Raw genomic sequence first — 56,725 nt, 5'->3', positions numbered from 1 at the left:
GCCGCCACCAACGCCGCCGATCTGGTCCAGACCCTGTGCCCGGTGCGGCCGCTGCGGGTGCTCACCCACTGCAACACAGGCAGGCTCGCGACCAGCGCGTTCGGCACCGCCATCGGCACGCTGCGGGTGCTGTCCGAGCGCGGCGCGCTCGAACAGGTGCTGGTGGACGAGACGCGCCCGCTGCTGCAAGGCGCGCGGCTGACCACGTGGGAACTCGCCGAGGCTGGCATCCCGCACCGGCTGACCATCGATTCCGCCGCCGCGTGGGCGATGGCGACGGGGCAGGTCGACTGCGTGCTCGTCGGGGCCGACCGGGTCACCGCCAACGGCGACGTGGCCAACAAGATCGGCACCTACGGTCTCGCGCTGGCCGCCCGCCATCACGGCATCCCGTTCGTCGTGGTGGCCCCGGAGTCGACCCGCGACCTGTCGATGGCCACCGGCCGGGAGATCGTCGTGGAGGAACGCGCGGCCGCCGAGGTGACCGGGTTCGGCGGTGTGGCAACGGCTCCCGCGGGCACCAAGGTCTTCAACCCGGCGTTCGACGTGACGCCGGGTGACCTGGTGACCGCGGTGGTCACGGAGAACGGCGTCGTGCACCGCAGCGATCCGGCACGCGGCGGTGCGACCGCGAGCACCGGCCCCGAGCTCGGATCCGATCCGTCGCCTGGCGCGGCCATCGCGGACCTCGCCCGCGAGCTGTACCGGCGCGGCTGGATGCCGGGCACCGCGGGCAACATCTCGGTGCGCACCGGCCCCACCGCCGTCGTCACCGGAAGCGGTTTGCCCAAGGGCGAACTCACCGAGCGCGACATGGTCACCGTGCGCGTGGCCGACTCCGCGCCCGTCACCGGCGACGGGCGCAAGCCTTCCGCGGAGACCACGATCCACACCGCCGTCTACCGCACCCGCCCGGCCCAGGCGGTCGTGCACATCCATCCGCCGTTCGCCACGGCACTGGCCACCCGCTCTGCGGTTCCCGGCACACTCGGCACGCTGCGGATCACCGACTACGAGCTGATCAAAGGGCTCGGCGGCGGCGATCCGGCCGTCGCGGAGATCCCGGTCTTCCCGAACTGGCCCGAGGTGCCCCGTATCGGCGCGGACATCGAGCGCTACCTCCTCGACCAACCCGACGCGTTGCCGGTGCTGGTCATCGCCGGCCACGGAATCACCGCCTGGGGTGATGATCTCGCCCAGGCGCGCGATCGCGCCGAATGCCTGGAAGCATTGTGTGAGCTGGTGTCCCGCACCGGCAGTCCGGCGGCCTTCGGCCCGCGCGACGATTTTCTCGAGATTGGACTGACATGACCCTCCTGCAGGTGATGGCCGCCGGTGACGCGGCCGACGTGCGCGTACGCACCAGCGACGACGAGGTGATCGGCACCGAACTGGCCGCGCGCGGTATCACTTTCGGACGCTGGCCGGTGGTCGAGAACGCGGCGTCGGTGTCGTCGGAGGAGTTACTCGCGCACTACGAGAAGAACGTCGCGGAACTGAACGCGTCCGGGCGCTACAAGCACATCGACATCGCCCGCATCCACCCCGACGACAGCGACCCGCAGTGGCCGGAGATCGCCAAGGGCGCGCGCGGGAAATTCCTCGACGAGCACCGGCACGCCGAGGACGAGGTGCGCTTCTTCGCCGCCGGACGCGGCTGCTTCTACCTGCACCTCGGCGAGGAGATCCTCGCGGTGGTGTGCGAAGGCGGCGATCTGCTGTCGGTGCCCGCGGGCACGCTGCACTGGTTCGACATGGGCGAACGCCCGGACTTCATCGCCATCCGCTTCTTCGAGGAGGAGGACGGCTGGGTAGGCGACTTCACCGGCGACAAGATCAGCGCGGGCTTCCCCACCCTCGACGAGCTGCTGACCGCGCCGTGATCGACGCCGTCGTCGTCGACATCGAGGGCACCACCAGCCCCACCGCCGCGGTCCGCGAAGACCTGTACGGCTATACCCGCGAACGGCTCCCGGCCTGGCTGTCCGAGCACAGCTCCGCGGTCGCGGCGCCGGTGCTGGCCGCGACCAGGGAGCTGGCCGGGCGTCCGGACGCGAACCCGGAGGAAGCCGCCGCGATCCTGCGCGAGTGGCTCGACACCGACGTCAAGGCCGAGCCGCTCAAGACCGCGCAGGGCCTGATCTGTGCGGAAGGCTTCCGCAGCGGCGCGCTGCACGGCGAGTTCTTCCCGGACGTGCCACCGGCGCTCGCCGCATGGCACCGGTCGGGGCTCGCGCTCTACGTCTACTCCTCCGGGTCGGTACGCAACCAGCGCGACTGGTTCGCCTTCGCACGCGGCGGCAGCCTGTCCGAGCTGATCAGCGGATACTTCGATCTGTCGACGGCGGGCGGCAAGCGCGAATCGTCCTCCTACGACAAGATCGCAGGCTCGATCGGCGTCCCCGCCGAGCGCATCCTGTTCCTGTCCGACCACCCCGACGAGCTGGATGCCGCCGTCGCTGCTGGATGGCGAGTCATCGGGCTGGCGCGTCCCGGTGAGCCGAATCCGCCTCGGCCGCCGCACCGCTGGGTCGACACGTTCGCCGACATCGATCCCATAGACCAGGGCTGACCGCGCAGATGACCTGCCACTGGTCAGCGTAGTGCCCACCGCGACGATCCAGCGATGACCCGCGCCGGGTGCCCGCGGCCCACCGGAATTGATCCACATCGGGCGAAATTCCAGCAAATTGTGATTGCGCTTACAATACTTGCCGGGAAACCGTGAGCGAAACTCACCGGGACGGATAAAACACGCTCCGCGGACGACCGATCCGATGTGTTAACAAATGTAAACCACTGGAGAACCGGTCGTTTCCAAAGCATCACCGGTGCGGGCACCGGCGAACCCCTCCGATACGGTTCTCTCCAGTTCAGAGCGGGTTAGCCCTGGTCGAACACCTAGATGCCACCCGGAAGCCGCCCGCCACCGTGACCGTGACGTTGCGCCGATCTCACAACTCACCTGGTCCCAGAATGGGCTGTGAGAAAGAGGTTTGGTCAGTCGTGCACGCCTCTTTACAGTCGGAACATCCACCCGATCGCACAGCTCGAAGGGCACGTCGTGGTTAATTCGCGTACCCAGGGTCACGCACCCTCCGCCCCGGCCACCGACGCCGGGGACGCGCTCCTGCGGCTGGGGAAATATTTCCACCGGGGCGAAGTCTCGTCCGATCACCGGACACTGCACAAGGTCGGCGGGCGCAGCGCCGACGAGTTCTACCGCGACCGCTGGTCCCACGACAAGGTGGTGCGCTCCACGCACGGCGTGAACTGCACCGGCTCGTGCTCATGGAAGATCTACGTGAAAGACGGCGTGATCACCTGGGAGTCGCAGCAGACCGACTACCCGTCGGTGGGCGCCGACAAGCCGGAATACGAGCCGCGCGGCTGTCCCCGTGGCGCGTCGTTCTCCTGGTACACCTACTCGCCTGCCCGGGTGCGCTATCCCTATGTGCGCGGCACGTTGCTGGAGCTGTACCGGGAAGCCAAGTCCCGGCTCAAGGATCCGGTGCTGGCCTGGGCCGATGTAGTCGAAGACCCGGAGAAGGCGCGCAGTTACAAGGCCGCCAGGGGCAAGGGCGGATTCGTGCGCGCCGAGTGGTGGGAGGCGGCCGAGATCGCCGCCGCCGCACACGTCTACACGATCAAGCAGTACGGCCCGGACCGGGTGGCCGGGTTCTCGCCGATCCCGGCCATGTCCATGGTCAGCCACGCCGTCGGCGCGCGGTTCATCTCGCTGCTCGGCGGCTCCATGCTGTCGTTCTACGACTGGTACGCCGACCTGCCGGTGGCTTCGCCGCAGGTATTCGGCGACCAGACCGACGTGCCGGAGTCCGCGGACTGGTTCGACGCCGGGTACCTCATCATGTGGGGCTCGAACGTGCCGGTCACCCGGACGCCGGACGCGCACTACATGACCGAGGCCCGCTACCGGGGCCAGAAGGTGGTCGTGGTCTCCCCCGACTACGCCGACAACACCAAGTTCGCCGACGAGTGGGTGCCCGCCCGTCCCGGCACCGACGCGGCCCTGGCCATGGCGATGGGCCACGTCGTGCTGAAGGAGTTCTTCGTCGAGAAGAGCACGCCGCGCTTCCTCGACTACATCAAGCGATTCACCGACCTGCCGTTCCTCATCACGCTCGACGAGCACGACGGGGCATACGTCCCCGGGAAGTTCCTCACCGCCGCCGACCTCGGCCGGACCGGTGAGGGCGTGGAGTTCCAGACGGTCCTGCTGGACGCGCAGGCACAGCCGGTGGTGCCCAACGGGTCGCTCGGCCATCGGTTCGGTGAAGAAGGAACCGGGCGCTGGAACCTCGATCTCGACGACGTCGATCCCCTCCTGAGCCTGTACGGCCGCACCGACGACGCTGCGGCCGTACGGATTCCCCGCTTCGACAGCGACGTCCCCGGCGTGCTCACCCGCGGCGTGCCGACCACGACCGTCGCGGGCAGGCGCGTCACGACGGTCTTCGATCTGCTGCTGGCGCAGTACGGCGTCGGTCGCGACGGCCTGCCCGGAACGTGGCCCAGCGGCTACGACGACGCGGCCGAGCCTTACACCCCGGCCTGGCAGGAAGCCATCACCGGCGTGCCCGCCGTGCAGGCCCAGCGCATCGCGCGGGAGTTCGCCGACAACGCCGACCGTTCCGGCGGCCGCTCGATGATCCTCATGGGCGCGGGCACCAACCACTGGTTCCACTCCGATCAGATCTACCGCGCGTTCTTCACCTTGACCCTGCTGACCGGCTGCCAGGGCGTGAACGGCGGCGGCTGGGCGCATTACGTCGGGCAGGAGAAGTGCCGACCGGTCACCGGCTGGTCCACCCTGGCCTTCGGCCTGGACTGGCAGCGCCCGCCACGGCAGATGCAGGGCACCGTGTTCTGGTATCTGACCAACGACCAGTGGCGCTACGACCCGTTCACCGCGGAGGCGTTCGCCTCGCCGCTCGGCGCGGGCAAGTTCGCAGGCCGCACGGCCGCCGACAACATCGCGCTGGCCACCCGGCTGGGCTGGATGCCCAGCTACCCCACCTTCGACCGCAATCCGCTCGATCTGGTGGACGAGGCGGAGGCCGCGGGCAAGACCGCCCCCGAGCACGTGGTGGACGGGCTGAAGTCCGGCGACCTGAACTTCGCCTGCGAGGACCCGGACGCGCCGGAGAACTTCCCCCGCTGCCTGACCGTGTGGCGGGCGAATCTGCTCGGCTCCTCCGGCAAGGGCAACGAGTACTTCCAGCGCCACCTGCTCGGCGCCGACTCCAACTTGCAGGCCGCCGAGGCCACCGGTGTGCGGCCGCAGGAGCTGAACTGGCGCGAGACCGCCGCCACCGGCAAGCTGGATCTGTTGCTGTCACTGGATTTCCGGATGACCAGCACCACGCTGTTCTCCGACATCGTGCTGCCCGCCGCCACCTGGTACGAGAAGCACGACCTGTCCTCCACCGACATGCACCCGTTCGTGCACGCCTTCTCCCCGGCGATCTCGCCGCCCTGGGAGGCCAAGACCGACTTCGACGCTTTCCACCGGATCGCGCGCGGCTTCTCCTGGATGGCCGAGAAGCACCTGGGCAAGCGCAAGGACATCGTCGCGGTGCCGTTGCAGCACGACTCGCCGGACGCGACGGCGCAGGCGGGCGGGCGCGTGCTGGACTGGAAAGCCGGTGAGTGCGAACCGGTTCCGGGCAAGACCATGCCGAAGCTGGTCGTGGTCGAACGCGACTACCCGAAGATCGCGGAGAAGATGGCCGCGCTCGGGCCACTGGTCGACACACTCGGCGTCACCACCAAGGGCGTCACCACCTACCCCGACCAGGAGGTCGAGTACCTCGCCGGGGTGAACGGCACGGTGGTGTCCGGCATCGCGCAGGGCAGGCCGTCGCTGGCCAAGGACACGCATGCGGCCGAGGCGATCCTCGCCCTGTCCGGCACCACGAACGGCCGTCTGGCGGTGGAGGGCTTCCACGCACTCGAGCGCCGCACCGGCACCCAGCTGGCCGACCTGGCCGCCGAGCACGAGGGCAAACGGATCACCTTCGCCGACACCCAGGCGCGCCCGGTGCCGGTCATCACCTCGCCGGAGTGGTCGGGCAGTGAGACCGGCGGACGCCGGTACTCGCCGTTCACCATCAACACCGAGCGGCTCAAGCCCTGGCACACGCTCACCGGTCGGCAGCACTTCTACCTGGATCACGACTGGATGATCGAACTCGGTGAACAGCTGCCGATCTTCCGTCCGCCGCTGGACATGACCGCGCTGTTCCGCGAGCCCTCGATCGGCGAGGTCGGCGACAAGGGCGTCACCGTGCGGTACCTGACCCCGCACTCCAAGTGGTCGATCCACTCCGCCTACCAGGACAACCTGCACATGCTGACGCTCTCGCGCGGCGGGCAGACGATCTGGATGTCCGATCGCGACGCGGCGAAGATCGGAGTGGCCGACAACGACTGGATCGAGGCGATCAACCGCAACGGCATCGTGGTGGCCCGCGCCATCGTCAGCCACCGGATGCCGGAGGGCACGGTGTTCATGTACCACGCCCAGGACCGCGCGGTGGACGTGCCGCGCATCGAGGGTCTCGGCGAGGACACCAAAGGCCGGGGCAAGCGCGGCGGCATTCACAACGCGCTCACCCGCATCATGATCAAGCCCTCGCATCTCATCGGCGGCTACGCGCAGCAGTCCTTCGCGCTGAACTATCACGGGCCCACCGGAAATCAACGCGACGAGGTGACCACGATTCGCAGGCGCTCGCAGGAAGTGGAGTACTGACATGGGCGAACGCGGCACGCAGGCACCATCCACCGACGCGAGAAAGCGGTACTGACATGCGCGTCATGGCACAGCTGGCCATGGTGATGAACCTGGACAAGTGCATCGGCTGCCACACCTGCTCGGTCACCTGCAAGCAGGCGTGGACCAATCGCGGCGGCACCGAGTACGTCTGGTTCAACAACGTGGAAACCCGTCCGGGACAGGGCTATCCGCGCCAGTACCAGGATCAGGAGAAGTGGAAGGGCGGCTGGACGCTGAACAAGCGCGGCAAGCTCACGCTCAAGTCCGGCTCCCGGTTGAAGCGGCTGCTGAACATCTTCGCGAACCCGGATCTGCCCACGGTCGAGGACTACTACGAGCCGTGGAGCTACGACTACGACAACCTGCTGTCCTCGCCGCCGGTCGACACGACGCCGGTCGCGCGGCCGAAATCGCTGATCACCGGCGAGGACACGAAGGTCACCTGGGGCGCCAACTGGGACGACGACCTGGGTTCGGGCCCGGAGCAGGTCGGTAAGGACCCGCTGCTGGCGAAGCTGTCCGATCAGGTGAAACTGGAGTTCGAAGAGACCTTCATGTTCTACCTGCCGCGGATCTGCGAGCACTGCCTCAATCCGTCGTGCGCGGCTTCGTGCCCCTCGGGCGCGATCTACAAGCGTGCCGAGGACGGCATCGTGCTGGTGGACCAGGACAAGTGCCGCGGCTGGCGGCAGTGCGTGTCGGGCTGCCCGTACAAGAAGATCTACTTCAACCACAAGACGGGCAAGGCCGAGAAGTGCACCTTCTGCTACCCGCGCGTGGAAGTCGGCATCCCCACGGTGTGCTCGGAGACCTGCGTGGGGCGGCTGCGCTACATCGGCGTCATGCTCTACGACGCCGACGCCGTGCTGGAGGCCGCGTCGGTCACCGAGGACAAGGATCTCTACCCGTCCCAGCTCGGGGTGTTCCTCAACCCGCATGATCCGCGGGTGATCGCGGAGGCCGAGCGAGCCGGGATCTCGCCGGAATGGATTCAGGCGGCCCAGGATTCACCGGTCTACAAGCTGATCGTGGACTACCAGATCGCGCTTCCGCTGCATCCGGAATACCGCACCATGCCGATGGTCTGGTACGTGCCGCCGCTGTCGCCGGTGGTGGACGTGCTCTCGGAGACCGGCCACGACGGCGAGAACGTGTCCAACTTGTTCGGCGCGATCGACGCGCTGCGCATTCCGGTGGAGTACCTGGCCGAGCTGTTCACCGCGGGCGATGTGGGGCCGGTGCGCGCGTCGTTGCAGCGCCTCGCGGCGATGCGCTCGTTCATGCGGTCGGTGAACCTCGGTGAGGAGCCCGATCCCGCGATCGCGCCGTCGGTGCGGCTGGAGCCGGAGGAGATCGAGGCGATGTACCGGCTGCTGGCCATCGCCAAATACGAGCACCGCTACGTCATCCCGACCGGCGCGGGAGCCCGCGCGCACGAACTGGACTCGCTCGCCACCGGCTGCAGCCTGGACACCGACGGCGGACCGGGTATGACGGCGTTCGACCAGATGGTGGAGAAGTTCCACCTCACCGACACCAATGGCGCCGCGCCGCAGGAGAAGTCCGCCCGGATCAACCTGTTGAACTGGGACGGCAAGAGCACCGAGGGCTTGGTCCCGACCGGTGCCGCCGCGAACGGCAACGGAAATGGGCACGGCGCCACCAACGGTCATGCGAACGGTGGCGTCGACGGGCACGAGAACAGCGCCGCTGACGGGCGTACCGACGGCCACGGAACCGGCGCGGGCAACGGGCACGCCAACGGCAACACGACCGTGACCGAGGACCCGGCTGCTCGGACCGGAGCAGGCCGATGAGCATGCTGAAACTGCGCCGCCGCCCGGAACCGGTGGTGGAGCTCGCGCAACGCGACCGGCAATTGGTCTGGCGGATCGCCGCGCTGCTGCTGGACTACCCGACCGAGCAGACGCTGGCCATGGTCGGCCAGTTGACCGCGGCCGCGGCCGCTTTGCCGGACGAGGTGAGCGCCCACCTGAGCGGATGCCTCGACCACCTGCGGACGACCCCACCGCTGGAACTCGCCGCGGACTACGTCGCGACCTTCGACATGCGCCGGCGGGCCAGCCTGCACCTGACTTTTTACGCCTACGGCGACACGCGCAAGCGCGGGATGGCGCTGCTGCGGTTCAAGCACGCCTACCGGCACGCCGGTGTCGAACTCGGCGACGAGGAACTACCCGACCACCTGCCGGTGCTGCTGGAGTTCGCCGCCACCGTGGATCCGATCGGCGGCGAACGCCTGCTCGGTGAGCACGTGCCGGTGCTGGAGCTGCTACGGCTTTCCCTGTCCGACCACGGCTCGCCCTACGCCGGAGTGCTCGCGGCGATCGGGGTTACCCTGCCGCCGCCGACCACCGCGGACCGCAGGCGCATCGCCGAACTCGCCGCGCAGGGCCCGCCCGAGGAAGAGGTCGGGCTCGAACCGTTCGCGATGGACCCCTCCCTGTTCGACGGATCGGAAGGCCGACGATGAACGCAACACCGCATCTGCCGGTCTCGCTGTGGCTGATCCTGCCGTACGTCGCGTTCACTTCGTTCGTGCTCGGGCACCTGTGGCGCTACCGCAACGACCAGTTCGGCTGGACCACCCGTTCCTCGCAGATCTACGAGAGCCGCCTGCTGCGCCTGGGCAGCCCGTTGTTCCACTTCGGCATGCTCGGGGTGTTCGGCGGTCACGTGCTCGGCGTCCTGATCCCGGAGTCGTGGACCTCCGCGGTCGGGATCTCCGAGCACGTCTACCACGTGATCGCCGTCTCCGCGGGGTCGGTGGCCGGGGTCGCCGTGCTGGCGGGCGTCGGCATCCTGCTCTACCGGCGTTTCACCGTTCCCGCCGTCCGCAAGGCGACGACCGGCAACGACAAGCTGATGTACGCGCTGCTGGCCGCCGCGCTGATCACCGGTCTGCTCAACACCTGGGGCAGCAACCTGCTGTGGGGCACCTACAACTACCGCGAGACGGTCTCGCCGTGGTTCCGCAGCCTGTTCGGCCTCACGCCCCGGCCCGAACTGATGGTGGACACCCCGTGGACCTTCCAATTGCACGGGCTGGTCGTGCTCGCGCTGATCGGGTTGTGGCCGTACACCCGCCTGGTGCACATGTTCAGCGCGCCGGTGGGCTACCTGGTGCGGCCGTACGTGGTCTACCGCAGCAAGGAGTACAACGCTGCCGACAAACGCCGTTACGCCCGCGCGTGGGACGCGCCCGTGACACCCGAACGCTGGCGCTGACGACGCCGTCGCGCGAGACCCCGCCCGGACAACGGTGTCCGTGCGGGGTCTTCGGTTTCACGGCGCCGGTCAGGCGTTGTCGTAGGCGTCCTGGAGCACCGCGAGATCGAGCTTCGACATCGACCGCAAGGCGGTGCCAACGGCGATGGTCTTGGCGGGATCGTCACCGTTCATCAACTTCGGCAGCGCCGAAGGCACCACCTGCCAGGACAGGCCGTAGCGGTCTTTCAGCCAGCCGCACGGTCCGGGCTCGCCGCCGTTCGCGGTGAGGGCCTCCCACAGGCGATCGACCTCGTCCTGGGTATCCACGATCACCTGCAGCGACGCGGCCTCGGTGAGCTGGTGGTCCGGGCCACCGTTCATCAGCGTGACCGCCTGACCGTCCAGATCCAGCAGGACGATGAACACCGAACCATCGGATTTGCGGGATACCTCGACCACCCGTGAGTTCGGGATCACCGAGGTGTAGAGCGCCGCGGCTTCCTCGGCGGCGTTGTCGAACCAGAAGAAGGTGTTGACGGACATGATGTGCTCCTGTGCTGTGGCGTGACCTGCTGTCACCTACTGGTCGGAGCCGGCAGTTCGACTTCGACATACTTCGCGAAGTTTCCCGAGAATTTTTTCCCGCTGCGCCGACCCCTGGGGCCAGATGGTCGCTGACAGCATTCCGACCGCCCGGTTCTACCCGGCTTCTCGCAGGCAGAACCCATCGACCCATTCGGTAACCAGGAATACGCTGATGTTTGGCCACTGGGATGTGGTCTACCCCACTTCTGAGGACGTCAAGTCTCGGCGCCCCGGCCTTCGCCGGTGGGGTTGCCGTCGAGGCGAGCAAGGAGTGAGCAATGAAGGGTGGAGGAAGAATTGCGTTAGGGGTGGGCATCGGGTACCTGCTGGGCCGCACGCGCAAGATGCGTTTCGCGATGTCGCTGGCGGGCGCCGCGATGGCCAGGCGATCCGCGGGAACGCCAGGGGGCCTGCTGGAGCGCGGTACGGAGCTGCTCCGATCGACACCGGAATTGACCCGGATCACCGACACCGTGCGCGACGAGCTGGTCGGCGCCGTGCGCTCGGCCGCGGTCACCGCGGCGAGCAACCGCATAGACGCGCTCAGCAACCGGTTGCAGCAGGGTACGACGCTCTTGGCGGACCAGGGCCGAGAGGGCTCGCGGGCGACGGATTCCGATGAGGACGAGTACGAAGACGAGTCGTCCGAGTACGACGAGGGAGGGCGCGAGGACGAGGAGCAGACGCCCGACAACGAGCTCGAAGACGATTACGAGGACGACCAGGACCGCATGGCCGACAACGAGCTCGAAGACGAGGACGAGGACGACCAGGACCGCACGCCCGACAACGAGCTCGAAGACGAAGACGAGGAGCAAACGCCCGACGACGAGGAAGATGCCGACCAGGGTGCAGCGGAGGACGACACCGAGCGTCCCGCCGCGCGGACGCGCAGCCGCCGGTCGAGCACCGCCGCCCGGCGCGCGGCGAGCTCGCGTTCCGCGGACCGTTCGTCCGACTCCGCGGATCGTAAACCGTCCGGGACCGGCGGCCGCCGTAGTCGCGCCGAGGCCGGTCAAGCGCCGGTGCGGCGCACGAGGAGGTGATCGGCGATGGCGAAGATCTTGCGCGACGCGACCGCCGGAGTCGGCAAGGTGGCTGCCGATACAGCGGGCCGGGCCACCAAAGCCGCCACAGGGGCGGGATCGTCCGCCAGAAAGGCGGGGTCATCCGCCAAGAAGGCGGGATCATCCGCCAAGAAGAAGGCGCCACCGCCCACGCCGACCGGCGTCTTGCAGCAGTCGGTGCAGAACCTCACGGGAGCACTGGCCGAACGCGCGGTGTCCGGGCTCACCAACCAGGTGTCGAAGACCGCGGGCCGGTTGACCGAGTACGCCGAAGGCGGCGGAGGGAATCTGCTGTCGGCGCTGACCGGCGTGGAAAAGCTCGCCGGAGGCGCCTCGCCGTTCCAGGCGGCCATGAGCATGGGCAAGAGCAAGATCGGCCACACGCTGCGCGAAGGGTTCGAGACGGCGAAGGAGTCGCTGACCGGCGGCAAGGGCAAGGGTGGCGGCAAGAAGATCAAGCTGACCAATATCGTCGAGCACATCGATGTCGGCGTCCCGATCGACTTGGCCTACGACCAGTGGACCCAGTTCGCGGACTTCCCGAAGTTCACCAAGAAACTCGAGCAAGTCGAGCAGGTGGCCGACGAGAAACTCAGCTGGACGGGCAAAGTGTTCTGGTCCAGGCGCACCTGGGAATCCACGATTCTCGAGCAGGTGCCGTTCGAGCGGATCGTCTGGCGTTCGAAGGGCCACAAGGGCTACATCGATGGCGCGGTCACTTTCCATGAGCTTTCGCCGGGTTACACCCGCATCCTCGTGGTGCTGGAGTACCACCCCAAAGGGTTCTTCGAGAAGACCGCCAACATGTGGCGCGCGGCCGGTCGCCGGTGCCGCTTGGAACTCAAACACTTCCAGCGCCACGTCATGACCGAGGCCGTGCTGCATCCCGACGACATCGTCGGCTGGCACGGGGAGATCCGCGAAAGCAAGGTCGTCAAGGACGACGAGACCGCACGGCGCGAGGAGGAGGAGAACACCGAAGAAGACCGCGGGGACGAGGAGAGTTCCGCGCGGAAGCAGCCGGACGACGAGGAGCCGGACGAGGAAGGAATTGACGAGACTGACGAGCAGGACGCGGACGAGCGAGACGAGGACGAGGAAGACGAATCCGAGTCGCCTCGCCGTCGACCGGCCGCCCGGCGCCGCACCACGGTGACCCGCCGGTCGCGTGAGAAGCGAGGAGCAAACGCATGACCATCGAACCCGCAGGAGGCGGCGGCGGTGGCGGAGCGGGCACGATGGCGCGCCCGAATTCCTCCAGCCTGGCCGACGTGATCGACACAATTCTGGACAAAGGCCTGGTCATCGACGCGTTCGCGCGCGTGTCACTGGTCGGCATCGAACTGGTGACCATCGATGCGCGAGTCGTGGTGGCCAGCGTCGACACCTATCTGCGTTTCGCCGAGGCCGTCAACCGGCTGGAGATCTCCACCCAACCGAAGGGGCTCACCGACCTCGTCGGCGAGGGCACCCAAGGCCTGGCGAAGCACAAGACACAGGGCGCTCTCGAGGCGGCGGGCGAGAAGGTCATGGGCTTCCTCGACGATGTGCAGGAGAAGCGCCAGACGGCGAACAAGCCAAGGCGTAGGGAGGATCGATGACTACGGGTCAAGCCGCCGTCTACGTCTACGGCATCGTGCCCGCCGATGTGGAGCCCGAGCCCAGCGCCACCGGTGTCGGTGATCCGCCGGGTGAGGTCGGGGTGGTGCGACACGGCGAGATCGCCGCGCTGATCAGCAAGCTCGAGTCCGATCGACCGCTGGGCACACCCGACGACCTCACCGCCCACGCGGAGTTGCTGGACGGCTCCGCCGCGGTCGCCCCGGTGCTGCCGTTGCGGTTCGGCGCGGTGATGACCGATGCGGAGGCGGTGGAGAACGAACTGCTGGAGGCGAATGAGGACGAATTCCGTTCCGCGCTGGAGCAACTGGAGGGCCGTGCGCAGTTCGTGGTCAGAGGACGCTACGTCGAGAACACCATTCTGCGCGAACTCCTCGATGAGAACGACCAGGCCGCCCAGCTGCGCGACGAGATCCGGGACAAGCCCGAGGACGCCACTCGCAATGCCCGGATCGCGCTGGGGGAGCTGATCAATCAGGCCATCGAGGCCAAGCGCGCCGAGGACACCCGCAGAGTGGTGTCCGAGATCGAGCAGTTCGAGCCACTGATCAACCATCGCGACCCCACCCATGAGGAAGAGGCCGTCCACATCGCGGTTCTGGTGGAGCTGGCCCGCCAGAAGGACCTGGAGGAGGTGCTGCGCCGGCTCGGTGAGGAGTGGGACGGCCGCGTGGAGCTGAACCTGCTCGGCCCGATGGCGGCCTACGACTTCGTGACGAAGCGCGCACCCGAGGAGTAAGGCATGTTGTTCGGTGTGGTCTCGTCGATCTTGTCGTTGCCCGTAGCCCCCGTGCGCGGAGTGATCTGGCTGGGGGAATTGATCCAGGACCAGGTGGATCAGAAAATGCACGACCCCGCGCTCATGCGGCGGGAACTCGAGGAGATCGATGCCGCCGCCGCAGCCGGTCAGCTGTCCGAAGAAGAGAGGAAACAAGCGCAGCAGGCGGTCCTGGATCGCATGACCGGTCGGCAGGCGTGACCTCGATCGACCGGAAGGAGTGAGGCGAGTGGCACGCAAGACCACTTCGGAGGACACCGAGGGCGTGCACTCGGCCTCGGGCGAACCGCCTGGGCTCACCGCGGCTCAGGCCATCGCGGCGGCAGTCGAAAACCTTGTGGCGCTCACCTCGAAGGAAGTGGAGGGGGTCACGTCGATGGAACCGACGGAGGATGGCTGGCTGGTGGAGGTCGAGGTGCTCGAGGACCGCCGCATCCCGTCGTCGGCGGACATTCTCGCGCTGTACGAGGTGGAACTCGATCTCGACGGAAACCTGCTGGCCTACCGCCGGACCAGGCGCTACGGCCGTGGCAGCACCGACATCGGAAGGGCCCGGTCATGACGGTGGTCGGCGGCGGGTCGTCCGCACCACAGCCCTTCGGCGGCGGGCACTCGACGAACCTCGCCGACATCCTCGAGCGGGTGCTCGACAAGGGCTTGGTGATCGCGGGCGACATCCAGGTCAACCTGCTCGACATCGAGTTGCTCACGATCAAGCTCCGATTGGTGATCGCGTCCTTGGAGACGGCCAAATCGGTGGGCATCGACTGGTGGGAGACCGACCCCTGGCTCAACAGCAAGGCCCGCACGCTGGAGCGGGAGGATCACGATCTCGAACTCGAGAACCGGAAGCTCCGCGATCGGATCGCCCAGCTGGAGGCCGCGAACGAACAACCTCGCCCGGTCGAGCGTCGGCGCGCGCCGAGGGAAGAGCGATCGTGACCGACGGTTCCGGCGTTTGGCTGTACGCGGTGACGCTCACCGGGGGCGAGGCTGCGGAGCCGGGCGGGCTGACCGGCGTCGCCGGGGAGCCGGTGCGCACGGTGGTGTCGGACGATCTGACGGCCCTGGTCGGCTCGGTGCCACTGGAGGTGTTCGGGGAGCAACCGCTGCGCGGTCATCTGGAGGATCTGGACTGGCTGGAGGCCACGGCCCGCGCGCATGACGCCGTCGTATCGGCCGCGGTGCGCCGAGGTGCGGCCGTCCCGCTCCGGTTGGCCACCGTCTTCCTCGACGACGACCGAGTGCGCGAGCTGCTCGACGAGCGACGAGCGGACTTCACCGCGGCCCTCGCACTGGTGAGCGGCCGCACCGAATGGGGGGTGAAGGCCTACGGCGATCGCGCGGCCCTCACCTCGGCCGTAGCCGAGGCCCGCGCGAGCGGAAGCGGCGGGAAGGGCTCGGGCGCAGCCTATCTGGCCCGCCGCCGGGCGCAGCTGTCCGCGCAGGAGACCGTGGAACGCGACGCGGCGCAGCGCGCGGACGAAATCCACACCCGCCTCGTTCGCCACGCCGCGGCCGGGCGGCGTCAGGCACTGACCGATCCGACACTGAGCGGACGCCGGGATTGGATGGTGCTCAACGGGACCTATCTCGTCGACGACGAGCGCACCGACGACTTCGCCGCCACCGTGGCCGCGCTCGGCGACGAATTCCCCGGCATCCGGCTCGAACTCACCGGCCCGTGGCCGCCGTACTCGTTCGCGGGCGTGGAACGGGAGGCGGTATGAGCCGGGCCACGCGGGAGGTCGACGAGGAGCGCCGCGTCGCGCTGGTCGACCTGCTGGATCGGGTGCTGGCGGGCGGCGTGGTGATCACCGGGGACATCAAGCTCGCCATCGCCGACGTCGACCTGGTCCAGATCTCGTTGCGGGCTCTCATCTCCTCGATCAGCACTCTGACCGGCCCGGTCCGCGCGCTGGAACCACCCGCCGATGACTGAGTTCGGCGGCATCCCGCCGCGTATCGACACCGAGCCCGAATCCGTCGAGCGCGGACTGGTCAGCCTCGTCCTCACTTTGGTGGAACTGCTGCGCCAGCTCATGGAGCGCCAAGCGATCCGCCGCGTCGACGCCGGCGACCTCACCGACGACCAGATCGAACGCATCGGCACCACCCTCATGCTGCTCGAACAACGCATGGACGAACTCCGCGAACACTTCGGCCTCACCCCCGAAGACCTCAACATCGACCTCGGCCCCCTGGGCACCCTCCTCCCCCGCGACCCGTCCTGACCATCAAGATCAACGGCACATGAGCGAGAGGTCATCTCGGCGAACGCCACAACCATGTGCCGTTGATCTTGGTGGTGGAGTCGAAGGGGTGGTCGGGATGCGGCAGGATTGCGCTCATCATGACCGACATCGAGCATTCCTTACCTCTCGGACGTCGTCGGCACGTCGTACGGCTCGCGCTGTTCGCGGCGGGGCTGGCGGTGATGTTCTATCTCGTCGCCGTCGCCCGAGTGATCGACGTCGAGGGTGTGCGCGGTGTGGTCGCGGCGACCGGGCCCGCCGCGCCGTTCGCTTACGTGGTGGCGTCGGCCGTCCTCGGCGCCGTCTTCGTTCCAGGACCGCTGCTGGCCGCTGGAAGCGGTCTGCTGTTCGGCCCGCTGGTCGGGACGTTCGTGACGCTCGGCTCGGCGGTGGGCACGGCGATCATCACCAGTTTCCTCGGGCGACGGGCCGGCCGCGAAAGCGCACGGGGGTTGCTCGGCCCCGGGCGGGCCGAGCGCATCGACGCCCAGATCGAGCGGCGCGGCCTGTGGGCCGTCGTCGCGCAGCGCTTCGTCCCGGGCATCTCGGACGCGCTGGCCTCCTATGTGTTCGGCGCGTTCGGAGTTCCGCTGTGGCAGATGGCCGTCGGCGCGCTCATCGGATCGGCCCCGCGTGCCTTCGTCTACACCGCACTCGGCGCTTCGATCGGCGACCTGTCGGCCCCGCTCGCCTACACCGCCATCGCGGTGTGGTGCGCTACCGCGATCATCGGAGCATTCGCCGCCCACCGCGGCTACCGCCGCTGGCGCGCCCCTGGCACACCTCCCGAGCCGGAAGCCGGTGACGGAAGACAGCCTGAGGTGGGCAGGTGAGTTCATCTACACCGGTTCGCCGCGTGTGTTCCGGCGAGCGTTCCGCCTGGGCGCGGCGAGCCACTATCGGGATCGGCTCGAGGTCAGCTCCCAATCGCCGATGTGCAGCCGTTCTTCGGTGACGTCGACAGCGGTGTCCGTGAAAGGGTTACCGTGCAGGACGTTTCGAACGAAGTCACCGACGACGGCCGGCTGCGCGTCCAGGTCGCCCAGCAGTTGCGATGGCACTTCGATGGTCCCGTCGAAATGCCGCGGCTGACCGCTGATCCCCGGCAGTTGCGGTGTCTGGCGCAACCCGTCGACGGTATGCAGGATCAGGTCCAAGGTCGCGCCATCGCCGAACTCGATCCGCAGGGGAGTCGGGGTCACGGCCACATCGAACGCACGCACTTGTGCGCTCCACCCTTGGGTCGAGACGCTTTTGTAGTCGTACGGTGACGGGGGCGCGAGCGTGTCGAGCGAGCGGTCCGCCGGTGAGTTCTCCAGTACCCTCCCCACGAGGGGATGATCAGTGGGGACGAACCTCCACGACTCGTCGATGAGCTGCTTCGTCCAGAAGCCGTTTCGGCCACCGTCGCGGCCTTCGACCCGCAGTTCCCGCGCCGACGACCCGGGGCCGGTTTTGTGGATGGAGATACGGTCGGTGATCAACCCTGGAATCTTGGGCTGCCGCACCCAATCCGGTGCGGGCAACTGGATCGCGGCGTAGCGGTCGTCGGTCCGTTCGGCGAGCATGTCCGGAGCCTCGGGCAGACCGCGCTGATCGTGGTAGCTGTAGCGGAAGAACACCTTGTCGGCGCCGGAGATGTCGAAATCGTAGAGGCGCGTGTAGAAGTCGCCGAAACGGTTGACGATCAGCGAGGTCGACGCGCTGGTGGAAAGCGCGACAGCCCGGAACCGGCCGCCGTACGGAGTGCCCATCTCGTAGCTGTGGTCCACCGGAAGCCAGGGGTCGACATACTGGATGCGCCGCCCATCGTGGGTGAGCGCGAAAACATGCGACACCTTTGCCCCGCCGACCGGGTGATCATTGCCCGCCGCATCTCGCCAGACGTGATCCTCAGCGGGTGAGAGCACGGACCAGGCCCAGGTGAGCGTGCCCGGGGGCAGCGTGTTACCGGGACCGGTCCACAACGGGACGCCGTAGCGGCTGCTCCAATTCCAGTCCCGGGGCGCGCTCAACGCGTGATCCATGGTGAAGAACCGGCCGTCGACGTCGATCACCATCACCTCGTCGTCGTCGGCGGAGACACCGGCTACGCGGCCCTCCAGGCACCCCGGCAGTGCGACAGCACGCCAACCTCCCTGAGCGGCGGTTTCTTTGACGTACAAGCGGCCATCACGGTGCGCGAAAGTCCAGCGGCGGTTGAACGACTCGGAGGTGGTGCGGAAGTAGGCCTGATCCGGTAAGTCGGCCGCTGCGGGTGCCAAGGTTTCCAGCCCGGCGGTGGATTCGTCGACTGTCACTTCCGGGGTGCCGACGGTACCCAACAACGGACAACCGGGTTCCGCGACAACCACCGACGGTGTTGTCAGCCCGGCGAATACCAGCCCGCTCACGGCGATGACAGCGGTACGCGCGATGACGTGCCTGCGCATCACAGCCACCCCGCCGCGCCGAAACCGAGGAGGGCGACAGCGTCGATGCCGAGGATCGCGCCCACGATCAGCGCCTTACCGCGCACGGTGGGCAGGTCGTGCACGAAGAAACATGCCGCGAAAAACGGTACATAGCCGATGAGCCAGATGAGGACCGGGAAGCTCGCCTGCCACCACGGCCAATCCCAGGTGAGCACACCGGCTTTGTTGAGCACCACCTCGACGCCTACCGCTGCCGCCGAGTTGGCCGCGATGAGAACCGGACGATTGGGCAACCCGAAAATACGGGTTTCACGCGGCGGCAGCATCTTCGCCGCCGCGATGCCCATGATGGCGAACATGAAGCAGATCTCGATATTGAGACCGATGAGGATCTGATACGCCGTGGACCCGGTCGCACCCCAGACCGGCGCGCGACCGGTGAAATGAAACACCAACGCGTTCCAGATCTCGTTGAACCAGTCGACGGCCCACAGTGCGAGTCCGGCGAACAGGATGTTCCAGTTCCGCCTCTCGACTTCGACGGCATAGACGTAGATGACGATCAGCAGGAGCGGGATGACATACCACTTGAACTGACTCGCATCGCGAAGAATCTCCAGCGCCGCTCGGCCGTTGTCGGTCACCGACGCACCTCCCTGCTCATGATCATCGAACCGGGCGAGTATGTTACAAATCGACATTGAACGTCAACATGTAAGCCACTCCGCCGGGCTCGCGCTCCACCGGCCTCTTCGGATCCCAGGCCGGGATTCCCCCGTCCTCGGCCTCGCCGAGCGATTCCATCGGCCGCAACGTGCCCATCGCCCGGCTGGTGGTGCCGTCCGGTTCTGACGCGACAGGTCGCGACTCTGATCGAATCGCGCCGGTGACTGATGCGGGCAACCAGACGACGGAGTCTCGGCGATGCCCGGGTGCCGGACACGGTGCCGACATGGATTCGGCTGCCGTGCCCCTGCTTCGCGGCAGCACTGGGGTCTCACCGCCGCTTACGCTCAGGGCTGCTCGTGACGGGGCCGATCGACTGCGTGTTCCCGCTGTCGGCCGCCGGGAGCGATCATCGGAGTTTTCGCCGCACATCGCGGCTACCGGAGTCGGCGCGGCCGGGGCGCACGCCGCGAGCGTGAAACGTTGCCGGACCGCGATTCCGAGCCGGACGAGTGAAACCTCGCCTGCGCACAGGGCGGCGTTTACCGGTTACGCACCGAGATCCTCGAGCAACCGGCGGTAGGCGGCGGCATCGAGCAGTTCGTCATCCGAGACGCCTTCCGCTTGCCTGATCTTGAACAGCCAGGCCGCGTACGGGTCGTTGTTCACCTGCTCGGGATCATCCGCGATCGCCGGGTTGACCTGGACCACTACGCCGCGGGCCGGGCTGTACATCTCGGCGATGGCCGAGACCGCCTCCACGGCGCCGACGGCCTCGCCGGTGCCGACGAACATGCCCACCTGGGGCGTGGTGACGAACAGGATCGTGCCCAGGTTCTGCTGGGCGTGGTCGGTGAGTCCGACCGCCAGCGTGCCGTCGCGCTCCAGCCGCGCCCACATGTGCGCATCGGTGTATTTCAATCCAGCAGGAATCATCGACATATCAGGTCTCCATCCGGAAGTCGATGCACCGCGAATCGCCCGCGGCGGACGATCACCCCTCAGCTTGCTACACCGCCCTCGTCCCCGGAGTCCGCACACGCCGATCCGAAGAGGGCGTCGCCGAATCGTGCTCCCTCGTTCCGCGCCGAGACTGCTACGCGATCCCTGCGGCATCGTCACCGGGCCGTCGAGGGCGCATAGCCGTCCACCCGACCGAGCGACGGGGGCAGCGGCCTGACCGGCGAACGGACACGCGCGGCAAGAACTGCGGCATCCATCCACCAGGTGTACCGACTGCGAGCATCCTGGATCGAGCGCCGAGGTCCTACGCGCAGGGCGGGGCGGGGGCGTCGATGAACAGCGGCTCGCCTGCGGGTGGCGCGTAGACGACATCCAGGACGAGCGGTTCGGCGCCGAGGTTCCGGCCGACGTGGACGTTCCATTCGCCCGCGGGCTCGTAGATGAACTCGCCGGTGCGGTAGACCGGAGCGTCGCAGTCCGGGCCGGGGTGGGTGAGCGTCCCCGAACGGATGAAGCCGAAGACCGGGCCGAGGTGGTAATGCCAGCCGGTGGAGCCGCCGGGACCGATCGTGATCTCGCGGACGACCAGATCGGTGCCCGCGACGAAAGGAATCAGCCCGGCGGGAATCTGCGCTTGACCGAGGGTGACGGCGGTGATGTCGCTGCCTGGCGTCGCGTCGGCCTGCGCCGCACTCACCAGCGCGCCGACGAGCACGACCGGCAGCACGGCGACGCGGAGAAAGAGCGTCATCCCCGCAGCTTAGTCACCGGGGTGCCGCACCGGAACCTCGTTGCACCGGCCCGGCCGATCACACCTCCGACGGCTCCCGCGCTGTCGCGAACCGGCAATCACACGTGGTCGTGGCGAGTATCCGCGACGGGATCGCTGGATTACCGTACGTACGTGGCACGGGCAGACGAAGGGTATTCGGCGGCGAAGATCATCGACGTGGTCTTGTCGATGGTCGAGTCCGACGGCTACGACGCCGTCCAGCTGCGGGCGGTCGCCCGGGATGCGCACGTCTCCCTCGCCACGGTCTACAAGCGGTACACCACCCGGGACGACCTGCTGCTCGCCGCGGTGGAGCGATGGATGGCGACCAATACCTACGCCACCCCCGCCCCGCCGATCGAGGGCGAGACGCTGACCGATGGCCTGATTCGGTTGCTGCGGTACGTGTTCGAACCGTGGGAACGGCATCCCCGGATGCTGGAGGCCTACTATCGCGCGCGCTCCAGCCCCGGCGGCCGGCGACTGGACGCCCAGGGCTTCGACGCCGTGCTGCCCGCCGCGAGCGCCCTGCTGGCCGGCGCCGATCCGGACTACATCGCCGACATCGCGCTCGTGCTCACCAACATGGTCTACGCGCTGATCGGCCGGTTCGCGAACGCCGATCTCGGCATCGCCGAGATCCTGCCCGCGCTCGAGCGAACGGTCCACCGGCTCACCGCGAACAACGAACCGCTGGCAGCCGCCGCCGAATGGGCGCCGACGGGCAGGCCGAGTTTCCCTTGGGGCGCTTCGCTCGTGTCCCCTTTCTCCCCCGGGCCGCCCGAGGAAGATCGCTCCGCGGACCCATCGGCTGCGCCGGACGAGCCACCGGCGTGAGCCACACCGCGGGCCGGTGCTCGCGAAATGTATTGCGACGTCGGACAATTCCCACTTTTCCGGCAAATGCCGCAGACTGTGAACACTGAAACGGACAGTTCACGGGTATTCCCGCCCCCGGTACGGTGGCGAGTTGCTCCGTGCGCCCGGCCGCGACAGCATCTGCGGTATGCCGTCCACACCGCTGAATCCAGCAGGCGACGTTCCGGACACCGGAATTCCCGGCCATCTCGCTGCCCACATGACCATGACCGAGCAGCACGAATGGCACCGCGCCTACCTGCGCCGCCATCCGGTGTCGCGCCGCAATATCCTGCGCGGCGCCGCGGCGGCCGCAGCGGTGGCCGCGGTCGGCGCCACACCGTTCGGCAGGCGCGCCTACGCCGACGAGGCCCCGCTGGCGGTGGGCGGACGGCGCGTGGCCTTCGGCCAGGACGCGGCCAGTCAGTTGCGTTTCGCGGCCCAGCTGTCGCGACGTCCGGCGGGCGCCACGGTGTACCTCGACCACGGACCGACGCCGGCCTTGGGTGCGACGGTCGAGGCCGAAGTGCGCAATCTGCTGACCCAATTGCCCACGGCCGACGGCGGCGTGCTCGCGGCCGAACAGTTCTACGCGCACGCCCCGGTGGACGGTTTGCCCGGACGGGTGCCGCACTTCTATCGCTGGCGGACCTCCGACGGATTCGCCGGCGACATCCGCGCCGCCGCGCCCGCGATGCCCAGCGCACGACCCGCGGTCCTCCCGTTCCGCTTCACCATGATGGGCGACCAGGGCACCGACCAGACCCCGGCGCTGCCGGAGGGCGTCGCCGCCGGCGACTACGACGACAAGTACTACAAGGCCGACAACGATCCGGCCGCGCCGCACGCGAGCAACGTGCTGCGCCAGATCGCCGCCGCGCGGCCCGACTTCCACATCCTCGCAGGGGATATCGCCTATGCCGACCCTTCGGGTGCGGGCAAGCCGGGACAGTTCGTCCGGCACGGAGCGCAATCGGCGAGCGGGTTCGACAAGTACAACCCCTACGTCTGGGATGTGTACTTCAACGCCATCGAGGACAGCGCCGCCCAGACGCCGTGGATGTTCGCCACCGGCAACCACGATATGGAAGGGACCTACGGCGAGCACGGCTACGGCGGGCACCTGGCGCGGCTGGACTTCCCCGGCAACGGTCCGGCGGCCTGTCCGTCGGCATACTCGTTCACCTACGGCAACCTCGCGGTGCTCTCGCTGGACGCCAACGACGTCTCCTACGAGATCCGCGCGAACAGCGGTTACTCCGGCGGAGCGCAGACCAGCTGGGTGGAACGCACCCTGGCGGCCTACCGCGCCGATCCCGACATCGACTTCATCGTCTGCTTCTTCCACCACTGCGCCTACTCGACCACCGAATCGCACGCCAGCGACGGCGGCGTGCGGGACGCGTGGGTGGGCCTGTTCGACCGCTACCAGGTGGACCTGGTGTTACAGGGCCACAACCACGTCTACGAGCGCACCGATCCGCTCCGCGGCGGGCAGGCGACGAAGGTGGCGGGCGACAATTCGATCGTCTACCCGGAGACCGAGGGCACCGTCTACTACACCGTGGGCGGCGGCGGACGTCCGCGCTACGAATTCCAGCCCGGCTCCCGGGAGACCTTCCGCGGCAACGAGTTGCCCGACACCTCGGTGCCGAACAGCTACGTCTGGACGCCCGGCGGCGGCAAGCAGGACGAAGCCGCGCCGTGGTCACGGGTCCGCTTCCGGAACTACTCGTTCCTGCGCGTCGACGTGCGCCCTGGCGTGTTCGCCAGCGAGATGGACGTGGTCGCGGTGGACGAATACGGCCGCGAATTCGACCGCGTGCTCTTCCGGCGGCAGGTTCGTCCCTGATCGAGGCTAAGTCTTCTTGGGCGGTAGGGTCCGAGCGTAGGCGAGGCCGCGCTCGACCCATTCCCGCAGCACCGCGTCGTCGTCGACGTCGGTGACCCGCAGCCAGCCGACCATCTCACGCCCGCCCATGACCATGGGCTGCACGGCGGCACCGAGCAGCCGCTCCCCCTCGTCCGGGTCGACCCGCACCAGCAGACCGCCCTGCCCGCTGGCGGCCACCGCCATATTGCCGCCGATCAAGAAGGCGAGCCCGCCGAACATCTTCCGCTCGGTGAGCTCGGGGCCGGGTGCGATCAGTTCCCGGATTCGCTCCGCCAACTCCTCGTCGTATGCCATAGCGGCATTGTTCACCCGGTGTACGACAAGCCGGATGATCCGCGAGCGGCACTGGGCCGCGTGTCCTCTTCCGATCGCCGCCGGGCCCGAGGCGGTCGAGCATCCGCACGCCGGTGACGCGACACCCATCGGCCTGGCGGGACCGTACGCTCCAAACGCCGTGCACCCCAGTAAGTTTGCTGGTTTCTCCTAGGTAACTGCCCGAGGGTACTTACGTACACTCCCGAGCCGTCTGGATGTCATTGGACGTTCAAGCGGATGTTTCCGTACCTGTCTGTAATACAGGCGTGAGACGGGGGCAGACAGTGCCATTGACGTTCGCACGCAATCCGTTTCGGTATCCGCAGTCGACTGCGCCCCCCATCGACGGGACAAAGGACGCTTCCGTGCACATCCCAGCGGTGCGATCACGCACTGTCCGCCAGAGTTCACCCTGGCGGCGAACGATCCCCGGCCTCGGCATCGTCCCCGCCGCCCTCCGTGGCGTGCCGGCCCGGTGGCCGAGTTCCGGAGCAGGCACGTGGCGGCGACGGGCCCTGTGGATCGCCCTGACCATCTTCGCGCTGTTCGTATTCCCCGGCTTCCTCGGCGCGCTGGCCGTCGCCCAGGACGCGGCGGGCACCACGGCGGGCACGACCGGGATCGACGGGCTCAGCTGGATGAACATCCACGACTCGTCGGGAATCGCCCTGTCGGACTATCGCTTCGCGACCGGCGACGAAAGCCTGTTCAAGCCGCGCGCCACCATTCTGTGGGCAGTGCTCGGCTTCGAATTCATCGGCTACATAGCCATCGTGACCACGGCGATCTGGTTGATCGGTTACGCGTTGAGCTTCCGGTGGCTGGACATGTTCAGCGCGGCGCTGCACGGCGTGGCCGATGCTCTGACCTCGCAGATCGCGACCCCCATCATGCTGGTCACCGCGGCGACCGTCGGCGCGTTCTTCGTCGGATGGTTCATCGTGCGCGGCTACCACGCGAAGGCCACCGTGCAGGTGGTGACGATGGTGGGCGTTGCGCTGCTCGGTCCGCTGTTCCTGGCCGAGCCGTTGGCGGACGTGCTGTCCTCCCACGGGTTGCTGGCGCAGGGCCGCGACCTCGGCATCTCGGTGGCAGCCGGCCTGAACGGGAACGCCAACCCGAATCCCACCCAGCTGGTGGCGACGATGCAGAGCGATCTGGCCGACAACTTCGCCCGCCAGCCGCTGCAGGTCTGGAACTTCGGGCACACGGTGGACCAGCGGCCCGCCTGCCGGTCGGCGTGGTCGGCGGGCGTGGCCGCGGGTGACGACTCCCGGGTGATCAACGGCTTGAAGTCGTGCGGAGACGCCGCCGCGCACGCGAAGGCCGAGAACCCCTCCATGGGTCAGGTCGCGACCGGGCTCATGCTGCTGACCTGCGGCGGCATCCTGCTGGCCTTCGCGATGTACCTCGGACTGAAGGTCATCAAGGCGGCGCTGGACACGATCTATCACGGGTTCATGTCGATATTCGGCTTCGCCGCGGGCGGATTCGTCTACGGCCCCACGCAGACGTTCCTGGTGCGCAATGTCGTCGACAGTTTCGTCGCGGCCGCGCGGATGACGGCATACACCATCTTCCTCGGGGTGTACGTCCTGTTCATGGGCAACCTGTTCGCGCAAGCCCGCGGTCAGGTCATGGCGGTGATCATCATCGCGGGCACGGTCGAGATCGTCGCCATATTCCAGCTCAAACGCCTCAGCAGCGGCCTGAGCCGCGGCAACGACTGGATCGCCAACCGGTTCGGTCTCGCGATCCAGGGCAGCGGCAAGTCGTCCAGCGGCAACGGCACCGCTCTCGGCATGGGCGGCAGTGGCGGCGGTGGAAAGTCCGCGCCGGGGATGGGTTTGGTGAGTACGCTCACCACGCTCAACGCGATCAACTCCTCGCCGGTGACGGCATGGCTCGCCGGAGGCCGGGTCAATCCGTTGAACCCGCTGGCGAGCACCCGACGGAGAATCGAACGCTCCACCAGGAGAATCTTGACCAGTCGCGAAGAGGGATACATCGAGCATCAACTGTCGCGCACGAACTGGCGGGGTGTCGCGGTCAACGCGGCCACGTCGGTGGGCGGCATGCACACCCAGCTGGGCGTCTCCCGTGCGCTGAAAGTGCTGCGCGACAACAAAGTGCCCGATTCGCGGATCCATTCCGTGCTGCTCTCCTCCGGCGCCACCCACGAGCGGGTCGCCGACGCGTTCACGGCCTACTCCGTCCAGGAATCGACGGCGTCGCAGAATCCCTACAGCTTCGCACCGTTGCAGAAGGCGATCGCGGCGGCGTGGGCGGTCGACAACCACGTCGGCCACGAGGCGCACGACGCCTTCGCCGCTCAAGCGGTGATCGCGGCGGACAGTTTCGTCCGGCACAGCAACGCACCGGCTCCCGGCGCCGATATCGACCAAGCGTTCGTGCGGCGCGTCGAGCAGAACTGGCACTCGGACCGGGCCTTGCGCGCGGCGATCACGCCGGACGAGTGGGACGGCGCCGGCCGCGACACCCGGTGGGCGATCGGCCATCGCGTCGCGACCCTGCATCAGCAGGCGGCCCAGGATTACTACCGGAATCCGAACGACATGACCCGGGAAGCCCTGATGCGATCGGCCAGACGCGTCGCCAACCTCGATCACCTCGATCCCGAAGGCGGGCTCGACCCCTGGAATCCGTAGCGCGCCTTCGACCCTGCCTGGCCGCCGGGCCGTACCGACTAGACGCCCAGCGCGCCGGCGAACAACGGCCAGGACTCGTGCACGTCGTCCTGCCAGTACATCCAGGCGTGCGTGCCCGCGGGGCGGAGATTCGCCGTGAACGGGATGCCGAGCGAGCTCAATCGGTCCACGAACGCCCGGGTGCAGCCGTTGATCACCGTCTCCATGGCCCCGCCGACCAGCAGCCGGTCCACCAGCCGGGCGGGGTTGCCATCGATGCTCGGATCGGTGAGCGCCTCGTGGGCCCCCGGCGCACCGGTGCCCGCCGAGATGTAGAGCGCCACACCGCGCAGCCGGTCGGCCTGCACCATGGGATCGTTCTCCGCCCAGAGCGGGTCGCCCGGCGGACCCCACATATTGGCGGGGTCCGCGCCGAACACGCCCAGCTGCGCCCGCACCATCGCCTGGCCCATCGGATCGCTGGTGCGCGGGCACCCGCTGTAGGCGCCGACCGCCCGATACAGGCCGGGTGCCGCGATGGCGAGATTCAACGCCGAGGTCGCCGACATCGAAAGACCCGCGACGGCATTGCGGCCGTTCATGCCGAACCTGGCGCCCAGCACGGGCGGCAGCTCCCTGGTCAGGAACGTGGTCCACTTGGTGCGACCGAGCACGGGATCGTCGCGCAGCCAATCGGTGTAGTAGCTGGCGCGCCCGCCCATGGGCACGATCACGTTGACCGGTTTGTCGGCGAAGAACGCCGCGATGTCGGTGCGCCGGGTCCACGGTCCGCCGTCCTCGCCGCCGTCCACGGCGTTGAGCAGATACAGCGCGGGAGCGCCCGGACCCGGATGCGACATCCACAGTGTGATGGGGCGATCCATCGCCGCCGAGTGGACCACTACCTCGAACTCTCGCCCGCCCAGTGGGCGCACGCCGAGGATGCTCGCGCCGGGGTCGGCGGTGGTCGTGGCCGGGACGAAGGCGGCGCACACCGCAACAAGAGGAACCAGGCATCGCAGGAGCCGGTACATGGAACGAGTTTCTACCACGCCCTTCTCGACACTCTTGGCATTCGGCGGGCGTGTTCCCTTTCGAAAATGAAACAGCTGTTCATAGACGATTAACAGCGGGCAGTAGCGAAATCGCTCATGCGATGGCAATCAATCAGCTAAAGGTTATGCCGATTCGGATCGGCAGGCGCGCCCACAGATCCAGCCAAATCACCTCGGTGTTCGCCGGGGAACGCACCGGCCCCCTGCCTGCCGATCACGCCTCTGCGCGCGAAGCTCGAATCGAGCGGGCACCTGCACTCCACGAGCCACGGCGAAACGACCCTCTACGACGCACGGCGGGCGGGACGAGAGCGACGCGGTAAGGCGCGCCGAATATCCGAGCCGATGCGCCGAGTCGCGGCGAACGACTCCGCGCACCTGCCGCACATCCTGGTCAGGCCGCGCGTACCACCTGCGCGAAAACCTCGTCCGGATCGGACGCCTGCAAACCGAAGGTGTCGCGGACCGCCGAGTCGTCCACTGCGAAAGGCGCGTGCGACATGTGGTAGGTCTCGAACAACTCGGCCCAGAAGGGATCGGTGAGGCCGAGCAACGTCAACTCCCGCTCACTCATGACCGCCAGCCTCGGCGCGGGCGCCCCGGCGGCCGCGGCGAACCGTCCCGCCAACTCCCGCACCGTGGCGGTGATGACCGGGGCATGCCACGGGCGGCCCCACGCGCGCTCGTCCCGGGCGGCGGCGACCGCTGCCGCCGCCGCGTCACCGACCGCGGTGTACGCGTGCGGCAGGTCGAGTTCCTGCGGCAGCAGCGCCAACTGCCCGGCCAGGATCTTCGGCTGGGCGATGAGGGAGAACAGGGAGATCGCCCCGGGCCCGATGAATTGCGAAGCCCTGACCTCGGTGGCGCGCACTCGTCCCGCCCGGTGCGCCTCCTCGGCTTCCCGCCACATACGGGCGCGCACAAGACCTTTCGACCCGGTGGCCGCGAGCGGCGACTGCTCGGTGACCGGCCCGTCGGCCCGACCGTAGCCGTACAGATTGCCCAGCATCACCAGGTTCGCGCCGGTCCGCTCGGCGGCGGAGCGGATGGAACCGAACAGCGGCGGGATCGTCTCCGGCCAGGTGTGATACGCGGGCATGGCCATGTTGAACAAGGTTTCGGCGCCGTCGGCCACGCCGGTCAACGCGGCCGTATCCAGCGCGTCCAGTGCGATTCGCTCGATGTTCGGATGATCGGGGCCCGCGCCACTGCGGCTCACCACGCGCACCCGGTCGCCGGACCGGGCGAGTAGCTCCGCGGTAGCCGAAGCAGTGGCGCCACGTCCGACGATGACCTGCGTAGGCATGCAAATTCTCCTCTTAGACAACGAAATACGCACGACCGGCGGCCCACTCCGCGTCATTCGCCGATCGCGTGCCATCGAGCCTGCCGTGCCGCGAGCGGGTAAGCTACTGGCCGGATTGCCAACTATCCCAAGGATCAGGCCATGCTTACTGTCGCCGTCGTCGCGGTTCCTCCGGTGAAAGCCTTCGACCTGGCCATGCCCGAAACGGTTCTCGGCGCGGCGCTCGTGAACGGCGAGCCCGGTTACCGCATCCTGGTGTGCACCGCCGTGCCCGGCGTCCTGCCCGCGGGTCTCGGCGGCTTCGACGTGGTCGTCTCCCGGGGACTCGAGGCGATCGAGGAGGCGGACATCGTCATCGTGCCGAGCACCGGCAGCCGCGCCGACGCCGACGCCGCCACGCTCACCGCCCTGCGCCGGGCGATGGCCGCGGGCAAACGCGTCACCTCGATCTGCAGCGGCGCCTTCGTGCTGGCGCAGGCGGGTCTGCTGTCCGGCCGCACCGCCACCACGCACTGGGGCCTGGCCGAAGAACTGGCGGCGAACCATCCGGACGTCTCGGTCCGCAGCGACGCACTGTTCATCGAGGACGGCCCGGTCACCACGGCTGCGGGCGCGGCGGCCGGAATAGACCTGTGCTTGCATTTGATTCGCGCCGATTACGGCGCGACGGTGGCGAACGCCGCCGCCCGCACCGCCGTCGTCACTCCGGTGCGGCCCGGCGGGCAGGCGCAGTTCGTGGACGCGCCCCTACCCGCCGAGAACGGCGTGACGCTCGCGGACACCCGCGCCTGGGCGCTGCGACGACTGGACACGCCGCTGTCGCTGGACGACCTGGCCGCCCACGCACGCACCAGCGTCCGCACCCTGACCCGCCGCTTCCACGAGGAGACCGGGCTCAGCCCGCAGAAATGGCTGCTGCACCAGCGCCTGCAACGCGCCAGGGAACTGCTGGAATCCACCACCCTGCCGATGGACCAGGTCGCCAGGCACAGCGGCATCGGCTCGGCGGAGTCGTTGCGCCAGCACATGATTCGGCATGTCGGGGTGCCGCCGAGCAGCTACCGCGCGTCGTTCACGCGTTCGCCCGCACGCCCGGCCTCCATAGAAAGGGCGGTCGGCGCAGGGGGACCGACCACCGATCGCCCATGAAGGAGCCGCCGCGCCCCGTGGGCAATACCGCCTTCGGCCGTCGAACGCACACTATGGACAGCGCGCCTCTGCGGGACGCGCAACCCCCATCAGGGCGTTCCATTCGGCGTCGGTGAGATCGGTACCGGCACGCTCGCAGGCGGTCCGAACCAGGCCGTCCGGTGAGATGTCGCGTTCGATCAACGTTCCATCCGCGCCGCCGGAGAACGCGGGACCGGGATTCACCGTCAGGAGGTCCCGTCCATCAGCGGACACGGCGACCGCGGAGTCGACGTGCCAGACGGCATCCGGTTCCAGTTCTCCGAGATTCGTTCCGTCGGCGGCGAAGAGAGTCAATCGGCCTGTCGCGCCTTTAGCGACGACCACGCTCGCGTCCGCGGCGGCGGCGATCTGCGGGTTCGCGGCCCCATCGCCGCCGAAGAGGATCGTCCGCTCACGAGTCGAGCCGGTCCGATCCCATATCTCGATGCTGTCCTTCCGCTGGATCAGCAGATGCCGCCCGGCGAACTCGAGTGCCCGCACGTCCTTGCCGTCGATGTCGTGCGTGATCTCCCGTCGCGCCAAGTCGTAGACCGATATGTCCTCGGCATCGCGCATGACCAGGAATTCTCCGGCCGCATCGATCCGCGCTTCGGAGATTTGGCCGGTGTCGACCGCACCGCCCAGTGGGATGAATTCCGAATCGATACCGCCGGCGGCCAAGTCGTGCAGGTACACCCGTCCCCTGTCGTCCACAGACACAGCGGTTCCCGATGTGGACGACACGCCGGCCGCCCTGACGGTGTGCGGGGGTGGTGGAGACGAGAGCACCGCTACCTCGAAGGGCGCTCGCACCGATGGCCGGTGGGCGGATACGCGACGGTCGTCGCCGGAGACCGGATTCGCGGCGAGCACCAGCATGCCGCCGTCCGCGCGCCAGGAGAGAATTCCGGATAAGCCCGGTATGGGGATTTGACGGGACGAGTCCGGCCCGAGCTGCTGGATGATCACGACGTCGCCGTTGAGCGCCGAACTTCCCGGGTCCTTGTGCTGGCCTGTGATCGCCGCGGTGCGTCCGTCAGGTGACAGTGACAAGCTGGGCGGACAAGAATTGCATCCCTTGACGATCGGCACCGCAACGGATTTCGCCAGCCGGTCGCGCTGCGCGAGATCCCACAGGGTGATCAGCCGCCCGGACGCCGAGACCAGTTGTGTCTCAGAGGCGCCGAGGAAACGCAGTAGCTTCCGGTCGAAGTCGACAGCGGCGCCGGTGATCAGTGGTGGCGGCTGCGGGGGGGTTATCTCGCCGGTCACGGGCGCTACGTATAGCCCGACGGCCGCGCTGGGTACCGCCGCCGTGCGCGCCGAGCGGCTGAGCACGGCCGGCGCCGACCGGCTGGGCATGACGACACCTACATATCCGGGCTCCGGGCGGTCAGCGCCCGGCGTCGGACGCGGCCGGAGAACCGGCACCGGAAGACCGGGCAAGACCGCGCACGTGAACGACGACCCGTCTGCCGACAATTCTCCGACGTCTTGGCCGGTGCCGCAGGCGTAGTCGGTGTCGAGGGGGGAAAGATCTGCGACTGCGCCATCGCGCAGCGAGATCTGTCGCACGCTACCGTTGGTGTCGAGGAGACGCAAGGTCGCGCCATCGGTGAACACCATGCTCGTCAGTGCCCGTTCGGTCGGATGCGACGCGAGAATCCGGCCGGCGGCGATATCGATGATGTCGACCACCCCTGGGGTGCGGTCCACCGCCTTGGTATCGAGGCGATGGACCGCGCCGACCTCCCCGGATTCGGATATGGCGACAAGATCGATTTCGGACGCGTCGGGCACGTCGAGGTCCAGACGACCGGAGCGCTCACCCCACAGTGTGATCGATGCGCCGTCCGTGGCGAGGCCGGTCCGGCCGTCCGCTGCGACGGCCAGCGAGCGGATCTCGCCGGGCAAACGCGCGACCGCGGTTGTCGCCGGCTCACCGGGCGCCCAGCTCACGACTTGCCCGTCGGCGAGCCCGGCCACGACGGCGCGACCATCGGCGCTGCTCTGCAGGGCGGTGACGTCCGCGGGCGTCGCAACGTAACGAGCGACCTTCGAGCCGGCCAGATTCGCGCGGAGCAGCGCGGCATGGTGGCGTGGGCTCGGGTCGAGACGGTACGCCGCGACGGCCAGAAGCAGGGCCGCACGGACATCCGTGGCCATTTTCGTGTCCGAGACGGAAGCCATGAGCCGCGCCGTCGCGATCCTGGCTTCCTTTTCGGCGCGATTGCTCTGTACCAAGGCGACGAATGCCGCGACCAGCGCGGCGGCCAACAGCATGACCAATGCGCCGATGGCGATATTCGCCACACGCAGGTTTCGCTTGGTCTGCTGATAGCCCTCGGATTTGACGTCGGCCTCGGAGACGCCGCGAATCACCGCGGCGATTCCGACCGCGATGGCGTCGATGTCCGGACGAGGCACGCCATCCGCGTTCTCGCGCCATTTGATCGTCTTGTATACGGGTTCGGACGGGAAAACGCCGAACAGGCGAGGCGGTAGCGCGGTGGAGCGCGTTCGGTCCCAATCTCCGGCTCCCTCGTCCCAGACCAGGGACCCGGCACTGAGAACCAGCAGTATGGTCTCGGGAGACCGATGCGTCAGCCACCACTCGATCTCGCGGTCCACCCACATGGACCCGGCTGCCTCGGGCGAAGCCACCACGACGAGCCACTTCGAACGCGACAGGCCTGCGACGATCTTGTCCCAGAGTTCCGGGCCGATCGAGACACCGCTGTAGTCGAGGAAGATGCGCATGTGCGGGAAGCGGTACCACGGCCGTGGCAGCTTCTCGATCGCGTTCTGGACCAGCGGAAGCACCGCCCGGTCCCGGTCGCCGCTGTAGGAAAGGAACGCGCCGTACCCGGTGTCCGCACGTGTGGTGCGCCGCCTCGACACCACGCTCACAACCCTGCCTCGCGTCTTATTGCGTTCGTACCCGCTGTCGCGCCGCCGAGACGTCGCCGAGCGCGCCGATCAGCACGGGAACTCGGCCCGCCTGCGTCCCGGCGACCCAGCGCCTCCAGCGTCGCCATACACTCCGGCGCAACCGGTGCCGACGTTGCGAACTTCATCGCCGCCGGCCATCGCGAACCGGCTTCCACACCTCCGACCGGCATCAGGCCCTCCTCCCCGACAGCCGAGGTTCCGGCACTCCGATTGAACCATCACGCCGGCGATCCGTACCAGAAACGGACGCATTGTCCTGCAATGAATTTCGCTCGCGACGACCATCGGACACATCCGGCGACAGCTCGGCGCGTCTTCGCCGGGCCGGTCGGACCATCGCTGTGCGACTCGCCACCGTGACGACGAGCTTCCGCGCTCCCGCCGGATTCATCGGTAGAAGTTGTCCATGACCGAAATTCTCGTCACGGGCGGAACCGGTGCGCTGGGCAGGCTCGTAGTCGACCGGCTGCGCGAAGCGGGCGATGATGTACGGGTGCTGTCCCGTCGTCCCGGGGCGGGCACGCATGTGGGCGATCTGCGAACGGGCACGGGCCTGCCGGAGGCCGTGGCGGGCGCCGACGTCATCGTGCACGCGGCCTCGGACGCCCGCCGAATGGGCGGCTCGGACCTCGCCCAGACCGAGAGCCTGCTGCGGCACGCGCGAGGCATCCGGCACCTGCTGTACGTGTCGATCGTCGGGATCGACCGCATCCCGTTCCGGTACTACCGCAACAAGCTGGCCTGCGAACGAGCAGTCACCGACAGCAGTGTGCCGCACACCATCCTGCGCGCGACCCAGTTCCACGAACTCATCGCGGCGGTGCTGCAGACCGTCGAGAAATGGCCGGTCGCGCCGCTGCCGCAGGACTTCCGTTTCCAGCCGGTCGCCGCCGCCGATGTGGCAGGGCGGATCGCCGTGTTGGCCGAGGGCGAGCCGCTCGGCCGGGCTCCCGACTTCGGGGGCCCGGAAGTGCGGACGATGGCGCAGTTGGCGCAGGTCTGGCAAGCCGCCAGGCAACGCCCCCGCCGGATCGTCCCGCTGCCGGTGCCCGGGCGGATCGGGAGCGCGTTCCGGGCGGGCCTGAACACCTGCCCGGATCATGCCGACGGCGTGCAGACCTGGTCACAGTTCGTCGCAGCGGGCCCCGCGAATCCCTACGCCGCAAGAAAGCGTCGATGACCGCGAGTTCGCACCGAATCGTCCGCGCGTGCACCGTGCCGCCGAGGCCGACGCCGGCCCTGGCGGTACGCCGTTCGGGCGACCGCGTTGCGGGCCGCGCCGTTCGGCTGCGCCTGCGTGGCTTGCCTGCGGGTCGCTCAGCGAGCCCACGCCCGCACCAGCTCCTCTGCCGCGACCCGGTAGCGTTCGGCGATCAACCGGACCACCGCCGGGTGCACGCCGATGGGCTCGGCGACGCCGTCGGCGCCCGACTCGTGCAGACGCTGCTGGAAAAGGCCGTGCGCGAGCAGATACGACCCGACGAAGACTCGGCTCGCGCCGCCCGCACGCAGGTCTGCGACGACATCCGGGACGCGCGGCGCACCGGTGGCGACGTATCCGATGCGTACCGGAGCGCCGAGGCGCTCGGCCAGCAGCGCGGCCGCGCGCCGGACGTCCTGGCGGGCACGGGCGTCCGAGGAGCCCGCCGCGGCGAAGACCACCGCGTCGCCCGGTGACCAGCCCGCCGCGCGCAGACGCATCGCCATGATCCGTGCCAGCGCCGGATCCGGCCCCATGGCGGGCGTGACCGTCACGGCGGGATGCTCGCTCTCGGCGACCTCCCGCGGCACGTCCTGGTAGACGTGGTAGCCCGAGGCCAGGAACGCCGGAACCACTACCGCGGGCACGGATTCGCCGGTGGCAGTCACCAGATCGCGCAGCACTTCCGAGGGCGAGGGACCGAGCACGTCCACGAATGCCGTTCGCACCCGGGGTGCCTCGGTGCCGGGCCCCGAAATCCCGGCACCGAGTTCCTTCGTCACGGCCTCGGCCAGCGCCGCGATCATCTGCACGCCCTTGGTACTGCGGGTCCCGTGCGCCACCAGCACCAAGGCGGGCGCGTTCACCAGCTCCCCGCAGCCTGGATGTACCGAGGTGCCCGGGTCGGAATTCCGACGCCGGGCACCTGCGGTCCTCCTGTCGCGGTGGGCCGTGGATTGTTGTCAGTACATTCCGCCGGGTCCAGCGCGAGCCGGTATCCGCGTTTGACCACCGTCTGAATGGCTTTCGGGGTGCCGAGTCCGGCGCGCAGCCGGGCGATGGCGGTCTCCACGGCGTGCGTGTCGTCCCCGCCGCCGGGCAGCGCGGCGAGCAGATCCTCGCGCGAGACGACCCGGCCGGGCTGGCGGGCCAGCGAGCGCATCAGGGCCATCGGCGCGGGCGCCAGCTGACGCACCTGGCCGTCGACCACCACGCACGCGCCGCGCACGCTGATGATGTGGCCCGCGGCGTGGATCCGGTTGGCCCGACGGGGCAGTTCCTCGGCGACGTGGCGGGCCAGCGCGCCGAGCCGGGCCCGTCCGGGCATCGAGGTGGGCACCCCGAGTTCCTCCAGCGGCGCGGCCGTGATCGGCCCGACGCAAGCGGGCAGCACCCGGCCGCGCAGCGCGTACAGCAACCCTTCCAACAGCCCGGTTTCCTTGGCGCGCATCAACATCGACGCCACGGCGGGAGCGCTGGTGAAGGTGACGCAGTCGATCCCGGAGGTGACGACGGCCTCGATGAGGTGATCCATCGGGCCCTGGTCGTCCGGCGGAACCCAGCGGTACACCGGCACCGGCACGACATCCGCGCCCGCGCAGCGCAATACCTCGCAGAAGTCGGGCACCGGCTCCCACTCGGTGGTGGCCCCGTGCAACTGCACGGCGATCCGGACGCCCTCCACGCCCTCGGCGAGCAGGTGATCGAGCACTTCGGCGGAGGACTCGGAGGCGGGCGACCATTCCTCCCGCAGTTCCGCGGCGCGGATGGCGCCCTTGGCCTTCGGGCCGCGGGCGAGCATCCGGGTGGTTCCCAATGTCGCGCGCAGGTCCTCGGCGAGGCCCCAGCCCTCGGCCGCCTCCATCCACCCGCGGAAGCCGATTCCCGTGGTGGCCACGGTGATCTGCGGTGGATCGGCGACCAGCTGCCGGGTCACCCGCTCCAGCTCGTTGTCATCGGCCAGCGGAATGATCCGGATGGCCGGCGCCGAAACGATGGTCGCGCCACGGCGTTCCAGCAGGGTGGCGAATTCCTCCGCCCGCCGGGCCGCCGTGATGCCCACCGTGAATCCGGCCAGGCTCGCGCCCGCGTCAATCGTTGTCATTGGCGTTCATCCATCCGAGGACGCGAGCGCGGAGGTCACCGGCTCGTTGGAAATCGAAACGATGCCGTCGTCCACGCGCACCGCGTACACCGGCAGCATCGCCGATTCGTCGTCCAGGCAATGCCCGTCGACCAGGGAGAAGGCCTGCTTCAGCAGCGGCGAGGCCACCACCGGCACCCCGCCGCGATCGCCGACGATGCCGCGCGACATGACTGCCGCCCGGCCGATCGGATCGATATTGCCGACGGCGTACAGCATGCCGTTCTCCAGCAGGAACAGGGCGGCCTGGCGTCCGCCTCTCAGCAACACCGCAACGCCGCGGCCGGCAATCAAGTAGTCGAGACGGCAAGCCTGCGTCCACCCCGTGGTGGTAGCTGCGGCGATGCCGGGGGTATCGATCACGGTCATCGGTGTCATCCTCCAAACGCCTTACTCATTGGTACCGACGTTCTGTTTCCAAGCGGTTAAGCGGTCATTTCCCCTGCGTGGCGACCGGAACTTCCGGCAGTCCGAGCAGGACGGGAACCTTCCGCTCCCCGGTTTCGTCGAAGGAAATCGTCGGATCGGCTTCCTCCGGGGCGTTGACGAACGACACGAAGCGAGACAACTTCTCTTCGTCCTCCAGCACCGCGGCCCATTCGTCGCGGTAGCCGGCGACGTGCTGAGCCATCGCCGCCTCCAGATCCTCGGCGATGCCGAGGCTGTCCTCGCAGATCACCTGCTTGAGGTAATCCATGCCGCCTTCCAGCGCCTCCTGCCAGGGAGCGGTGCGCTGCAAACGATCGGCAGTGCGGATGTAGAACATCAGGTACCGGTCGATGTACTTGATCAGCGTCTCGTCGTCGAGCTCACCGGCCAGCAGCACCGCGTGCTTCGGGGTGAGACCGCCGTTGCCGCCGACGTAGAGGTTCCAGCCGTTCTCGGTGGCGATCACGCCGACGTCCTTGCCGCGCGCCTCGGCGCATTCGCGGGCGCAACCCGAGACCGCCAGCTTCAGCTTGTGCGGCGAACGCAGGCCGCGATAGCGCTTCTCCAGCAGCACGGCCATGCCGACCGAGTCCTGCTGGCCGTAGCGGCACCACGTGGAACCCACGCAGCTCTTCACGGTGCGCAGCGACTTGCCGTACGCGTGACCGGACTCCATGCCCGCGTCGACCAGCCGCTTCCAGATCAGCGGCAACTGCTCGACGCGCGCGCCGAACAGGTCGATGCGCTGGCCGCCGGTGACCTTCACGTACAGGCCGAATTCCTTGGCGACCTCGCCGATGGTGATCAGCTGCTCGGCGGTGACCTCGCCGCCGGGCATCCGGGGCACCACCGAGTAGGTGCCGTTCTTCTGCAGGTTGGCCAGGAAGTGATCGTTGGTGTCCTGCAGGCCCGCCTGCTCGCCGTCGAGGATGTGGTCGCTCGAGGTGGAGGCGAGGATGGACGCGACGGTCGGCTTGCAGATATCGCAGCCCGCGCCCTTGCCGTACTTGGCGAGCAGGCCGGAGAAGGTGCGGATGCCGGTGACCTGGACGATCTGGAACAGCTCGGCGCGCGACTGCTCGAAGTGCTCGCACAGCGCCTTGGACATCTCCACGCCGGACTGCTCGAGCAGCTTCTTGAGCATGGGAACGCAACCGCCGCACGAGGTTCCGGCGGTGGTGCAGCTCTTGATCGCCGGGACGTCGCAGGCGCCGTCCGCGATCGCGCCGCAGATCGCGCCCTTCGACACGTTGTTGCACGAGCAGATCTGCGCGTCGTCCGGCAGCGCGTCGGCGCCCAGTTCCGCGCCCGCGGGCGAGATCAGCGCGGCCGGTTCGGCGGGCAGCGGGCGGCCGACCAGCGGGCGCAGCGCCGAGTAGGCGGTGGCGTCGCCGACCAGGATGCCGCCGAGCAGCGTCTTCGCGTCGTCGGAGACGACCAGCTTGGCGTAGGTGCCCTTGGCCGCGTCGTGCAGCACGACCGAGAGCGCGCCCTCGGTGACGCCGTGCGCGTCGCCGAAGCTGGCCACATCGACACCCAGCAGCTTGAGCTTGGTCGACATGTCCGCGCCCGGGAACTCGCCCGCACCGCCCAGGAGCCGGTCGGCGACGATCTCGGCGGTGCTGTAGCCGGGGGCGACCAGGCCGTAGCACACGCCTTCCACGGCGGCGCATTCGCCGATGGCCCAGATGTTCGGGTCCGAGGTCTGCAGGCCGAGATCGGTGATGATGCCGCCGCGGGGGCCGACCTCCAGTCCAGCGTCGCGGGCGATCTGGTCGCGCGGGCGGACACCGGCGGAGAACACCACCAGCCCGGCGTCGATCACCGTCTCGTCGGACAGGGTGACCTTCAGTCCCTTGTCGGCCGCCTCGATCGAGGAGGTGCCCACGCCGGTGTGCACGTGCAGGCCGAGGTCGGTGACCAGACGCTCGAGGATGGCGCCGCCGCCCTCGTCGACCTGGGCGGGCATCAGCCGGGTGTTGTACTCCACCACGTGCGGGGTGAGTCCGAGCAGGCGAAGGGCGTTCGCGGCCTCCAGGCCGAGCAGACCGCCGCCGACCACCACGCCCACCGCGCCGGGACCCGCGGCTTCGGCGGCAGCGCGGATGCCGTCGAGGTCGTCGAGGGTGCGGTAGACGAAGCACGCGGGGTCGTCGTGGCCGGGCACCGGCGGCACGAACGGGTAGGAACCGGTGGCCAGCACCAGCGCGTCGTAGGCGAGGATGTCGCCGGAGGAGGTGGTCACCTTGCGCGCAGCCCGGTCGATGGACTCGGCGCTCTGACCCAGCCGCAGCTCGACCAGCTCGTCACCGGTGTACTCGTTGCCGGGCAGCGCGAGCGCGCTCGCGTCCCAGGCGCCGACGTAGGACGAGAGGCCGACGCGGTCGTAGGCGGGCAGCTGCTCCTCGCTGAGGATGATCACCTGCCACTGGCCGTCGGTGTCGCGCGAGCGCAGCGCCTCGACGAACCGGTGCCCGACCATTCCGTGGCCGACGACCACCGCGGTCTTGCGAGCGACTGTGGGGTTCATCTGTGGGTCCTCCTGGACTGGATCGGGTGTCAGGCGCGGGCCGAGCCGGCGGACGGGGACTGGGACTGACTGGCCTCCGCTTCGAGGACGAAGGTCTCGGCTTCGGCCACCACGTCGGAGTCGGCGGGCAGGCCCCGCAGTGCGGGACGGCGCAGGAACACCGCCCAGACCACCAGGGCGCAGACCACGTAGAAGGCCATGAACACCCAGAACGCGGTGGTCGCGGACTTGGTGGACGCGTAGGAGGAGCGCAGCACCAGGTTGATGCCCACGCCGCCGAGGGCGCCGATGGCGCCGACGAAACCGATCAGCGCGCCGGAGGTGTTCTGCGACCAGGCCGACCGTTCGGCGGGGGTGGCGTCCAGGCTCTTGGACTTCGCCTCGAACACCGACGGGATGATCTTGGTGACCGACCCGTTGCCGATGCCGGAGAGCACGAACAGGGCGATGAAACCGATCACGAGCGCGGTCATCACGCCGCCGCCTGCCACGCCGTTGTTGTTGTCGGCCATCGTGCTGGCCACGGTGACCAGCACCGCGGCCGCCATCATCGCGCCGAAGACGTAGAGGGTGACGCGGCTTCCGCCGATGCGGTCGGCCCACTTGCCGCCGTAGGGCCGGGCCAGCGAGCCGAGCAGCGGACCGATGAACGCGATCTGCGCGGCGTGCAGCGTGGCCTGCGCGACGGTGTCGCCGCCCGCGCGGAAGCTGATCTGCAGGATCTGGCCGAAGGCGAAGCTGTAGCCGATGAACGAGCCGAAGGTGCCGATGTAGAGGAACGCGATCGCCCAGGACTGCGGCACCTTCAGGGCCGTGATCATGTAGGACAGATCGGCCTTCTGGTTGGGCAGGTTGTCCATGAACAGCGCGGCGCCGAGCCCGGCGATCGCGATCAGCACCAGGTAGACCGCGCAGATCAGCGAGGCGTAGCCATTGCCGAGCGTCGCGATGACCAGCAGGCCGATCAGCTGGATCACCGGAACGCCGATATTGCCGCCGCCCGCGTTCAAGCCCAGTGCCCAGCCCTTGAGCCGCTGCGGGTAGAAGGCGTTGATGTTGGTCATCGAGGAGGCGAAGTTGCCGCCGCCGAAGCCGGCGAAGCCCGCGACCACGAGGAACGTCGTGTACGAGGTGCCCGGCTGGTTGATGAAGTACAGCGTGAGCAGCGTCGGGATCAGCAGCATCACCGCGCTGAAGACGGTCCAGTTGCGGCCGCCGAACCGCGCGGTCGCCACGGTGTAGGGAATCCGCAGGAACGCGCCGACCAGGGTCGGCATGGCGACCAGGAAGAACTTGCCCGCCGGGTCGATGCCGAACTTGTCGGTCGGCATGAACAGCACCATCACCGACCAGATCGACCACACCGAGAAGCCGACGTGCTCGGCGAAGACCGACCAGATCAGGTTTCGCCGCGCGATGTCCTTGCCGCCCGCTTCCCAGGCGGCGACATCCTCGGCGTCCCAGTGCTCGATCTGCGGCCTGCGGATCTTCGTCCGTCCCAGCGCTTCCAGACGGTTACGCGTCAGCGTGCTCAACGGGGCCTCCCAATGTCGGATGGCCCCACGGTAGGAAATGGGTATTGCCGAAATGCTGCGCGAAATGACCGTCAAATCAACGGTTGCTCACGATTACCGCGGATCCGGGGTGAGTTTCGCGCCAATGTTTCAGGCATGTGACGCAACGGTTTCCGCGCGTCACAAATGGGCCGATATCGAATTCGGCGGGCGGTGAGGTGTGACGCGCGCTACGTCGCGAAAATCGTTGCGCACATCCTGACTCCGTTCGCACAGTCGCGCAACCGGAGTTGTGAGTTTTTCGCCGCGCTCAATTCCACGTGTCTTCGAGCAGGCGCGGCTTGCACGCCTGCCAGGCGCCCGCGAGCAGCACCAGCACCGCGACCCCGAGCATCGCGAACGGAACCAGCCAGCCACCCGTCGCCGTGTGCAGCACGCCGAACAGCAGTGGGCCCACGCAGGCCACCGCGTAGCCGACGCCCTGGGTGAAGCCCGACAGCGCGGCCGAACCGGCGGGGGTGCGGGTGCGCAAGTTGATCAGCGTCAGCGCCATCGGGAAGGTGCTCGGGCCGAGACCGAGCACGACGACCCACAGGATCGGCGCGGCCATCGGAGCGAGGAGCAGCCCCGTGAACGCGATGAAGAACAGCACGGCGCAGCCCACCACGACGGGGAACGGGTTGCGGAACCGGGCGACCACCGTCGGTGCGGTGAGCGCGGCGACCAGGCCGACCACGGCGAACAGGCCGACCATGGCTCCGCCGTACGCGGCGCTCGCGCCCGCTTCGCTCAGGATCTTCGGCAACCACGTGAACATCGCGTAGGTGGTGAGCGAGGTCATACCGAACATGCCCGCCATCCCCCAGGCGATCGGCGATCGCCACACGCGCCCGGAATGCGGCTCCTGCTGCGGCACCGCCGTCGTATCCGCGCCGTCCCGGCCGCGCCTGCCGCGCAGTACCGCCAGCCAGGGCACCGCCGCGGTGAAGCCGAGCAGGCCCCACACCCCCAGCGAGATCCGCCAGCCGTGCGCGTCGGCGACCGGGACCGCGGTGAAGGCGGGCACGACCGTGCCGAGTTGCACCATCACGATGTACAGCGAGCTGATCACGGCGAGGCGATCCGGGAAATAGCGCTTCACCAGCGGCGGGATCACCACATTGCCGATGCCCATGCCCGCGAGGGCGAGTGCGGAGAAGACGAGCAGTTCGGCCGTGCCCGACATCAGCACCCGCAGCACCATGCCGGTGCCCGCCATCAACATGGCGGTCAACGCGGTGCGCTCCAGCCCGAGCCGGACCGCCAGAACGGGAGTGAGCAGCCCGGACAGCGCGAACATGGCGGTGGGGATCATGCCGAAGACGCCGACAACGGCGGCGCCGTAACCGATTTCGGCGCCGATGCGCTCGGCCAGCGGGCTGAAGGCGGTGACGGCGACCCGCAGCGTGAGCGCCGACATCACGATGGCGGTGAGGACCAGCAGGCGACCCTCGGTCAGCGCGCGTCGACGGCGCTCGACCAGGACGGATTCCTGGCGAGCCGTGGTTTCGGGAAAGGTCGCAGTCACCGAGAAATCATAGGATGACCGGATGATGACCGGCAACGATTTGTGATGGGCGGTACTCTGTCCAGGTGCAACCCGTCCGGCGCACCAGCCTCATCGCCCAGGTCACCGAGCAGCTGCGTGCCGAAATCCGTTCCGGCCGTTGGCCGATCGGCGCCCGCATCCCGACCGAGCCGGAGCTCACCGAGCTCACCGGCACCGGCCGCAACACGGTGCGCGAGGCCGTCCAGGCGCTCGTGCACGCCGGCATGCTGGAGCGTCGCCAGGGCTCGGGAACCTATGTCATCGCGGCCTCCGACCTCGGCGGAACCCTGGGCAAGTACTTCGCCGACGCCGAGGAACGCGACGTCCTGGAGCTGCGCCTCGCGCTGGATGTCACCGCCGCCGGCCTGGCCGCGCGACGCCGCGACGACGCCGACATCACCAATCTGCTGCGGCTGCTGGCCGAACGCGACAAGAAGTGGGACGAGGACCCCGCCGCCGCGATCGAGGCGGACGTCCAGTTGCACCGCGCAATCGTCGTCGCCAGTCACAACGCGGTGTATCTCGAGTTCTACGATTCGCTGCTGCCCATCATCGAGCAGGTCATCCGCGCCCGCACCGCCAAGTCCGACGACTCCTATACCGAGGAGCACGCCGCGTTGGTGCACGCCGTCATCGACGGCGATCCCGAACGGGCCGCCTCGGCGACGCGCTGCTTCCTCAATTCTCTGATCGCGGAATATCCCGACGCGCGCTGAACCGCGCCAGGTAACCGAGTGGTCACCATTCGGGGCAGCGCGATGTGAGTCGGATTTGCCGGGAACGTCATCGCGGGCCACGGGGACGCAACAAGCGGCTCATACCTTTGTCTCGACCGTAGCTAGGCACTCGACAGCCGCCGGCGGCGCAGCCGCGATGAGGGCCGGTCGAGCCGAATCGAGAGGAAGCCGATGACCGCCGTAGCAGCCACCGGCCAGCAGTCGCAGCCAACGACTTTCGAATATCAAAGACGGGGACGCTGGCTCGACCACTGGGATCCGGACAACGCGAAGTTCTGGGAATCCGGTGGCGCGAAGACCGCGCGCAAGAATCTGATGTTCTCCGTGTTCGCCGAGAATCTCGGCTTCAGCATCTGGGTCATCTGGGGCACCGTCGTAACCAGCATGGGCGCAGCCGGATTCGATTTCCTCGCCGGCCTCGGCAAGGGCAATCCCACCGCGGTGAGCAACGCGCTGCTGCTGACCTCGACCCCCACCCTGGTCGGCGCCGCGCTGCGCATCCCCTACACCTTCGCCATCCCCCGGTTCGGTGGCCGCGCGTTCACCGTGTTCAGTGCCGCGATGCTGCTGATCCCGACGCTCGGCCTGGCGTACTTCGTCAACCAGCCGGGCACCCCGATGTGGGTGTTCCTGGTGCTGGCGGCGCTCGCGGGTGTCGGCGGCGGCAACTTCTCCTCCTCGATGGCCAACATCAACTTCTTCTTCCCCGAGGGCAAGAAGGGCGCGGCCCTGGGCATCAACGCCGCGGGCGGCAACCTCGGCGTCGCCCAGACCCAGTTGGTGCTGCCGTTGCTGATCACCCTCGGCACGCACATCATGGCCAAGGACCCGGGCGGCTACCGCTTCGGCATCACGCTGTCGGTCCTGGTCTGGGTGCCGTTCATCCTGGCCGCCGCGTTCGGCGCGCTGCGTTACATGGACAGCATCAGCACCGCCAAGTCGGACGGCAAGTCCTACCGGCTCGCGCTCACCAACCGGCACACCTGGGTCATGGCCGTCCTCTACATCGGCACCTTCGGCTCGTTCATCGGCTTCTCCTTCGCCTTCCCGACGCTGATCAAGGCCAACTTCCCGGACCTGGCCAAGATCGGCTGGATCACCACGCTCGGTAACCTCGCCTTCCTCGGGGCGCTGGTCGGGTCGTTCAGCAGGCCGTTCGGCGGCTGGGTGTCCGACAAGGTCGGCGGCGCGAAGATCACCCTGTACGTGTTCGGCGGCATGGCGATCGCGGTCGGGCTGATCATGGCCGGGCTGGAACTGAAGAGCTTCCCGCTCTACCTCGTCGCGTTCCTGCTGCTGTTCGTGCTCACCGGCATCGGCAACGGCTCCACCTACCGGATGATCCCGACCATCTTCAGCGCGGAGTCCAAGAAGTACGCCGCCGAGCACGGCCTCGACGCTGCCGAGGCCGCGGCGTCGGCCAAACGTCAGGCGGGCGCCGCGATCGGCGTCATCGGCGCGGTCGGGGCCTCCGGCGGCTGGCTGTTGCAGCAGGCGCTGCGGTTGTCCAACACCCACTTGCACAGCATGGCTCCCGCGTTCTGGGCCTACGCCGTGGCATTCCTGGTCATGGCAGGCGTCACCTGGTGGTTCTACCTGCGGTCCTCCTTCGCCATCCAGCGCGTCCCCTCGCTGGCCTACGCGAACGTCTGACCGCCCAACCCGTCCCGCGGTCCGGACCCCGCGGGACACGGGCGCGACACCCGCCGTCCCCTCCGGCGGAACCGCCCTGCCGAACGTCCGCCCATCGCCCGCTCTCGGGTCCAGCAATGGGTTCCGGCCTGCACCGGGACGATGGGCGGACGTTTTCGTCGCTTCGACCGCTGTGCGCCGGTGGGTTCATCTGATGGGCGGTTGCCAGGCAAGGCCTCGACCAAGCCGGTCGCGGGCAAACGTTCTGTGAACAGGAGCAGCGGTAGCGACTTGGATTCCAATGCTGCGCTGATCGTCAGTACGGCAGGTGTACTCCGTCGCGTACTTCCTTGACGGTATTGGCGATCATTTGTTGCAGGGTGCCCGCGATGCGGTCTGCGGTGCTCGGTTTGATGGTGAGCAGGTCGGTGCCGAAGGTCACATAGCGGCCGTCGTTTTCGACATCGTTGAGCTGAAAGTCCTTGCGACCTTCGATATGCCGATTGTCCACACTTCCCATCGCATACACGCCGACGTGACCGATCAAGGTCATCGCCCGGGTGAAGAACCGCTCGAACTCCTCTCGTGGCGTCGGCCGCCAAGCGTCGCGGACCGGCGGACGTGGCCGTGCGAGTTCGTCCGCCGAAGCCTGCAGTTGCTTCCCCGAACCTGGGCGGCAGGCCGGGAACACATCGACGACAGCCCGCGCCACCTCACCGGCGGACAGCAACGTCAACACCACGTCACCGCCGTGCTCCGGGTCCGGTCCCGGCTCCTGCACCGCGACCGCGCCGTGCTGGGCGTGCACGCCCGCATGCGCCCGCAGCCTGCGCTCCCTGCGCTTGCCGGCGAATCCGGCCACTTCCACCCGAGCCTCCGGCGCCAGCAGCACTTCCACCGCACGCAACAGATCGTCATCGATGCGCGGATGCAACGACTGCGCCGCGGCCTGCCGCAACCGCAGGCTCTCCGACCGGAACTCCGTCGTGTACTGGTGCTGCAAGGGATAGGGCAGCACGTCCCGGCCGGTGGACTCCCACAACGTCCGGAATTCGAGCGCGGTGAACCGCCAGGTCTGCACCTCAGACACGGATGACGTCCTTACCGCTGGCTGTCACCGATGACCGGCGGCACCGTCCGCGGCAGGTCGTCGAGCCCCGTCAGCTCATTGCCGTGCTCCTGAGTGATCAGGTAATCCGGAATCCCCTTGGTGGATTCCTCGTCCTCCGACTTGCCGCCGCGCGCACCGGGGGCCATTCCACCCATGCCGCTCGTACCGGCGCGGCCGGGCGAAGCACCGGTCCGCGCGGCCGCCGCGACCGCGTTGGGGTTGCTCGGTGTGCCCTTGGAGGGCACCGAAACCCCCGGCGCGTTCGGAGAACCGGGACTCCCAGGACTGCCCGGCGTACTCGAATGCGGGCTGCCGGGACTGTTCGGCGATGTGCTCGGGGTGGGCGTCGTCGAGGCAGGCGTCGTCGAAGTGGGTGTAGTCGAAGCCGGTGTGGTCGACTCCTCCGTGGTGGACGCCGGGTCGGTAGTGGTCGACTCCGGTGTTTGGGAGGTGTTGTCCGAAGGTTCGGTGCTCGTCGAAGTCGTCGAATCGTCGATGGAGTTCGTCGTCTCGGACGGATTCGAACTCGGCGAAGACGATGGGTTTCCAGTGCCATTGTTCGTGCCGCGCGGTGTGCTGCCGTCGTCGGTACCACTCGGATTCGTGGTCGACGCCGGGCGGGGGATCACCGGGACGTTCGTGTCGGACTCCATGACGACCGGGGCATAGACGGTGCTCAACACCCGCACCGCTTCGACCTTCGCGTTGTGCTGCGCCACATCGTCATTGCGCCAGGCACGTCCTGCGAAGAGACCTACCGCGTTCTCGAAGCCACTGCGATGATCCGGAGCGTGCGGGACCAGTTCTTTGGTCGGCTCCAACCCGGTTTGCAATTCGGCCAGCTTGCTGCTCGTCAGCCGCGCCGCGTTCGAGACCTGCGCGCCTTGAGCGGCGTAGTCGCTGACGGCGCTGGCCGCCGCATTACGCGCTTCACCACGCCACACACCTTCATCGGTGGCACGGGCCATCGCATCGGTGAAGGTTCTCAGCGACTCCTGGTGCCGATCCGCGATGGTGTTCCACGCTGCCACCAGGCCACTGACGGTCGCGAGATCGATCTGGTCGACCTTACTGCGCAGCGTGGCGACGTCGTAGCGTTCGAACTCGTCCGTATCGAGGACTTCCCTCGGCCGGAATTCGCCTTGAAAGCCGAGACCGGCAGCCCGCGAGCGCACATCGTCCCGCTGCTGGTTGTATTTGTCCTGCACAGCGAAGGGATCGGCATCCGGCTGTATGTCGAAGACCCAATTGGCAACGTTGCGGAGCACCGTAGCTCCCACGTCTTTGACCGCTGGGTTACTGAACGGATTGACCATCAGCGCACCTGCTCGGTGGTGCTCGCGATCTGCGTCGCGTTCTCGATGTCCTGCCCGGTAATGCGTTTGAACGAGATCGCCATGACCTCACGCATGTTCTTCACGGTCTCGATGTGTTCGAGCACAACCCGGTCTACCGAATGATCCTCTCCGGTCGCCTGTTTGGCGAACTTCTTCACCAGGTCGTCGGCCATCTTGAAGTCACCGAACCCAGCGACGTTTTGTACATCCTGTGTGACGATCGCCAGATCTTGAAGTTCCTTCAGGCGCTGATCGCACGCTTTTGCACACGCGAATGCGACTTCTTGATCATCAAGGTAGAGCTCCCCCGATCGAGCGGCCCCGGCAAGTCGACTCCACAGCCCCGCGCTGTTCTCGCTCATCCATCCCCTCCCAGATTATTTCGGTAGAACCGGCACAATCGACTCGCCAACTCGATACAGGGTCGTGCACGGGTCCTCGTGGTTGTCGAGACCGGCCAGATTCGATACCCGCAATTGGACAACGCCCTGAGACGCGGAGAAGAGGACATCACACAGGAGGCCCTTCGATGCACCTTCGACCCTGAACTGCCGACCTTCTCGACCAGCTACCGTGACGTCCTGGAATTCGACATTGCCGGGCTTCTTCTCGAACTCGGCCACGGTCCTCGCGGTAGAGAACATGGTCATCGAGTAGCGGCTGCCTTTCCATCGACAGATTTCCCAGCCGGACTGGTCGACTCCCGCAATGCCCTTCTCCTCGGTGGCCGGATCGACCCCTGCCTTCCGCAACGCCTCATCGGGGATTCCCGTGCATGGGTTGAACAGTGCCTGGGCAGCAGTCGTACTGGAACCCGTCGCCGGTGTACCGCTCGTAGTGTCCTCGCAGGCGACGACTCCGGCTGTCAGCGCACCGATGAGCAGTGCCAACGTGATTCGACGACTCATCCCCACCCTCTCGACCCGCGACGACTCAGGTTCGCCAACGTTAGCAGACGACCAGCCGACGTTCCCCTGCCCGCGTGGCCCAGAGATGCCCTGGACATGCGGGGTAGGCCCAAGGGAAACGCGGGCAGACCAGGGCGCTGTCATCGCGAGTCACCGGCCGGATCCGGACGCTATGCGGGCCGCCCCCGCAAAAAATACTGCGACTATCGCCAATCGGATCCGATCGCAGATGTCGTCTCCCGGGCTCGATAGCCGAGCGGCCGACGAGGCGTCGGACGGGAGGACGTTGACTCCGCCGTTGCCGTTCGCGCCTTCGGTGAAGGCAGTGCAGGCCTTGCCCTCCCAGGCATTCAGAGTGACGCGGGCAAAACCAGACAAGCCAGCTCCTCTGCATGCTGAGGTGGTCATCGAAGTCGTCAGGCAATAACTGGGTCCGACCGTATCGGGCTTCAATCCCTCGCTGTACTGGCCATTGTTCTTCTGCGCCTGGCTCGTTCTCGCTTTCGCGGCGACGGTCATTGCCACGCCGGACGCTCGGCATCGCCCAAGGTCTCCGACATCGTCCAACCACGCTCCGAAGCATGGAGGTGGCCATCCGGTCCATGGCCGCCCGCGGCAGCGCGCCTACTCGCGTCCACCAAGGGACCGGACTGCCGAAGCGGTGGCTCGCGGGACAACACAGCAGGCAATCGATCATTCGCCGGAAGCCTGAGTCATGTAAGCAGCAGTAAAGCCTCGATCCGTTGACATTCCGTGGCGGTGCTCGACTGCCTGCGCTGGGCCACCGAACGGGCCGAGGATGACGTGTCGGCGGCTGGCCGGAGCGGTCCGAACCGATCTCACGGCATTGGGGGGTGGAAGGTTTGGGCCGCGTCTAGGGTGGCAGTGCAGTAACGAGTTGGACGAGAGCTGGGACATACGAACGAGTTCGACGAAGTATTCGAGGAGCTGGAACTATGAAGTTTGGCAAGATTGCTGCCGGGGTCGCGCTTGCTGCTGCGGCAGTCTCTGTTGCTCCCGCCGTCGCCTCCGCTGACGATCCGGAGTTTCCGCGCAACGGCGTTATCCCGCCGGGGACCTATCACATCGGGCGGGGCCCGTCCAATGTGATCGGGTCGCCTATCGAGAACTGCGACCTGCAAGTCTTTCTGGATGGCAAGACGGTGGCGCTGGTCTGCGGTGGCTCGAGCCGGGGCGGGCATCAGACGCCGGTCGGGCCGGACGAGACGTACGTTTCGTTCGACTTCGTTCCGTTCGGGCTCGACCTGCATGACATCGACCCCCGGCAGGGACTCTGGTCGGGAACGGTGAACATCGCCGGGACCCCGATCATCGCTCCGTACCCGCTGGCAGCAGTCTGGCTCAGCCGCCGTTGAGCCGCCACACCGGTGCGATGCGGAGTGACTGCTGTCAGAAGTCGAGACAACGATGGCCCGGCCGTCGGCTTCAAGCCGACGTCGGGGCCATCGGCCGCGATTTCACAGATCGGAGCGCGAATCGAATGCACCATCCATAACACGGGCGGTGAAGGAGTCCCATTGTCCCGGTGTGAAGATCAGTGCCGGTACGGTCGGGTTCTTCGAATCACGAACACCGACGAGACCAGCCTCGAGCCACGCGACTTCGACGCACGCATCGGCCTCACCACTGTGGACAGACTTGAACTACTTCGCTCCGGATGCATCGACGGTCATTGTCCGTACCTCCTCGTCAAGTTCCTGGGCAAGTCTCTCGATCGTTCGAGCCGTCTGTCGTCTACCACGATTCACAGATCAAAGTGCAAGTGGAATGCGCCATCCGACATGCATGCGGTGAAATCATCCCATTGACCCGGCGTCAAGATCAACGACGAACCGGCCGGGTTCTTCGAATCGCGGACACCGACACGGCCATCAGCCAGCCAGGCGACTTCGACACACGATTCGCCACCACCGCTATGACTGGACTTGAACCACTGCTCACCGGGTAGGTCGCTGGTCACTGCTCATATCTCCTTGCCATGGTTCGCAGTAGGTCCCTCGACGGCTGCTCCTGAAGCGCAGCGTCACGAAGGGCATCAAAAATATCTCTAAATCGAGCGACATCGTCACGTTCCTCGAAAATCATTGTGCCGACAGCGCCTTCGGTATACACGACCGACGGTTCATCACGCAAAAAATCGAGAATTATGTAGGGCGGTATTGCCGACCCAGCAGGGAAACCGGCAGTGAATGGCAGGATGCGAATTGAAACGTTGTCTCGCGTGCTCAGATCTGCAATATGATGATGCTGCCTCGACATAGTCGCTACGGAGCCGACCACAGTCCGCAAAACCGCCTCGTGCAGAAGGAACTCTGCGTGCATCGGCCTATGTCGCCGAGTAAGTATCGTGGATCGCTTCACTCGCAGCGCTACACGTCGCTCGATCTCTTCCACAGTGGAATTCGGCGGATAGGCTTCGACGTTCCGCGCATAGTCGGCGGTCTGCAGTAGTCCAGGAATGACAAGCGACTGGAAGAAATAGAGCCCTGTTGCCGCCGCCTCCAACTGGAGATACGTGTTGAAGCCCGGCCGGATCAGACTGCGGTAATCCTGCCACCACACCTTCGTCTTGGCCTCGACCACGAGCGACTTCAGGTACTCCGTCCGACTCTCCGGTAGCCCGTAGTACTGGCAGATGAACTCGATGTCCCGGACCTTGACCTTCTCGTTCTGCCCCAGTTCCAGCCGTCCGAGCGATGATCGGCTGATCTCCAGGACTTCGGCTACCTGCTCGAGGGTGTAGCCGTTGGCCTGACGTGCGTCGCGCAGTGCGCGGCCCAACTGGCGACGCGGCAGCGTCGTCCGGCTGTTGTCCAACTTGCTACCGACCATTTCCGCTGTGTCCTCCCCTGCTGTCCCACGGTGTGACCTGATTTTTCCCACGGCGAGAATCGACGTGCGCCCAACGCGGGAAGCGCTCAGTGCGTATGCACCGTTTGCCGGGCACCCGCCGTTTCGAGCCTCCCGCCGTGAGCACGCCCGCAGCATATGCACATGGCCGAACAACACGGAACAGAACTCGATTTCGTCACGAATTCCCGCGCGCCGGAACCGACTACGCGCGATTTCCGGCCGCCGAGGCACGGCGGTCGTGGAGCACCGGACGCCCTGTTCGCCCCGCCTGACAGCTGCCGCCACGCGGATGTGCAGCTGGCACACGAGCAGATGCGGGCTCACCTGGCCTGCCGAATCGAGCGGTGTGCGTGGAAAGCGGCGGCGTACCGCACGCTGGTGGACGCGGGACGGCTGACACCTCAGGCGGTGAGCCACCGTGAACGTGCTGCCGCACGTGGCATGAAGTTCCTGTCACTCGACGAAGGCCGCCGCGCCGATCACTTCCATGATGTGCCCACGATTCAGGCCGTGCTGGAACGGTTGTCGGCGTTGGCGACGCCAGCGGAATCCACGCGAGGGTGACCCGAGTGCATCGAACCACCGCGGGAGCCGCGCAGGCCGGTTGGCGGATGGTGGGGACCCGCATCGAAATCGTGTTCCTGCGTGACGAAGCCGATCCGACCCCCGCCTATCGGCTGCGCAACAACGGCGACACCGTGCCGATCCCTCTGGGCCAGAGCGGGTTCGTCGCGTTCGACGAGCGCGCTCTTCCGGACCTGGCGCAGGTTCGCGAATGGTTTCCGCGCCACTTTCGACTGTGGGACGCGGTACGCGCCCAGTTCTGGGAGGTTCTGCTGTCCGCGAGCCGGGCGTGAACACCGGATCCGACCGGCCACGCGATTTCACCTGACCGATTCCATCACCCGTGTGAATAACCGAGAGGGACATGTCCAAGCGACGAAACCGTCCGCGCCCCGAGTCGTGGAAGCCGACGAATTCCACCATCCGATACCCACCCCGAGCCACGGTCGATTCGATGCTCACGGCAATGATGACCGAGCGCCGCGCAGACGCCGCAGACACCGACACTGTGCACTTCTGGGGGTTCGCCGGCACCGAGAACCCCACCGCGCACGACGCGGCCCACCTCCTGATAGTCCTCGACCCCGACGCCGAGCGCTCCCCCATCCTGGATTCGGCCGAATGGCTGATCCGGAGATTCACCGGCCGCTTGTGGGGTTTCGGCCTCGCCTACCTGACGGTGGGCGAGATGTTCACCGGAGCGGACGGCGTTCCCTCGGAGGCGATCCGGGCCGCGAAGACCGGCCGACTGAGCGAGCGCGCCACATCCGACCCTGTCTGCGCGGCAACGATCTTCGATGCCCGCGGACGCGCTTACACCTCATTGACGTACATCCACCTACCCGAACTGGGACCGACGCCCACCTGGGTGACCGACACCCGCGAGTCCACCGACACCTGGGTCGCGCTCTTCGACCAGCGCGCTGTCGCGGCACACGTCTGGGCGGCGGCCGTAACGCTGGATCCCTACGCGAACCACACCGCCATATCTCGTCTGCGGTCGCACTGAATACCGACTTTCCGGCGGGATGAATAATGCTTTGGCCCGGGCGGATGCGCGTTGTTACGGTGTGGGCGTGAATTCCCCGGAGTCGTCCAGACGATAGCCGCCCGGCGTATGCGCTGGGCGGCGTTGTGGGTAAAGAACTGCTGGTCATAGTGCGGTCGGCAGTATTTTCGCAACGCCGGAAGAGTCGGTTTCTCCGCGGTCGGGCGACGGTTCGCCCGTGTTCCGCGTCCATCTCGGGCGCCGCGCCGTCTGCGTGGCGCCCCGTTTCCGGGGAGTTCTGCTATGCCCATTGTGGTGTTCGTGCTGGCTGTCGCGGTGTTCGCGCAGGGCACGTCCGAGTTCATGGTGTCGGGATTGCTGGAGCGGATCGCCGTCGACGTCGGGGTCTCGCTCGGCACCGCCGGTCTGCTGACCTCATTGTTCGCGGCAGGAATGGTGCTCGGAGCACCGGCGATGGCGATGACAGCAGGTCGATTGCCGGTCCGGCATTCGGCGGCGGCGTTCCTGGCGGTGTTCTGCGCGACCCATGTGGTCGGCGCGATGACCAGCGACTTCGCGGTGCTACTGCTGACCAGGGTCGTCGCGGCGGTGGCCAACGCCGGATTCCTCGCCATCGCGCTGGCGGCTCTGCCGCGCTTGGTCGACCCGGCGGCGATCGGGCGCGCGACCTCGGTGGTGGTTTCCGGGGTGACGGTGGCCTGCATCGCCGGTGTACCGGCCGGGACGCTGCTGGGGCAGGTTTGGGGCTGGCGGGCAGCGTTCTGGGCCGTCGCCGTGATCAGCGGTGCGGTGATGATCCCGGTGTGGGCAATGGTGCCCCGTGCCGTGCGGGCCGGTGATCGGCGGGTCCAGCAGGATCTTCCCTTGCGGACGGAGTGGACCGTGCTCGGCAGACGCCCGGTTCGCACCGCGGTGCTGATCGCGGTGCTGGTCAACGCGGCGACCTTCGCGGGGTTCACCTTCCTCGGCTCGATCACCGCCGGGCTCGCCGAGGCCGGTAGCCGCTGGGTTCCGGTCGTGCTGGCCTTGTTCGGCTTCGGCTCGTTCGCCGGCGTGACGTTCACCGGCCGCTACAGCGACCGTCATCGCGAGCGGATCGTCACACTCGGCACGAGCGGGCTCGCCGGGGTGTGGCTGCTGACCGCGCTGACCGCGCACACGCTGCCCGGAGTGGCGATCATGGCGGCGGTGTCCGGGGCGGTCGCGTTCGGCGTGGGATCCACCTTGATCACCACGATCGTGCAGACCGCCGCGCCCGCCGCACCGCGAATCGCGGGCGCGCTGGCCACCACCGCGTTCAATATCGGCGCTGTTCTCGGCCCCGCCACCGCCGCCGCGGTCGTCGACCACACCGGTCAGCCCGCGAAGGCGTTGTGGTGCGGCACCGTCTTCACGCTGGCCGCGGTCGCTGTCGTCCGGATATCGAGGCGGCCGGTCGCCTCCCCGGCCGCCGCAGTCGCGACTGGAGACTTGAACGAGTGATCTGACGAATTACCGCTAATAGACTTGACGCAGCCCATATCGAGATGTCACCATAAACATGGGAAGACACAAGAAATCATGTGTCTATTTTTTGATGTCCCTCGACATCGGTCTCATTGGGGTGTAATTTAAAGGCTTCGCGCCGGGTCGCGTGCTGTCCAACTCTCGAAATACGAATCGACCGTGGAAAGTGGCACAGTCTGCGTGCCACCTTCTACCCGTTGTTGTCGAGGCATGTTCGGGCACAGTCCAGCACGGTGCGTGATGAATACCGCCCACAGGACAAGCAGATACCGTGCCGGCCACGCGAACGCGTGGGCGGTGCGAGGTGCTGGAAGGACGCATCTTGACAGTCACGACTCAGGCCGATGCCGATGCCGGAATGCCTGCCGATGCCGGTGTCTTCCGGGCGTCGAAGCGGCTCTCGTTCGCGAAGATTCGTGAGCCGCTGGATGTTCCGGGGTTGCTGGAGATCCAGCTCGATTCGTTCGATTGGTTGATCGGCGCGCCTGCCCGGCACGTACGGGCGGCGGCGCGTGGCGAGAGCACGGGCGGATTGGCGGAAGTGCTCGCGGAACTGAGCCCGATCGAGGACTTCGCCGGGACGATGTCACTGACGCTCTCCGAGCCCCGCTTCGAGGAGGTCAAGGCCTCGATCGATGAGTGCAAAGACAAGGACATGACGTATGCGGCTCCGCTGTTCGTGACGGCGGAGTTCATCAACAACAACACCGGTGAGATCAAGAGCCAGACGGTCTTCATGGGTGATTTCCCGATGATGACCGACAAGGGCACGTTCATCATCAACGGCACCGAGCGTGTCGTGGTGTCGCAGCTGGTGCGTTCGCCGGGTGTGTACTTCGACCACAGCGTGGACAAGGGCACGGAGAAGGATCTGCACAGTGTGCGGGTCATCCCGAGCCGTGGCGCGTGGCTGGAGTTCGATGTGGACAAGCGCGACACCGTGGGTGTGCGCATCGACCGCAAGCGCCGCCAGCCGGTCACCGTGCTGCTCAAGGCGCTGGGGTGGACGACCGAGCAGATCGTCGAGCGCTTCGGCTTCTCCGAGGTGATGATGACGTCCTTGGCGAAAGACAGCACATCGAGCACCGACGAGGCCCTGCTCGATATCCATCGCAAGTTGCGTCCGGGCGAGCCGCCGACCAAGGAGTCGGCGCAGACCCTGCTGGAGAACCTGTTCTTCAAGGAGAAGCGCTACGACCTCGCGCGCGTGGGTCGCTACAAGATGAATAAGAAACTCGGCCTGCACGCAGGCGAAGTCGTCGGCTCACCGGTGCTCACCGAGGAGGACCTCGTCGCGATCATCGAATACCTGCTGCGCCTGCACGCGGGTGAGCGGACCATGACCGCGCCCGGTGGCATCGAGGTCCGGGTCGAGGTCGATGACATCGATCATTTCGGTAATCGCAGGCTGCGCACCGTCGGTGAGTTGATCCAGTCCCAGATGCGGCTGGGGCTGACGCGGATGGAACGCGTGGTACGCGAGCGGATGACCACGCAGGACATCGAGGCGATCACGCCGCAGACGCTGATGAACATCCGTCCGGTCGTCGCCGCGATCAAGGAGTTCTTCGGCACCTCGCAGCTGTCGGTGTTCCTGGATGAGCGCAATCCGCTCGCGAGCCTCACCCAGAAACGCCGCCTGTCCGCGCTCGGGCCGGGCGGTCTGTCCCGTGAGCGCGCCGGCCTGGAAGTCCGCGATGTGCACTACAGCCATTACGGCCGCATGTGCCCGATCGAGACGCCGGAAGGCCCGAACATCGGCCTGATCGGGTACCTCTCGGTGTACGCGCGGGTCAACCCGTTCGGCTTCATCGAGACGCCGTACCGGAAAGTGGTCGACGGCCGGGTCACCGACGAGGTCGACTACCTGACCGCCGATCAGGAAGACCTGCACGTCGTGGCACAGGCGAACGAGCCGCTCGACGCCGAAGGCCGGTTCGTCGAAGCGCGGGTCGCGGTGCGGCGGAAGAATTCCGAGGTGGAGATCATCGACTCCGCGCAGGTCGACTACATGGATGTCTCGCCGCGCCAGATGGTGTCGGTCGCGACGGCGATGATCCCGTTCCTCGAGCACGACGACGCCAACCGTGCCCTCATGGGTGCGAACATGCAGAAGCAGGCGGTTCCGCTGATCCGCTCCGAGGCCCCACTGGTCGGCACGGGCATGGAACTGCGCGCCGCGATCGATGCGGGCGACGTCGTGGTCAGCGAGAAAGCCGGTGTGGTCGAGGAGGTTTCCGCCGACTACGTCACCGTCATGCATGACGATGGCACCCGGCGCAGCTATCGGATGC

Annotated in this window: 54 protein-coding genes and 1 pseudogene (1 of these 55 cut by a window edge); 34 read left to right on the top strand and 21 right to left on the bottom strand. The window is 67.6% G+C overall.

The window, feature by feature from the left end:
- The 7 genes from NNI01S_RS29885 to narI form a co-directional block, all read left to right on the top strand.
- A protein-coding gene (locus NNI01S_RS29885) for a bifunctional S-methyl-5-thioribose-1-phosphate isomerase/methylthioribulose 1-phosphate dehydratase (RefSeq protein ID WP_063917733.1) crosses the window boundary here: on the top strand, positions 1–1,311 show its 3' portion. It extends 387 nt beyond the left edge of the window; 1,311 of the gene's 1,698 nt are visible here — the last part of the coding sequence; its start codon lies beyond the left edge, outside the window; it ends in the stop codon at positions 1,309–1,311.
- Positions 1,308–1,883 carry a 1,2-dihydroxy-3-keto-5-methylthiopentene dioxygenase gene (locus NNI01S_RS29880; RefSeq protein ID WP_063024336.1) on the top strand — a complete coding sequence of 192 codons (576 nt, stop codon included), beginning with the start codon at positions 1,308–1,310 and terminating at the stop codon, positions 1,881–1,883. Before NNI01S_RS29885 ends, NNI01S_RS29880 begins: the two co-directional genes overlap by 4 nt.
- Complete coding sequence (gene mtnC, locus NNI01S_RS29875; RefSeq protein ID WP_063024334.1) at positions 1,880–2,572, top strand: acireductone synthase; 693 nt, start codon at positions 1,880–1,882, stop codon at positions 2,570–2,572. The genes NNI01S_RS29880 and mtnC overlap by 4 nt, the downstream gene beginning before the upstream one ends.
- 492 nt (positions 2,573–3,064) lie before the next feature.
- Positions 3,065–6,775, top strand: a complete 3,711-nt coding sequence (locus tag NNI01S_RS29870) for a nitrate reductase subunit alpha (protein ID WP_063024332.1) — start codon at positions 3,065–3,067, stop codon at positions 6,773–6,775.
- Between the two features lie 65 nt (positions 6,776–6,840).
- Positions 6,841–8,616, top strand: coding sequence for a nitrate reductase subunit beta (gene narH / locus NNI01S_RS29865; RefSeq protein ID WP_245676421.1), 1,776 nt, complete (start codon positions 6,841–6,843; stop codon positions 8,614–8,616).
- On the top strand, positions 8,613–9,293 hold the full coding sequence (gene narJ / locus NNI01S_RS29860) for a nitrate reductase molybdenum cofactor assembly chaperone (RefSeq protein ID WP_063024328.1): 681 nt from the start codon (positions 8,613–8,615) through the stop codon (positions 9,291–9,293). Before narH ends, narJ begins: the two co-directional genes overlap by 4 nt.
- Positions 9,290–10,048, top strand: coding sequence for a respiratory nitrate reductase subunit gamma (gene narI, locus NNI01S_RS29855; RefSeq protein WP_063024326.1), 759 nt, complete (start codon positions 9,290–9,292; stop codon positions 10,046–10,048). The genes narJ and narI overlap by 4 nt, the downstream gene beginning before the upstream one ends.
- A gap of 69 nt (positions 10,049–10,117) precedes the next feature.
- Here the strand turns inward: narI and NNI01S_RS29850 are convergent, their stop codons facing one another.
- Complete coding sequence (locus NNI01S_RS29850; RefSeq protein ID WP_063024370.1) at positions 10,118–10,573, bottom strand: VOC family protein; 456 nt, start codon at positions 10,571–10,573, stop codon at positions 10,118–10,120.
- A gap of 320 nt (positions 10,574–10,893) precedes the next feature.
- Between NNI01S_RS29850 and NNI01S_RS34960 the strand changes: the two genes are divergently transcribed.
- From NNI01S_RS34960 to NNI01S_RS29795, 11 genes are all read left to right on the top strand, one after another.
- The gene (locus NNI01S_RS34960; protein WP_063917731.1) at positions 10,894–11,661 is read left to right on the top strand and encodes a hypothetical protein; all 768 of its coding nucleotides are present in this window, start codon (positions 10,894–10,896) and stop codon (positions 11,659–11,661) included.
- Between the two features lie 6 nt (positions 11,662–11,667).
- Positions 11,668–12,876, top strand: a complete 1,209-nt coding sequence (locus NNI01S_RS29840; RefSeq protein ID WP_063024322.1) for an SRPBCC family protein — start codon at positions 11,668–11,670, stop codon at positions 12,874–12,876.
- Positions 12,873–13,283 (top strand): gas vesicle protein GvpJ, encoded by a 411-nt coding sequence (gene gvpJ / locus NNI01S_RS29835; RefSeq protein WP_174554509.1) that lies wholly within the window; start codon positions 12,873–12,875, stop codon positions 13,281–13,283. The genes NNI01S_RS29840 and gvpJ overlap by 4 nt, the downstream gene beginning before the upstream one ends.
- Positions 13,280–14,041 (top strand): GvpL/GvpF family gas vesicle protein, encoded by a 762-nt coding sequence (locus NNI01S_RS29830; protein WP_063024320.1) that lies wholly within the window; start codon positions 13,280–13,282, stop codon positions 14,039–14,041. The genes gvpJ and NNI01S_RS29830 overlap by 4 nt, the downstream gene beginning before the upstream one ends.
- Before the next feature lie 3 nt (positions 14,042–14,044).
- Positions 14,045–14,281 carry a gas vesicle protein GvpG gene (locus NNI01S_RS29825; RefSeq protein ID WP_063024318.1) on the top strand — a complete coding sequence of 79 codons (237 nt, stop codon included), beginning with the start codon at positions 14,045–14,047 and terminating at the stop codon, positions 14,279–14,281.
- 28 nt (positions 14,282–14,309) lie between these two features.
- Positions 14,310–14,642: a gas vesicle protein GvpO gene (gene gvpO, locus NNI01S_RS29820; RefSeq protein WP_063024316.1), complete on the top strand. Its 333-nt coding sequence runs from the start codon at positions 14,310–14,312 to the stop codon at positions 14,640–14,642.
- Positions 14,639–15,022: a gas vesicle protein gene (locus tag NNI01S_RS29815; RefSeq protein ID WP_063024314.1), complete on the top strand. Its 384-nt coding sequence runs from the start codon at positions 14,639–14,641 to the stop codon at positions 15,020–15,022. Before gvpO ends, NNI01S_RS29815 begins: the two co-directional genes overlap by 4 nt.
- Positions 15,019–15,810 carry a GvpL/GvpF family gas vesicle protein gene (locus NNI01S_RS29810; protein WP_063024312.1) on the top strand — a complete coding sequence of 264 codons (792 nt, stop codon included), beginning with the start codon at positions 15,019–15,021 and terminating at the stop codon, positions 15,808–15,810. The genes NNI01S_RS29815 and NNI01S_RS29810 overlap by 4 nt, the downstream gene beginning before the upstream one ends.
- Entirely contained in the window at positions 15,807–16,022 is a 216-nt protein-coding gene (locus NNI01S_RS29805) for a gas vesicle protein (RefSeq protein ID WP_063024310.1), read from the top strand. Before NNI01S_RS29810 ends, NNI01S_RS29805 begins: the two co-directional genes overlap by 4 nt.
- Entirely contained in the window at positions 16,015–16,314 is a 300-nt protein-coding gene (locus NNI01S_RS29800) for a gas vesicle protein K (protein WP_063024308.1), read from the top strand. The genes NNI01S_RS29805 and NNI01S_RS29800 overlap by 8 nt, the downstream gene beginning before the upstream one ends.
- A gap of 119 nt (positions 16,315–16,433) precedes the next feature.
- Positions 16,434–17,168, top strand: a complete 735-nt coding sequence (locus NNI01S_RS29795; protein WP_063024306.1) for a TVP38/TMEM64 family protein — start codon at positions 16,434–16,436, stop codon at positions 17,166–17,168.
- Positions 17,169–17,231: 63 nt separating this feature from the next.
- Here the strand turns inward: NNI01S_RS29795 and NNI01S_RS29790 are convergent, their stop codons facing one another.
- From NNI01S_RS29790 to NNI01S_RS29775, 4 genes are all read right to left on the bottom strand, one after another.
- Positions 17,232–18,767, bottom strand: a complete 1,536-nt coding sequence (locus NNI01S_RS29790; RefSeq protein WP_157115092.1) for a hypothetical protein — start codon at positions 18,765–18,767, stop codon at positions 17,232–17,234.
- On the bottom strand, positions 18,767–19,393 hold the full coding sequence (locus NNI01S_RS29785) for an AF_1327 family membrane protein (RefSeq protein WP_063024301.1): 627 nt from the start codon (positions 19,391–19,393) through the stop codon (positions 18,767–18,769). Before NNI01S_RS29785 ends, NNI01S_RS29790 begins: the two co-directional genes overlap by 1 nt.
- 571 nt (positions 19,394–19,964) lie before the next feature.
- Entirely contained in the window at positions 19,965–20,357 is a 393-nt protein-coding gene (gene gcvH, locus NNI01S_RS29780; protein WP_063024299.1) for a glycine cleavage system protein GcvH, read from the bottom strand.
- Between the two features lie 325 nt (positions 20,358–20,682).
- Positions 20,683–21,129 (bottom strand): cupin domain-containing protein, encoded by a 447-nt coding sequence (locus NNI01S_RS29775; RefSeq protein WP_063024297.1) that lies wholly within the window; start codon positions 21,127–21,129, stop codon positions 20,683–20,685.
- Between the two features lie 153 nt (positions 21,130–21,282).
- Between NNI01S_RS29775 and NNI01S_RS29770 the strand changes: the two genes are divergently transcribed.
- Both NNI01S_RS29770 and NNI01S_RS29765 read left to right on the top strand, forming a co-directional pair.
- Positions 21,283–21,987: a TetR/AcrR family transcriptional regulator gene (locus tag NNI01S_RS29770; protein WP_063917729.1), complete on the top strand. Its 705-nt coding sequence runs from the start codon at positions 21,283–21,285 to the stop codon at positions 21,985–21,987.
- A gap of 169 nt (positions 21,988–22,156) precedes the next feature.
- Positions 22,157–23,860, top strand: a complete 1,704-nt coding sequence (locus tag NNI01S_RS29765; protein WP_063024295.1) for a metallophosphoesterase — start codon at positions 22,157–22,159, stop codon at positions 23,858–23,860.
- Between the two features lie 6 nt (positions 23,861–23,866).
- Here NNI01S_RS29765 and NNI01S_RS29760 read toward each other — a convergent pair whose 3' ends face one another.
- Entirely contained in the window at positions 23,867–24,196 is a 330-nt protein-coding gene (locus NNI01S_RS29760; protein WP_063024293.1) for a TfoX/Sxy family protein, read from the bottom strand.
- A gap of 386 nt (positions 24,197–24,582) precedes the next feature.
- On the opposite strand from NNI01S_RS29760, the gene NNI01S_RS29755 reads away from it, so the two are divergent.
- Positions 24,583–26,886, top strand: a complete 2,304-nt coding sequence (locus NNI01S_RS29755) for a hypothetical protein (protein WP_157115091.1) — start codon at positions 24,583–24,585, stop codon at positions 26,884–26,886.
- A gap of 38 nt (positions 26,887–26,924) precedes the next feature.
- On the opposite strand, the gene NNI01S_RS29750 is transcribed toward NNI01S_RS29755, so the two are convergent.
- Positions 26,925–27,899, bottom strand: coding sequence for an alpha/beta hydrolase (locus NNI01S_RS29750; protein WP_063024289.1), 975 nt, complete (start codon positions 27,897–27,899; stop codon positions 26,925–26,927).
- Positions 27,900–28,314: 415 nt separating this feature from the next.
- On the bottom strand, positions 28,315–29,226 hold the full coding sequence (locus tag NNI01S_RS29745) for an NAD-dependent epimerase/dehydratase family protein (protein ID WP_063024287.1): 912 nt from the start codon (positions 29,224–29,226) through the stop codon (positions 28,315–28,317).
- Positions 29,227–29,367: 141 nt separating this feature from the next.
- Between NNI01S_RS29745 and NNI01S_RS29740 the strand changes: the two genes are divergently transcribed.
- Positions 29,368–30,375, top strand: coding sequence for a GlxA family transcriptional regulator (locus tag NNI01S_RS29740; protein WP_063024285.1), 1,008 nt, complete (start codon positions 29,368–29,370; stop codon positions 30,373–30,375).
- Positions 30,376–30,426: 51 nt separating this feature from the next.
- Here NNI01S_RS29740 and NNI01S_RS29735 read toward each other — a convergent pair whose 3' ends face one another.
- Positions 30,427–33,300 (bottom strand): TIR domain-containing protein, encoded by a 2,874-nt coding sequence (locus NNI01S_RS29735; RefSeq protein ID WP_157115090.1) that lies wholly within the window; start codon positions 33,298–33,300, stop codon positions 30,427–30,429.
- Positions 33,301–33,754: 454 nt separating this feature from the next.
- Between NNI01S_RS29735 and NNI01S_RS29730 the strand changes: the two genes are divergently transcribed.
- Complete coding sequence (locus NNI01S_RS29730) at positions 33,755–34,528, top strand: SDR family oxidoreductase (RefSeq protein ID WP_063024281.1); 774 nt, start codon at positions 33,755–33,757, stop codon at positions 34,526–34,528.
- Positions 34,529–34,665: 137 nt separating this feature from the next.
- Here NNI01S_RS29730 and NNI01S_RS29725 read toward each other — a convergent pair whose 3' ends face one another.
- The 5 genes from NNI01S_RS29725 to NNI01S_RS29705 all read right to left on the bottom strand — a co-directional run bounded on the left by NNI01S_RS29725 (position 34,666) and on the right by NNI01S_RS29705 (position 41,177).
- A complete protein-coding gene (locus tag NNI01S_RS29725) occupies positions 34,666–35,415 on the bottom strand; it encodes a sirohydrochlorin chelatase (RefSeq protein ID WP_063024279.1) in 750 nt (249 codons plus the stop codon).
- On the bottom strand, positions 35,412–36,653 hold the full coding sequence (locus NNI01S_RS29720) for a uroporphyrinogen-III synthase (RefSeq protein WP_063024277.1): 1,242 nt from the start codon (positions 36,651–36,653) through the stop codon (positions 35,412–35,414). The genes NNI01S_RS29725 and NNI01S_RS29720 overlap by 4 nt, the downstream gene beginning before the upstream one ends.
- Before the next feature lie 6 nt (positions 36,654–36,659).
- On the bottom strand, positions 36,660–37,061 hold the full coding sequence (nirD, locus tag NNI01S_RS29715; RefSeq protein ID WP_063024275.1) for a nitrite reductase small subunit NirD: 402 nt from the start codon (positions 37,059–37,061) through the stop codon (positions 36,660–36,662).
- 64 nt (positions 37,062–37,125) lie between these two features.
- On the bottom strand, positions 37,126–39,651 hold the full coding sequence (gene nirB / locus NNI01S_RS29710; RefSeq protein WP_063024273.1) for a nitrite reductase large subunit NirB: 2,526 nt from the start codon (positions 39,649–39,651) through the stop codon (positions 37,126–37,128).
- A gap of 29 nt (positions 39,652–39,680) precedes the next feature.
- Positions 39,681–41,177 carry a nitrate/nitrite transporter gene (locus NNI01S_RS29705; RefSeq protein WP_063024366.1) on the bottom strand — a complete coding sequence of 499 codons (1,497 nt, stop codon included), beginning with the start codon at positions 41,175–41,177 and terminating at the stop codon, positions 39,681–39,683.
- Positions 41,178–41,223: 46 nt separating this feature from the next.
- On the opposite strand from NNI01S_RS29705, the gene NNI01S_RS34955 reads away from it, so the two are divergent.
- Entirely contained in the window at positions 41,224–41,382 is a 159-nt protein-coding gene (locus NNI01S_RS34955) for a hypothetical protein (RefSeq protein ID WP_157115089.1), read from the top strand.
- Between the two features lie 93 nt (positions 41,383–41,475).
- Here NNI01S_RS34955 and NNI01S_RS29700 read toward each other — a convergent pair whose 3' ends face one another.
- Positions 41,476–42,732, bottom strand: a complete 1,257-nt coding sequence (locus NNI01S_RS29700) for an MFS transporter (protein WP_084489395.1) — start codon at positions 42,730–42,732, stop codon at positions 41,476–41,478.
- 65 nt (positions 42,733–42,797) lie between these two features.
- On the opposite strand from NNI01S_RS29700, the gene NNI01S_RS29695 reads away from it, so the two are divergent.
- Together NNI01S_RS29695 and NNI01S_RS29690 are read left to right on the top strand one after the other, a co-directional pair.
- Positions 42,798–43,469, top strand: a complete 672-nt coding sequence (locus NNI01S_RS29695; RefSeq protein WP_063024271.1) for a FadR/GntR family transcriptional regulator — start codon at positions 42,798–42,800, stop codon at positions 43,467–43,469.
- A 192-nt stretch (positions 43,470–43,661) separates the two neighbouring features.
- A complete protein-coding gene (locus NNI01S_RS29690; protein ID WP_063024269.1) occupies positions 43,662–45,143 on the top strand; it encodes an MFS transporter in 1,482 nt (493 codons plus the stop codon).
- Between the two features lie 295 nt (positions 45,144–45,438).
- Here the strand turns inward: NNI01S_RS29690 and NNI01S_RS29685 are convergent, their stop codons facing one another.
- Together NNI01S_RS29685 and NNI01S_RS34950 are read right to left on the bottom strand one after the other, a co-directional pair.
- Positions 45,439–46,212 (bottom strand): ESX secretion-associated protein EspG, encoded by a 774-nt coding sequence (locus NNI01S_RS29685; protein ID WP_063024267.1) that lies wholly within the window; start codon positions 46,210–46,212, stop codon positions 45,439–45,441.
- An 11-nt stretch (positions 46,213–46,223) separates the two neighbouring features.
- Positions 46,224–46,388, bottom strand: coding sequence for a hypothetical protein (locus NNI01S_RS34950; RefSeq protein WP_157115088.1), 165 nt, complete (start codon positions 46,386–46,388; stop codon positions 46,224–46,226).
- On the opposite strand from NNI01S_RS34950, the gene NNI01S_RS34945 reads away from it, so the two are divergent.
- Positions 46,387–46,902 (top strand): hypothetical protein, encoded by a 516-nt coding sequence (locus tag NNI01S_RS34945; protein ID WP_157115087.1) that lies wholly within the window; start codon positions 46,387–46,389, stop codon positions 46,900–46,902. The two genes, NNI01S_RS34950 and NNI01S_RS34945, sit on opposite strands and share 2 nt — an antisense overlap.
- A gap of 38 nt (positions 46,903–46,940) precedes the next feature.
- Positions 46,941–47,693, top strand: a complete 753-nt coding sequence (locus tag NNI01S_RS34940) for a hypothetical protein (RefSeq protein ID WP_157115086.1) — start codon at positions 46,941–46,943, stop codon at positions 47,691–47,693.
- Between the two features lie 254 nt (positions 47,694–47,947).
- Here NNI01S_RS34940 and NNI01S_RS33960 read toward each other — a convergent pair whose 3' ends face one another.
- Complete coding sequence (locus tag NNI01S_RS33960; RefSeq protein ID WP_084489394.1) at positions 47,948–48,478, bottom strand: DUF3558 domain-containing protein; 531 nt, start codon at positions 48,476–48,478, stop codon at positions 47,948–47,950.
- A 956-nt stretch (positions 48,479–49,434) separates the two neighbouring features.
- On the opposite strand from NNI01S_RS33960, the gene NNI01S_RS29665 reads away from it, so the two are divergent.
- Positions 49,435–49,854 carry a hypothetical protein gene (locus NNI01S_RS29665; protein WP_063024259.1) on the top strand — a complete coding sequence of 140 codons (420 nt, stop codon included), beginning with the start codon at positions 49,435–49,437 and terminating at the stop codon, positions 49,852–49,854.
- A 102-nt stretch (positions 49,855–49,956) separates the two neighbouring features.
- Here NNI01S_RS29665 and NNI01S_RS33955 read toward each other — a convergent pair.
- The 3 genes and pseudogenes from NNI01S_RS33955 to NNI01S_RS29660 all read right to left on the bottom strand — a co-directional run.
- Positions 49,957–50,130 (bottom strand): annotated as a pseudogene (locus NNI01S_RS33955) (DUF397 domain-containing protein); the annotation flags it as partial.
- A 113-nt stretch (positions 50,131–50,243) separates the two neighbouring features.
- Positions 50,244–50,459: a DUF397 domain-containing protein gene (locus NNI01S_RS33950; RefSeq protein WP_084489393.1), complete on the bottom strand. Its 216-nt coding sequence runs from the start codon at positions 50,457–50,459 to the stop codon at positions 50,244–50,246.
- A complete protein-coding gene (locus tag NNI01S_RS29660) occupies positions 50,456–51,331 on the bottom strand; it encodes a helix-turn-helix domain-containing protein (RefSeq protein WP_063024256.1) in 876 nt (291 codons plus the stop codon). The genes NNI01S_RS33950 and NNI01S_RS29660 overlap by 4 nt, the downstream gene beginning before the upstream one ends.
- Positions 51,332–51,493: 162 nt before the next feature.
- Between NNI01S_RS29660 and NNI01S_RS29655 the strand changes: the two genes are divergently transcribed.
- From NNI01S_RS29655 to NNI01S_RS29635, 5 genes are all read left to right on the top strand, one after another.
- Positions 51,494–51,916, top strand: coding sequence for a hypothetical protein (locus NNI01S_RS29655; RefSeq protein ID WP_157115083.1), 423 nt, complete (start codon positions 51,494–51,496; stop codon positions 51,914–51,916).
- Positions 51,917–51,921: 5 nt separating this feature from the next.
- The gene (locus NNI01S_RS29650) at positions 51,922–52,209 is read left to right on the top strand and encodes a hypothetical protein (RefSeq protein ID WP_157115082.1); all 288 of its coding nucleotides are present in this window, start codon (positions 51,922–51,924) and stop codon (positions 52,207–52,209) included.
- 161 nt (positions 52,210–52,370) lie between these two features.
- On the top strand, positions 52,371–52,925 hold the full coding sequence (locus NNI01S_RS29645) for a hypothetical protein (protein WP_157115081.1): 555 nt from the start codon (positions 52,371–52,373) through the stop codon (positions 52,923–52,925).
- Between the two features lie 282 nt (positions 52,926–53,207).
- On the top strand, positions 53,208–54,407 hold the full coding sequence (locus NNI01S_RS29640) for a Cmx/CmrA family chloramphenicol efflux MFS transporter (protein ID WP_063917728.1): 1,200 nt from the start codon (positions 53,208–53,210) through the stop codon (positions 54,405–54,407).
- A 382-nt stretch (positions 54,408–54,789) separates the two neighbouring features.
- On the top strand, positions 54,790–56,725 hold a 1,936-nt coding region (locus NNI01S_RS29635), incomplete at its 3' end, for an RNA polymerDNA-directed RNA polymerase subunit B (RefSeq protein WP_501193591.1).

The organism is Nocardia niwae NBRC 108934 = DSM 45340, from assembly GCF_001613465.1.
Taxonomy (GTDB): domain Bacteria; phylum Actinomycetota; class Actinomycetes; order Mycobacteriales; family Mycobacteriaceae; genus Nocardia; species Nocardia niwae.
The sequence above is the reverse complement of the archived record's forward strand: the minus strand, read 5'-3'. Positions and strand labels throughout refer to the sequence as shown.

Excerpts from the sequence above, each read along its gene's own strand:
- NNI01S_RS29880 (WP_063024336.1), top strand. The coding sequence starts at position 1,308 with ATGACCCTCCTGCAGGTGATGGCCGCCGGTGACGCGGCCGACGTGCGC.
- narH (WP_245676421.1), top strand. The coding sequence starts at position 6,841 with ATGGCACAGCTGGCCATGGTGATGAACCTGGACAAGTGCATCGGCTGC.
- narJ (WP_063024328.1), top strand. The coding sequence starts at position 8,613 with ATGAGCATGCTGAAACTGCGCCGCCGCCCGGAACCGGTGGTGGAGCTC.
- narI (WP_063024326.1), top strand. The coding sequence starts at position 9,290 with ATGAACGCAACACCGCATCTGCCGGTCTCGCTGTGGCTGATCCTGCCG.
- NNI01S_RS29850 (WP_063024370.1), bottom strand. The coding sequence starts at position 10,573 with ATGTCCGTCAACACCTTCTTCTGGTTCGACAACGCCGCCGAGGAAGCC.
- NNI01S_RS34960 (WP_063917731.1), top strand. The coding sequence starts at position 10,894 with ATGAAGGGTGGAGGAAGAATTGCGTTAGGGGTGGGCATCGGGTACCTG.
- NNI01S_RS29840 (WP_063024322.1), top strand. The coding sequence starts at position 11,668 with ATGGCGAAGATCTTGCGCGACGCGACCGCCGGAGTCGGCAAGGTGGCT.
- gvpJ (WP_174554509.1), top strand. The coding sequence starts at position 12,873 with ATGACCATCGAACCCGCAGGAGGCGGCGGCGGTGGCGGAGCGGGCACG.
- NNI01S_RS29830 (WP_063024320.1), top strand. The coding sequence starts at position 13,280 with ATGACTACGGGTCAAGCCGCCGTCTACGTCTACGGCATCGTGCCCGCC.
- NNI01S_RS29825 (WP_063024318.1), top strand. The coding sequence starts at position 14,045 with ATGTTGTTCGGTGTGGTCTCGTCGATCTTGTCGTTGCCCGTAGCCCCC.
- NNI01S_RS29815 (WP_063024314.1), top strand. The coding sequence starts at position 14,639 with ATGACGGTGGTCGGCGGCGGGTCGTCCGCACCACAGCCCTTCGGCGGC.
- NNI01S_RS29805 (WP_063024310.1), top strand. The coding sequence starts at position 15,807 with ATGAGCCGGGCCACGCGGGAGGTCGACGAGGAGCGCCGCGTCGCGCTG.
- NNI01S_RS29800 (WP_063024308.1), top strand. The coding sequence starts at position 16,015 with ATGACTGAGTTCGGCGGCATCCCGCCGCGTATCGACACCGAGCCCGAA.
- NNI01S_RS29795 (WP_063024306.1), top strand. The coding sequence starts at position 16,434 with ATGACCGACATCGAGCATTCCTTACCTCTCGGACGTCGTCGGCACGTC.
- NNI01S_RS29790 (WP_157115092.1), bottom strand. The coding sequence starts at position 18,767 with ATGCGCAGGCACGTCATCGCGCGTACCGCTGTCATCGCCGTGAGCGGG.
- gcvH (WP_063024299.1), bottom strand. The coding sequence starts at position 20,357 with ATGTCGATGATTCCTGCTGGATTGAAATACACCGATGCGCACATGTGG.
- NNI01S_RS29775 (WP_063024297.1), bottom strand. The coding sequence starts at position 21,129 with ATGACGCTCTTTCTCCGCGTCGCCGTGCTGCCGGTCGTGCTCGTCGGC.
- NNI01S_RS29765 (WP_063024295.1), top strand. The coding sequence starts at position 22,157 with ATGCCGTCCACACCGCTGAATCCAGCAGGCGACGTTCCGGACACCGGA.
- NNI01S_RS29760 (WP_063024293.1), bottom strand. The coding sequence starts at position 24,196 with ATGGCATACGACGAGGAGTTGGCGGAGCGAATCCGGGAACTGATCGCA.
- NNI01S_RS29750 (WP_063024289.1), bottom strand. The coding sequence starts at position 27,899 with ATGTACCGGCTCCTGCGATGCCTGGTTCCTCTTGTTGCGGTGTGCGCC.
- NNI01S_RS29745 (WP_063024287.1), bottom strand. The coding sequence starts at position 29,226 with ATGCCTACGCAGGTCATCGTCGGACGTGGCGCCACTGCTTCGGCTACC.
- NNI01S_RS29740 (WP_063024285.1), top strand. The coding sequence starts at position 29,368 with ATGCTTACTGTCGCCGTCGTCGCGGTTCCTCCGGTGAAAGCCTTCGAC.
- NNI01S_RS29730 (WP_063024281.1), top strand. The coding sequence starts at position 33,755 with ATGACCGAAATTCTCGTCACGGGCGGAACCGGTGCGCTGGGCAGGCTC.
- NNI01S_RS29720 (WP_063024277.1), bottom strand. The coding sequence starts at position 36,653 with ATGACAACGATTGACGCGGGCGCGAGCCTGGCCGGATTCACGGTGGGC.
- nirD (WP_063024275.1), bottom strand. The coding sequence starts at position 37,061 with ATGACCGTGATCGATACCCCCGGCATCGCCGCAGCTACCACCACGGGG.
- nirB (WP_063024273.1), bottom strand. The coding sequence starts at position 39,651 with ATGAACCCCACAGTCGCTCGCAAGACCGCGGTGGTCGTCGGCCACGGA.
- NNI01S_RS34955 (WP_157115089.1), top strand. The coding sequence starts at position 41,224 with ATGGGTATTGCCGAAATGCTGCGCGAAATGACCGTCAAATCAACGGTT.
- NNI01S_RS29690 (WP_063024269.1), top strand. The coding sequence starts at position 43,662 with ATGACCGCCGTAGCAGCCACCGGCCAGCAGTCGCAGCCAACGACTTTC.
- NNI01S_RS34945 (WP_157115087.1), top strand. The coding sequence starts at position 46,387 with ATGCCGCTCGTACCGGCGCGGCCGGGCGAAGCACCGGTCCGCGCGGCC.
- NNI01S_RS34950 (WP_157115088.1), bottom strand. The coding sequence starts at position 46,388 with ATGGGTGGAATGGCCCCCGGTGCGCGCGGCGGCAAGTCGGAGGACGAG.
- NNI01S_RS33960 (WP_084489394.1), bottom strand. The coding sequence starts at position 48,478 with ATGAGTCGTCGAATCACGTTGGCACTGCTCATCGGTGCGCTGACAGCC.
- NNI01S_RS29665 (WP_063024259.1), top strand. The coding sequence starts at position 49,435 with ATGAAGTTTGGCAAGATTGCTGCCGGGGTCGCGCTTGCTGCTGCGGCA.
- NNI01S_RS29660 (WP_063024256.1), bottom strand. The coding sequence starts at position 51,331 with ATGGTCGGTAGCAAGTTGGACAACAGCCGGACGACGCTGCCGCGTCGC.
- NNI01S_RS29655 (WP_157115083.1), top strand. The coding sequence starts at position 51,494 with ATGGCCGAACAACACGGAACAGAACTCGATTTCGTCACGAATTCCCGC.
- NNI01S_RS29645 (WP_157115081.1), top strand. The coding sequence starts at position 52,371 with ATGCTCACGGCAATGATGACCGAGCGCCGCGCAGACGCCGCAGACACC.
- NNI01S_RS29640 (WP_063917728.1), top strand. The coding sequence starts at position 53,208 with ATGCCCATTGTGGTGTTCGTGCTGGCTGTCGCGGTGTTCGCGCAGGGC.